This window comes from Kitasatospora cystarginea (assembly GCF_039533515.1).
Taxonomy (GTDB): Bacteria; Actinomycetota; Actinomycetes; order Streptomycetales; family Streptomycetaceae; genus Kitasatospora; species Kitasatospora cystarginea.
Window position 1 is genome coordinate 55,409 of sequence record NZ_BAAATR010000034.1, and the last position, 53,135, is coordinate 108,543.

The 53,135-nt window shown below is 71.5% G+C and carries 59 protein-coding genes, 1 tRNA gene and 1 pseudogene; 6 read left to right on the forward strand and 55 right to left on the reverse strand.

The window, feature by feature from the left end:
- Nucleotides 1–62: 62 nt before the first annotated feature.
- A tRNA-Met gene (locus ABD369_RS29770) sits at nt 63–139 on the reverse strand.
- Between the two features lie 104 nt (nt 140–243).
- Here ABD369_RS29770 and ABD369_RS29775 point away from each other — a divergent pair.
- The 3 genes from ABD369_RS29775 (at nt 244) to ABD369_RS29785 (ending at nt 3,052) form a co-directional block, all read left to right on the forward strand.
- On the forward strand, nt 244–1,089 hold the full coding sequence (locus ABD369_RS29775; protein ID WP_344639671.1) for a hypothetical protein: 846 nt from the start codon (nt 244–246) through the stop codon (nt 1,087–1,089).
- Nucleotides 1,090–1,199: 110 nt separating this feature from the next.
- A complete protein-coding gene (locus ABD369_RS29780; protein WP_425557814.1) occupies nt 1,200–1,568 on the forward strand; it encodes a hypothetical protein in 369 nt (122 codons plus the stop codon).
- 317 nt (nt 1,569–1,885) lie between these two features.
- Nucleotides 1,886–3,052, forward strand: a complete 1,167-nt coding sequence (locus tag ABD369_RS29785) for a DUF6236 family protein (RefSeq protein ID WP_344639673.1) — start codon at nt 1,886–1,888, stop codon at nt 3,050–3,052.
- Nucleotides 3,053–3,107: 55 nt separating this feature from the next.
- On the opposite strand, the gene ABD369_RS29790 is transcribed toward ABD369_RS29785, so the two are convergent.
- From ABD369_RS29790 to ABD369_RS29930, 29 genes are all read right to left on the reverse strand, one after another.
- On the reverse strand, nt 3,108–3,497 hold the full coding sequence (locus tag ABD369_RS29790) for an SPDY domain-containing protein (RefSeq protein ID WP_344639674.1): 390 nt from the start codon (nt 3,495–3,497) through the stop codon (nt 3,108–3,110).
- A gap of 183 nt (nt 3,498–3,680) precedes the next feature.
- Complete coding sequence (locus ABD369_RS29795; RefSeq protein WP_344639675.1) at nt 3,681–5,480, reverse strand: vWA domain-containing protein; 1,800 nt, start codon at nt 5,478–5,480, stop codon at nt 3,681–3,683.
- A complete protein-coding gene (locus ABD369_RS29800; RefSeq protein ID WP_344639676.1) occupies nt 5,477–6,688 on the reverse strand; it encodes an AAA family ATPase in 1,212 nt (403 codons plus the stop codon). Before ABD369_RS29800 ends, ABD369_RS29795 begins: the two co-directional genes overlap by 4 nt.
- Nucleotides 6,685–6,909: a hypothetical protein gene (locus tag ABD369_RS29805; protein ID WP_344639677.1), complete on the reverse strand. Its 225-nt coding sequence runs from the start codon at nt 6,907–6,909 to the stop codon at nt 6,685–6,687. The genes ABD369_RS29800 and ABD369_RS29805 overlap by 4 nt, the downstream gene beginning before the upstream one ends.
- A gap of 1,250 nt (nt 6,910–8,159) precedes the next feature.
- Entirely contained in the window at nt 8,160–8,756 is a 597-nt protein-coding gene (locus ABD369_RS29810) for a glycosyl hydrolase (protein WP_344639678.1), read from the reverse strand.
- Nucleotides 8,757–8,938: 182 nt separating this feature from the next.
- Entirely contained in the window at nt 8,939–9,358 is a 420-nt protein-coding gene (locus ABD369_RS29815) for a hypothetical protein (RefSeq protein ID WP_344639679.1), read from the reverse strand.
- A gap of 152 nt (nt 9,359–9,510) precedes the next feature.
- On the reverse strand, nt 9,511–10,014 hold the full coding sequence (locus ABD369_RS29820; protein ID WP_344639680.1) for a hypothetical protein: 504 nt from the start codon (nt 10,012–10,014) through the stop codon (nt 9,511–9,513).
- Nucleotides 10,015–10,227: 213 nt separating this feature from the next.
- Nucleotides 10,228–11,037 carry a hypothetical protein gene (locus ABD369_RS29825; protein WP_344639681.1) on the reverse strand — a complete coding sequence of 270 codons (810 nt, stop codon included), beginning with the start codon at nt 11,035–11,037 and terminating at the stop codon, nt 10,228–10,230.
- Between the two features lie 208 nt (nt 11,038–11,245).
- Entirely contained in the window at nt 11,246–11,767 is a 522-nt protein-coding gene (locus ABD369_RS29830) for a hypothetical protein (protein WP_344639682.1), read from the reverse strand.
- The gene (locus ABD369_RS29835; protein ID WP_344639683.1) at nt 11,764–12,504 is read right to left on the reverse strand and encodes a hypothetical protein; all 741 of its coding nucleotides are present in this window, start codon (nt 12,502–12,504) and stop codon (nt 11,764–11,766) included. The genes ABD369_RS29830 and ABD369_RS29835 overlap by 4 nt, the downstream gene beginning before the upstream one ends.
- Nucleotides 12,501–13,190 carry an HAD family hydrolase gene (locus tag ABD369_RS29840; RefSeq protein ID WP_344639684.1) on the reverse strand — a complete coding sequence of 230 codons (690 nt, stop codon included), beginning with the start codon at nt 13,188–13,190 and terminating at the stop codon, nt 12,501–12,503. Before ABD369_RS29840 ends, ABD369_RS29835 begins: the two co-directional genes overlap by 4 nt.
- Nucleotides 13,187–14,377 (reverse strand): MFS transporter, encoded by a 1,191-nt coding sequence (locus tag ABD369_RS29845; RefSeq protein WP_344639685.1) that lies wholly within the window; start codon nt 14,375–14,377, stop codon nt 13,187–13,189. The genes ABD369_RS29840 and ABD369_RS29845 overlap by 4 nt, the downstream gene beginning before the upstream one ends.
- 84 nt (nt 14,378–14,461) lie before the next feature.
- Nucleotides 14,462–14,911: a hypothetical protein gene (locus ABD369_RS29850; protein WP_344639686.1), complete on the reverse strand. Its 450-nt coding sequence runs from the start codon at nt 14,909–14,911 to the stop codon at nt 14,462–14,464.
- Nucleotides 14,908–15,765 (reverse strand): hypothetical protein, encoded by an 858-nt coding sequence (locus tag ABD369_RS29855; RefSeq protein WP_344639687.1) that lies wholly within the window; start codon nt 15,763–15,765, stop codon nt 14,908–14,910. Before ABD369_RS29855 ends, ABD369_RS29850 begins: the two co-directional genes overlap by 4 nt.
- A gap of 8 nt (nt 15,766–15,773) precedes the next feature.
- A complete protein-coding gene (locus tag ABD369_RS29860; protein WP_344639688.1) occupies nt 15,774–16,709 on the reverse strand; it encodes a winged helix-turn-helix transcriptional regulator in 936 nt (311 codons plus the stop codon).
- Nucleotides 16,710–16,757: 48 nt separating this feature from the next.
- Nucleotides 16,758–17,117, reverse strand: a complete 360-nt coding sequence (locus ABD369_RS29865; protein WP_344639689.1) for a hypothetical protein — start codon at nt 17,115–17,117, stop codon at nt 16,758–16,760.
- A gap of 16 nt (nt 17,118–17,133) precedes the next feature.
- A complete protein-coding gene (locus tag ABD369_RS29870; protein ID WP_344639690.1) occupies nt 17,134–17,763 on the reverse strand; it encodes a DUF4913 domain-containing protein in 630 nt (209 codons plus the stop codon).
- 104 nt (nt 17,764–17,867) lie between these two features.
- Nucleotides 17,868–19,073: a DNA (cytosine-5-)-methyltransferase gene (locus ABD369_RS29875; protein WP_344639691.1), complete on the reverse strand. Its 1,206-nt coding sequence runs from the start codon at nt 19,071–19,073 to the stop codon at nt 17,868–17,870.
- Complete coding sequence (locus ABD369_RS29880) at nt 19,070–19,504, reverse strand: hypothetical protein (protein ID WP_344639692.1); 435 nt, start codon at nt 19,502–19,504, stop codon at nt 19,070–19,072. Before ABD369_RS29880 ends, ABD369_RS29875 begins: the two co-directional genes overlap by 4 nt.
- A gap of 152 nt (nt 19,505–19,656) precedes the next feature.
- On the reverse strand, nt 19,657–20,175 hold the full coding sequence (locus ABD369_RS29885; protein ID WP_344639693.1) for a hypothetical protein: 519 nt from the start codon (nt 20,173–20,175) through the stop codon (nt 19,657–19,659).
- Nucleotides 20,176–20,269: 94 nt separating this feature from the next.
- Nucleotides 20,270–20,809 (reverse strand): hypothetical protein, encoded by a 540-nt coding sequence (locus ABD369_RS29890; RefSeq protein ID WP_344639694.1) that lies wholly within the window; start codon nt 20,807–20,809, stop codon nt 20,270–20,272.
- A gap of 66 nt (nt 20,810–20,875) precedes the next feature.
- Nucleotides 20,876–21,574: a hypothetical protein gene (locus tag ABD369_RS29895; RefSeq protein ID WP_344639695.1), complete on the reverse strand. Its 699-nt coding sequence runs from the start codon at nt 21,572–21,574 to the stop codon at nt 20,876–20,878.
- On the reverse strand, nt 21,571–22,122 hold the full coding sequence (locus tag ABD369_RS29900; RefSeq protein ID WP_344639696.1) for a hypothetical protein: 552 nt from the start codon (nt 22,120–22,122) through the stop codon (nt 21,571–21,573). The genes ABD369_RS29895 and ABD369_RS29900 overlap by 4 nt, the downstream gene beginning before the upstream one ends.
- Nucleotides 22,123–22,193: 71 nt before the next feature.
- Nucleotides 22,194–22,823 carry a hypothetical protein gene (locus tag ABD369_RS29905; protein ID WP_344639697.1) on the reverse strand — a complete coding sequence of 210 codons (630 nt, stop codon included), beginning with the start codon at nt 22,821–22,823 and terminating at the stop codon, nt 22,194–22,196.
- A gap of 4 nt (nt 22,824–22,827) precedes the next feature.
- Entirely contained in the window at nt 22,828–23,643 is an 816-nt protein-coding gene (locus tag ABD369_RS29910) for a hypothetical protein (RefSeq protein WP_344639698.1), read from the reverse strand.
- Nucleotides 23,644–23,783: 140 nt separating this feature from the next.
- Nucleotides 23,784–24,950, reverse strand: coding sequence for a DnaB-like helicase N-terminal domain-containing protein (locus ABD369_RS29915; RefSeq protein WP_344639699.1), 1,167 nt, complete (start codon nt 24,948–24,950; stop codon nt 23,784–23,786).
- A 193-nt stretch (nt 24,951–25,143) separates the two neighbouring features.
- Nucleotides 25,144–26,529 carry a DNA cytosine methyltransferase gene (locus ABD369_RS29920; protein WP_344639700.1) on the reverse strand — a complete coding sequence of 462 codons (1,386 nt, stop codon included), beginning with the start codon at nt 26,527–26,529 and terminating at the stop codon, nt 25,144–25,146.
- A 72-nt stretch (nt 26,530–26,601) separates the two neighbouring features.
- A complete protein-coding gene (locus ABD369_RS29925; RefSeq protein ID WP_344639701.1) occupies nt 26,602–27,138 on the reverse strand; it encodes a hypothetical protein in 537 nt (178 codons plus the stop codon).
- Nucleotides 27,139–27,143: 5 nt separating this feature from the next.
- Nucleotides 27,144–27,728, reverse strand: a complete 585-nt coding sequence (locus tag ABD369_RS29930; RefSeq protein WP_344639702.1) for a hypothetical protein — start codon at nt 27,726–27,728, stop codon at nt 27,144–27,146.
- A 271-nt stretch (nt 27,729–27,999) separates the two neighbouring features.
- Here ABD369_RS29930 and ABD369_RS29935 point away from each other — a divergent pair, with 271 nt between their 5' ends.
- A complete protein-coding gene (locus ABD369_RS29935) occupies nt 28,000–28,299 on the forward strand; it encodes a hypothetical protein (protein WP_344639703.1) in 300 nt (99 codons plus the stop codon).
- Nucleotides 28,300–28,318: 19 nt separating this feature from the next.
- On the opposite strand, the gene ABD369_RS29940 is transcribed toward ABD369_RS29935, so the two are convergent.
- The 25 genes and pseudogenes from ABD369_RS29940 to ABD369_RS30060 form a co-directional block, all read right to left on the reverse strand.
- A complete protein-coding gene (locus ABD369_RS29940) occupies nt 28,319–30,778 on the reverse strand; it encodes a tyrosine-type recombinase/integrase (protein ID WP_344639704.1) in 2,460 nt (819 codons plus the stop codon).
- Nucleotides 30,771–32,051: a tyrosine-type recombinase/integrase gene (locus tag ABD369_RS29945; RefSeq protein ID WP_344639728.1), complete on the reverse strand. Its 1,281-nt coding sequence runs from the start codon at nt 32,049–32,051 to the stop codon at nt 30,771–30,773. Before ABD369_RS29945 ends, ABD369_RS29940 begins: the two co-directional genes overlap by 8 nt.
- A pseudogene (locus tag ABD369_RS29950) lies at nt 32,031–32,294 on the reverse strand (adenine nucleotide alpha hydrolase family protein); the annotation flags it as partial. The gene ABD369_RS29945 and the pseudogene ABD369_RS29950, both read right to left, overlap by 21 nt.
- 92 nt (nt 32,295–32,386) lie before the next feature.
- Entirely contained in the window at nt 32,387–34,162 is a 1,776-nt protein-coding gene (locus ABD369_RS29955) for a type IV secretory system conjugative DNA transfer family protein (RefSeq protein ID WP_425557815.1), read from the reverse strand.
- 117 nt (nt 34,163–34,279) lie between these two features.
- A complete protein-coding gene (locus ABD369_RS29960) occupies nt 34,280–34,729 on the reverse strand; it encodes a hypothetical protein (RefSeq protein ID WP_344639706.1) in 450 nt (149 codons plus the stop codon).
- 186 nt (nt 34,730–34,915) lie between these two features.
- Nucleotides 34,916–35,209, reverse strand: a complete 294-nt coding sequence (locus ABD369_RS29965) for a hypothetical protein (RefSeq protein WP_344639707.1) — start codon at nt 35,207–35,209, stop codon at nt 34,916–34,918.
- Nucleotides 35,210–35,400: 191 nt separating this feature from the next.
- Entirely contained in the window at nt 35,401–35,808 is a 408-nt protein-coding gene (locus ABD369_RS29970; RefSeq protein ID WP_344639708.1) for a hypothetical protein, read from the reverse strand.
- Nucleotides 35,809–35,816: 8 nt separating this feature from the next.
- Nucleotides 35,817–36,659, reverse strand: coding sequence for a hypothetical protein (locus ABD369_RS29975; RefSeq protein ID WP_344639709.1), 843 nt, complete (start codon nt 36,657–36,659; stop codon nt 35,817–35,819).
- Nucleotides 36,660–36,680: 21 nt separating this feature from the next.
- Nucleotides 36,681–37,178, reverse strand: coding sequence for a hypothetical protein (locus tag ABD369_RS29980; protein ID WP_344639710.1), 498 nt, complete (start codon nt 37,176–37,178; stop codon nt 36,681–36,683).
- 18 nt (nt 37,179–37,196) lie between these two features.
- Nucleotides 37,197–38,270, reverse strand: coding sequence for a hypothetical protein (locus ABD369_RS29985; RefSeq protein WP_344639711.1), 1,074 nt, complete (start codon nt 38,268–38,270; stop codon nt 37,197–37,199).
- A 198-nt stretch (nt 38,271–38,468) separates the two neighbouring features.
- Nucleotides 38,469–39,407 carry a hypothetical protein gene (locus ABD369_RS29990; RefSeq protein WP_344639712.1) on the reverse strand — a complete coding sequence of 313 codons (939 nt, stop codon included), beginning with the start codon at nt 39,405–39,407 and terminating at the stop codon, nt 38,469–38,471.
- Between the two features lie 41 nt (nt 39,408–39,448).
- The gene (locus tag ABD369_RS29995; protein WP_344639713.1) at nt 39,449–40,195 is read right to left on the reverse strand and encodes a hypothetical protein; all 747 of its coding nucleotides are present in this window, start codon (nt 40,193–40,195) and stop codon (nt 39,449–39,451) included.
- Complete coding sequence (locus ABD369_RS30000; protein WP_344639714.1) at nt 40,192–40,569, reverse strand: hypothetical protein; 378 nt, start codon at nt 40,567–40,569, stop codon at nt 40,192–40,194. The genes ABD369_RS29995 and ABD369_RS30000 overlap by 4 nt, the downstream gene beginning before the upstream one ends.
- A gap of 94 nt (nt 40,570–40,663) precedes the next feature.
- Nucleotides 40,664–40,957 (reverse strand): hypothetical protein, encoded by a 294-nt coding sequence (locus ABD369_RS30005; protein WP_344639715.1) that lies wholly within the window; start codon nt 40,955–40,957, stop codon nt 40,664–40,666.
- Nucleotides 40,958–41,358: 401 nt separating this feature from the next.
- The gene (locus tag ABD369_RS30010; protein WP_344639716.1) at nt 41,359–42,015 is read right to left on the reverse strand and encodes a hypothetical protein; all 657 of its coding nucleotides are present in this window, start codon (nt 42,013–42,015) and stop codon (nt 41,359–41,361) included.
- Between the two features lie 47 nt (nt 42,016–42,062).
- The gene (locus ABD369_RS30015) at nt 42,063–42,572 is read right to left on the reverse strand and encodes a hypothetical protein (protein WP_344639717.1); all 510 of its coding nucleotides are present in this window, start codon (nt 42,570–42,572) and stop codon (nt 42,063–42,065) included.
- Entirely contained in the window at nt 42,569–43,351 is a 783-nt protein-coding gene (locus tag ABD369_RS30020) for a ParB N-terminal domain-containing protein (RefSeq protein ID WP_344639718.1), read from the reverse strand. The genes ABD369_RS30015 and ABD369_RS30020 overlap by 4 nt, the downstream gene beginning before the upstream one ends.
- 112 nt (nt 43,352–43,463) lie before the next feature.
- Nucleotides 43,464–43,913, reverse strand: a complete 450-nt coding sequence (locus ABD369_RS30025; RefSeq protein WP_344639719.1) for a hypothetical protein — start codon at nt 43,911–43,913, stop codon at nt 43,464–43,466.
- A gap of 109 nt (nt 43,914–44,022) precedes the next feature.
- On the reverse strand, nt 44,023–45,525 hold the full coding sequence (locus tag ABD369_RS30030) for an ATP-binding protein (protein WP_344639720.1): 1,503 nt from the start codon (nt 45,523–45,525) through the stop codon (nt 44,023–44,025).
- A 28-nt stretch (nt 45,526–45,553) separates the two neighbouring features.
- Entirely contained in the window at nt 45,554–45,988 is a 435-nt protein-coding gene (locus tag ABD369_RS30035; protein WP_344639721.1) for a DUF6238 family protein, read from the reverse strand.
- A 17-nt stretch (nt 45,989–46,005) separates the two neighbouring features.
- The gene (locus ABD369_RS30040) at nt 46,006–47,466 is read right to left on the reverse strand and encodes an SCO6880 family protein (RefSeq protein WP_344639729.1); all 1,461 of its coding nucleotides are present in this window, start codon (nt 47,464–47,466) and stop codon (nt 46,006–46,008) included.
- A gap of 160 nt (nt 47,467–47,626) precedes the next feature.
- Nucleotides 47,627–49,021 carry an SCO6881 family protein gene (locus tag ABD369_RS30045; protein WP_344639722.1) on the reverse strand — a complete coding sequence of 465 codons (1,395 nt, stop codon included), beginning with the start codon at nt 49,019–49,021 and terminating at the stop codon, nt 47,627–47,629.
- 92 nt (nt 49,022–49,113) lie between these two features.
- Nucleotides 49,114–49,809 carry a hypothetical protein gene (locus ABD369_RS30050; protein WP_344639723.1) on the reverse strand — a complete coding sequence of 232 codons (696 nt, stop codon included), beginning with the start codon at nt 49,807–49,809 and terminating at the stop codon, nt 49,114–49,116.
- Nucleotides 49,810–50,121: a DUF6112 family protein gene (locus ABD369_RS30055; protein WP_218197793.1), complete on the reverse strand. Its 312-nt coding sequence runs from the start codon at nt 50,119–50,121 to the stop codon at nt 49,810–49,812.
- Between the two features lie 89 nt (nt 50,122–50,210).
- Entirely contained in the window at nt 50,211–51,347 is a 1,137-nt protein-coding gene (locus ABD369_RS30060; protein ID WP_425557810.1) for a C40 family peptidase, read from the reverse strand.
- Nucleotides 51,348–51,806: 459 nt separating this feature from the next.
- On the opposite strand from ABD369_RS30060, the gene ABD369_RS30065 reads away from it, so the two are divergent.
- Nucleotides 51,807–52,562, forward strand: coding sequence for a DNA-methyltransferase (locus tag ABD369_RS30065; protein WP_344639724.1), 756 nt, complete (start codon nt 51,807–51,809; stop codon nt 52,560–52,562).
- A 61-nt stretch (nt 52,563–52,623) separates the two neighbouring features.
- Entirely contained in the window at nt 52,624–53,061 is a 438-nt protein-coding gene (locus tag ABD369_RS30070; protein ID WP_344639725.1) for an SPDY domain-containing protein, read from the forward strand.
- The last annotated feature ends 74 nt before the right edge of the window (nt 53,062–53,135 follow it).

A 53,135-nucleotide genomic window follows, 5' to 3' on the forward strand; every position in this document is an offset into this window, starting at 1 on the left:
CAACTGACCCAACGAACAAGGCCCGGGGCCGAAACGCGCTGCGTTCCGGCCCCGGGCCTTCGTGGTAGCGGGGACAGGATTTGAACCTGCGACCTCTGGGTTATGAGCCCAGCGAGCTACCGAGCTGCTCCACCCCGCGTCGGTGAAGAAGACTCTACGCCACCCACCACGATGACGGGAAACGCATTCGCCCGACCGGGAAAATGCCTGCGGGAGCAGTGCGACGAGCGCCACCATGCACACATGAGCGAACTACCCACGAACGACTGGTCCCCGGCCGACAACCCGTACTCGATCGCAGTGTCCGAGGCGAACTGGTGGAAGGCCACCGTCGCCCTGACCATCGGGCGCATGCGCGAACAGCCCACCCAAGTAGGTTTCTTCGACTCCGCGCAGATCGACGCCCGCACCCTCGTGGTGGCACTGCGCCAGGTGCTGATGGCTGCCAAGCTGGAGCAGATCGCCCTCGCCGAGCTCGGCATCGATCAGGCAGTCGGCGACGAACTCGCCAAGGCGCAGGAGCGGTTCGAAAAGGCACTGCCGGGCATCAAGGAGATCCGCGACGGCCTGACCCACTTCGAGGACTGGGCCCGAGGCGCTGGCAGGGGCGCCCAAGCCACCGCCCGCAAGAACGGGTCCACCGAGCGAGAAGTGGCGCGCGACTTCTGGAGCTTCGGCTACGACCCGACCGCCGACACCGTCACCATGGGCCCGTTCACCATCTCGGTGCCCGCCGCCGAAACAGCGACCCGGCAGCTCCACACCGCGATCTACACCGCAGCCCGATCCGTCGACCTCGCCCGGACCCTGGCCGTGCGCGCCGAAGCCGACGAAGCCCTGACCGCGGCGGGGATCACCCACGCGCCACCGGATGGCCAAGTCCTCCTCTCCCCGGGCGCAGATCTGCGGGTGTGGCTGTCGCTCAACCTGCCCGGCGACCAGGCGCAGCTGCGCCACGACGTGGCTCGGCGCACCGTCGCGGCGATCACGGCCGCCGGCCTCACCCTGGCTTCCAACTCCCACCCGCAGGCCCACGATCTGCACGACCGCCTGGCGGGCGCCGAGGCCCTCCTCGTGCAACGCCGCTGACCCACCATGCGGTGACGCAGGTCACTCCAAAACTCGGACAAAGTGGGAAGAAAGCTCACCATAATGGGCCTTTCCTCTCATACATCACGAGAGTTGGGGGCCCCTTGACCATGTCCGACGGCAGCGACGACGTGTCTCGCTTCACCCACTTCCGCTACGGCCAGGAGCCGCAGCCGGCCGAGCCCGTCCCCGACACCCTGGCCGTCCCCCACCCAGGCCCGCTGAGCCCACGCGGCATGCTCATCTCCTGCGTCCAGTGCCAGGCGACCCGCGACTGGCTCCTCATCCACGTCCACCCTGACATGGTCTTCATCCGGTGCCGCTGCGCCCACGAATGGCGCGAGCGGGACCTGGAAGCCCACCATGTCACCGAGGCCCGAAACGACAGCTTCGAGGAGCGCGAATGGGGCTCCTTCGACGAGATGTACCGGGGCCTCGGTTTCGACGGTCTCTTCCGTGGCGTGTACCTCGCCGAATAGGCGAAGCCGCGTCCGCTGCAACGCCGCCGCGCGCTTTCCAGCACCCCTCGACGGCGGGGAAGGGCCGGCGGCGCAAGCAGGCCATCACCGCCATCGGGGGCGGCTGCACCTTCGGCGAGAACCTCGGCACCCCGCCAGGGAGGCCCGAGCAACTGCCGCAGCCCAGTGCCGGCGGCTGACCCTCCGCTACCGCCTCCCGAGCACGCCGGGACACGATCGTCGCGGCGCAGAAGTGACCCGCGGCAGCGGTCACTTAGCATGCCGTGGGGCCTCCGGACACGATCGGAGAGGCCAGGGGAGAGGAAGGCGGATCCACGGTGCAGCACACGGGGCTCTACTACCCGTACGTCCACCTGCGCGACGAGTCGTGGGCGAAGGCCGCAGCGTTGTACTGGAAGCGGCTGGCCCGCGTCGTGCCGGACGGCTTCCCGGTACGGGACGAGTCGGTGGTCAAGGAGCTGCGGCAGGCGAACTTCCTGGTCGACACGGACCCTGCTCGAGCAGCCGCAGCGGTGGCGCCGGCCTTCATCGCGGCGGTGGAGGAGTACGGGACGGCCCTGCGACGGCAGTACGCGGTCGCCGGTCGCCCGTTCACAGCGCAGCGTGCTGCCGACCCGCGCCGGATCCGGCCCCGGAGGCAACTGGCCGGGCTCTACCCGCAGGAGGTAGCCCGGGAACTGGAGTCCGCACTGGTCGAGGCCGGGCTCGCCGAGCGCAGTAAGCGCGAATGGGTGGAGGACAGGCCCATCGACTGGGTGGCCGTCGACGCGATGCTTGCGTGGGTCTACAAGTGCGCGCTGACAGAAGAGTTGGCTCGCCGGACCGCGTTCGTGCCCGTCACCGATCAGATCGATGCCCATGCTGCAGGAGACGGCTGGTCCAGCGAGCAGATCGCCAGGGCTCTGCTCGGTGGCGGCCGTGGACCCGCCGCAGCGGAGGTGGAGTCGCGGATCGCGCTGATGGCGGTGCAGTGTGTCCTGCCGGCCGACCTGGAGAACGTGCCGATCGAGAAGATCATCAAGTTGCGGACGGACTACGCGGACGAGTTCGCGCTCTTCGCTGCCGCCATCGACACGGCATCGGCCGAACTGCGGAGCGCCACACGGGAGGTCACCGACTCCGCCGCTTTCGAGATCCACCTGAACGACACCTTCGAGCACCACATCGCCCAGCCGCTGGAATCCCTGCGCCGGGCGATGAGGGGCCTGAAGCTGGAGACGATGTCCACCGCCCTGACCGTCAAGGCGGAGGTGACGGTGGCGGGAGGCGCGATCGGCCTGCTGGGGGGCGCGGCGACGGCGGTCGGCGCCGGCCTTGCCTTCACCACTATTGCCGCCCGCCAGACGGCCGCCCACCAGCGGGACAGCCTCGTCTCGTCCTCGCCCGCCAGCTATCTGCTGCGCATCGAGAGGGAGTTGACACCGCAGACGCTGGTTCGCCGGGCGGGACGGGCAGCCATGCGCATGGCAGGCTTGGGAATCTGACCCGACCCCGGACATAGCGAGGGCCCGCGCCGTAGGCGCGGGCCCTCGCTATGTCTCAGCGGCTGGTGCGGGTATGCATTGCGGCGAGCAGGTCGAGAACCAGCTCGACTGGTGCCTCCCGGTCGAAGGTCGCCTTCCAACCGGGCTCGCGGGCCGTGCCGGTGACCGCGATGGTCCAGGTGTCGGCATGCGGGTCGTCGGGCGCGTAGCCGAGGTACACGCGAGTGTCGGGGGAAGCGGCGTGGATGCTGCCCCGCGGATCGCACACCCAACTCCAGCTGTGCGCCGCCAAGAAGGGACTAATCGCATAGGGGCTTCCCGGGCCGATCAGCCAGGTTCGGTGCTCGATGGGACCACCCGGCTTGAGGCCGGGAACGGTGGGCGCGGTGATGGCCACGGTCATGGCGGACGCCTTCCTGGTGGACGAGGTAGGGAAGACGTCCATGTTTGCTTGGCGATGCGTGGTTTGCGTAGTCCGTTGTGTCTGCCCGAGGCGAACAAAGGAGCAGGCACGACGAACGTCCTGGGCGCCGAGCAGGGGCTATGTCCCGTCTCGATGAACCCGGCGGAGTCTCGGTGAGCCTGGCCGGTGGTGGACCACTGATCATCTGGGTCGTGTGACGGCGTCTCAGCGTGTTTTGCGGATGGCGTCGGTGGCGGCCTTGGCGATGGCGGCGGGAGCACTGGAGGGCCGGGGCAGGTGGAGCAGGGTGGTCCCCGGCAGGTGGAGGGATTCCTTGGTGAGGGTGAGCTGGAGTACGGCGCACCCGGCGGCGGAGAGGCGTTTGATGCCGGTGACGGCTCGGGCAGTTTCGTAGCCGGTGTAGCGGGCGTCGGTGACGATCACGAGGAGGCGGCCGGTGCCGGGGCGGCTGAGGTCGAGGCCGTGGTCTAGTGCGTCGATGGCGTCGGCCAAGTTGTGGCTGCCGCCCTCGGCTTCGAACATCGTCACGCGGTCTGGCGCCCGGTGGGTGGGCCGGGTCAGTGCGGTCAGATGCATGTCGTAGGCGATGGTGGCGGTGCGGGAGTCGGGGCCGGTCAGGGCCGCTGCGCGGGCCACGATCCAGGCAGCGGACGCGACGGGCCCGCAGGCGGCACTCATGGAGCCGGAGACGTCGACGGCGATGCCAACTCGCAGCGGTGGGGTGGCGCTGCTGCGGCGGCGGGTGTGGGTGAACGGCTCCGCGGTGGGCACCGCCCCGGCGGCGCGCTGGGCGTCGCGGGCGAGGGCCTGGCGCATGTTGAGGCGGCCGGGCGGGGTGGGGCTGGTGGTCCGCTCCTCGGTCCGCTCACGATAGGCGGCGGCGCGCAGGGCGCGGCTCAGGCGCGCGGCAGCGCTCTGCTCGGCGGCGGTGGGCCGGCGGGTGCCGGTGACAGGGTTCTCCGAGGGCGCCGGTGCGCCGTCGGGGGTGACGGTGCCGCCGCGCTGGTTGAAGACCGACTTCGCGGTGGCTGCGGCCTTGCGCCGCTGGCCGGCCTGCTGGGCGCGCTCCTGCGCCTGGGCCCTGGACCGCGCGGCAATGGCGTTGTCCGCGGCGGCCCGTGCCGCGAGGTCGCCAGCGTCGTTGGCAGCCATGATGTCCGCGACGACCGCCACGGCGCCGGACAGCAGATCGGTGAGGTCCTCCGGCACGGGCAGGGCGGGAGCGGCGCTGTCCAGGGCGTCGCACCAGCTCTGGCCATGCGCGAGCATGGTCGTGGCGTCGTGGTCGGCGCACCGATGGGCCGCGGTCCAGATGCCGGTGAGGGTGGCCAGCAAGTCGGCGCCCAGCACCTGTTCGCACAGGCCGGCGACAGCCTTGGTCTCGCCGGCGTCCAGGATGCCGGCGTCACGGCGGCCGAGGATCAGGGCCGCCACGCCGGCGGCCTGCTCGATGCCCTGGACGCGGGGGTTGGAGATGTCGGGCATGACCAGGGTTCGGGCACTGGTGCGCAGGTACTTGCGGTCCATCGGCCGCCTGATCAGGTGGGCGCCTTCGGCACGGCTCTCCTCCAGCAGGAGCGCGGCCTCGACGACGCGGGGGTCCGCGCCGCCCGGCTCCACCCATACGGAGTGGGCGGCGTGGGCGGCCTCGTGGACGAACACTCCCCAGGCGGCAGGATAGCGCTCCTCGTCGCCCACGATCCGCGGATGGACCTCGTGGGGTTGGAGGGGGGCGAACAGGCCGGAGTCGAACTCGATCTCCGCCAGGCCGGGGAAGTAGGCGGCTGGTGCGCCGCTGCGGGTTCCGGGGCGGCAGGTGACGAGGAGGTCCTGGCGGCCGGACAGGGCGACCAGCCGGTCGCCGAGTTCGGCTCCCACGCGCAGCCACGCGGCTGGGGAGGAAGGGGGCTGTGCGGGTGGGGCGCCATCGTCGTCCCAGCGCGCGAGGTCGGCGTCGTCGTCGGGCGTGGTGGCGGCGGGCTGGACGTGGTGGCGGGCGCTCATCGAGGGCGACCCTGGTGCGCGGGTCCGGTGCTGCCCGGGGACTGCCGGGCGGCCGACGCGGTCGCGGCGGAGAGCTGTCGGCCGAGGGTGAGGGGCGCGACCTGCTTGACGCCGGCGATCTTGCTGACGGCGGTGGCGACGGCGTCGCGGTCCTCGATGGGCGCGATGCCGACCAGGTTCGCGAGCGCGGCCTTGGTGCCGAGGACGGCCTCGGTCTTCTGGTAGCTGAGCAGCTCGCGCAGCTGGGGGGCCCAGCCAAGCTCACCGAGCTCGACTTGGGCGGCGAGGTGTCGGGCGACCCGGACCACCCGGGCATCGATCCGCAGCGCCAGGGCGAGGTCGTAGTCCGTGCCGACCTGGATCTGCACGCTGAACCGGGACGCGAGCGCCTCGGTCAGCACGGCGCCGTGCACGCCCGGGTTGTGGCCTGCCACCACGTAGAAGCCCTGCTTGGCCTGGATGGTCTCGCCCTTGTGGGCCTTGACCTGGATCTGGCGGCGTCCGTCCATCGCCGGATACAACGCCGCCAGGACCTTCGGCGAGATCAGGGTCGCGTCGTCGATCAGCAGGGCGCGGCCCTCGGTCATCGCGGTGACCAGCGGACCGTACTGGAAGACGTAGTTGCCGCCGTCGTCCTGCGTGTACTCGCCGATCAGGTCGCCGACCGTGGTGTCGCCGTCGCCGGCGACGGTGAGCAGGTCGGGGAACGCGGCCTCCACCAGGGAGGTCTTGCCGGTGCCCGGGGGGCCGTAGAGCAGTACCGGCACGTCGGCGTCGCGTAGACGGTTCAGCGCCTCGACGTCGGGCAGGTCGGCCAGCTCCCGGGGGTGGTAGAGCTGGCCCCCCGCGCGGCGGATCGGGCCGCCAGAGTTGGGCGCGGCTGCTGAGGGAGCGGTCGTGCGGGCCGTGGCTGCGGCGGAGCGGGGGGAGTGGGTTCCCGGTCGGCTGATCACCGCGGTTTGCCCGGCTGCAGCCGTCTTCGCGTTCGCGCGGAACTGCTTTCCGGTGCCGAGCTGGTCGGCCTCGCCGCGGAGCACCAGGGTGTTGACCGCTTGCTGGACAGCACCGTGGGAGTGGCCCAGTGCCTTGGATATTTCCCCGATGGTGAGCGGGTCCGCCGACCGGTCGGCCAACATTCGGGCGACCTTGGCCCGCAGCTCGCCGGGCTTGGCATGTGCTGAAGTGGAGGGCGGTCCGGGTGTGGTCAAAGCGAAGATCCTTCAACGTGTTCGCGCGCGGGCGGGGTGGCAGGCGGCGAGCAGCTCGTTGGCTGCCGAGCAGGTCCGTCCGTCCGGTCCGTGCTGGTTTCCGGCGCTGGGCAGGCGCAGCCAGGAGCTTCTTCGAATCCGGCCTGGAGCAGGATCCGTCGGGCGGCGGCGTTGTAGCTGGTGGTGGTGATCTCGCCGGTGTTGATGTGCCGGATCGTCACGAACGGCTGGGCGGTGAGCTCTGCTGGCGCCGCCGCCTCGTGAACAGGCGAGGGGTCAGGGACGACGATGGCGCGGGCCGCCGGCAGGGATTCCGGCGCCGCCGTGCGGCGGTCGTTCAGGTCCTCGGAGTTGAGAGGATGCGAGGTCAGGATGTCTCCGTGATGTTCGGTTCGGGGCTTGGAGGCTTGGGCGGCCGGTGCCAGCCGTGTTCTGGGGCGCGGGACTCGGCGGTGCGGGGCCTGGGGGGTCTCACCGCTGGGGGGTCCTGCCGGAAACGCTGGCTGTGACAGGCCGTTCAGCCAGCCGCACCACCGCCGCCCGAGGCACACGGCGGCTGGCTCGGCGGAGGGCTGGAGGCATGTGCGGTGGCAGAACCCGGAGGTCAGCGCGGGTCCGGCTGCCGACGTGCCGGGCCCGCAGGACTGTAGTGCGTGGTGAGAGGCGGAAGGGCTGGTGGTGGGAGGTGTCCCAGCGCTGGGTGCGAGGCGCCACCGCGTGTCCGGGCTGCGGCTGAGCGGCCTGCCGGACCGTTGCCGCCGCGGTCGGCCTTGCGGGTCGCGGTGGGGACGAGGCCGCGGATCTGCTCAGGCTCTCGGGACACGGCGCGTAGCAGCGCCCCGGTGGCGGCGGTGAGCAGGTGGTCAGGGGCGTTGCGGCTGAACTGGACAGTCCACACCCCCCTTTGGGTGGCGGCAGTCAGCGCCGGCCCCGGGTCCGGGGCCGACTCGGGCCATGAGAGTGCAGCTCGACGGTCGGGCGCGGACACTAGGCGGTACCCGTCACGGTTGAAGCCGGACCAGCCGGATTCCAGCAGCATCACGGTGGCCCGGTGGCCGGTGATCGGCGCGGTGGCGGCTGCGGGTGCATCCTCGGCGTCCTGGGCCGCGGAGATGAGGGCGTAGGGGAGTTCGCCAGGGACGCGGTCGCAAAAGCGGACGGTCCACCCGCCTGCGCCGGTCAAATTCCATTGCTGGTGCTGCCGGTTGAGGGCGAGACGTTCCTGGGGGCTGATGAGGACCAGGCCGGGTGGGGCGTCGAAGGGGCGGAACCAGCCGTGTTCGGAAGCCAGACGGGAGGGGAGGTCGATGCCGCCTGGCCCAGTGAGGTGGGCAGGGCGGACGAGGACGTCGGGTCGGGTCGGTGCGGTGGCGGGCAAGAAGCTGGCAGCTCCATCAGGTTCGAACCCGGCGCGTGCTGGCGACGGGTGAGGCGAAGGGGGTGAGCAGCGGCGCGTGCCGCGGCGTCGAGGTCAGCGGGCGCGGTGGCGGCCGGGATCCAGTGCCGGGAGCCGCGACGCGGCGCTCACCACCGACCCGGTGGCGGCGGCGGTGTGGCGGGCGGCTGCCGCGCGGGCGCTGGGGGACGGGCTGGCCTGCGGGAGAGGGGAGGTGGGGTCGGCGGTCCATGCCCGAGCGTCATCGATGGTCGCGAAATGGCCCTCGCGCAGGGTGTAGGTGTCCGCGTCGACCTGCCGCTGCTCGTGGAAGACCCGCACCGGCCGGTCGGACTCGACGGTGAGAGTGTCGGTGGCGATGACCCAAATGTCGTACGGCTCGGCGTCGTAGGTGTATTGGTCGTGGACGGTGAAGCGGTCCGGGTCGGCGGCGCGCAGCAGGTCCTCGACGCGCTCGGTCTCCCGGTCGGCTGCGGTGATGCGAACGAGGTCGGTGAACCGGGTGGGCTCGGCGCCGCGTTCGACGAGCCAGCGCTGGGCCATCGCCACGAGGGGCTGGAAGGCGAAGTCGATCTCGAACAGGCCTGCTGCGAGATCGCGTTCGACGTGCACGGCCATGACGGACGGCTGGCCCGGTAGGTCGTTCCACATGTGCGTTCTGTCGAACAGCACGAAGTAGCTGCTGGCCAGGTCGCCGGCATGCTGGTCGGACAGGGGCAGGAGGTCATGGGTGATCGCGGCGAGGTAGCCGGCGTTGTGCTCGCTGAACGCGCCGCGCGGTTCGAGCGCGGCGATGCCGAAGTCAACGACATCGCTCGCGGATTGGTTGGGGATGGGAGTCTCCGTCGGTCGGGTCAGCGCCGCCGGGCCGTGCTGCGAGGCTGGTCCGGGGCGGGCGCTGCGGAGGGTGCGGCTGCGATCGGGGTGGTACTGATGCCGCGGGCCAGGGCTGCGGCTCGTCTGGCCGGTGTTCTCGTGCGTGGTGGGGCCGTCTGGGCGGCCAGCCAGATGCGGCCCTCGGCGGCGGCATCCGCCCGGTGCACCCGAACGGTGTAGGTGCCGGCGCGCTGGTCGCGGGTGATGAGGGCGGCAAGGTACCGGTCGGCGTCGGCGCCGAGATAAGCGCTCGTCCCGAGGCCGGCGCCGTGCTGCGCGTCGAAGTCGAGGCCGCAGTGGCGCAGGAGCCGGGCACCGGTCGCGTCGTCCGCAGTGGCGGGCTCAAGTCCGGCCAGGCCGAAGTCGGTGCCGTCCGGCCGTTCGGATCTGGCGGTCACTGGTGCGACGCCCGGGCCGGAACCGTGGCCCTCTCCGGCGCTGTCGAAGGCGAGTTCGTTGCGGTGTCGGGCAGAGGTGCTCCTGTTCAGAACGGAGGAGAAGACGGGGCGGAGGCGGGAGGGCTCTCATGGGAGCCCTCTGGCCTGCCGCGTCAGGCGAGGACCAGCTGGCCGCCCCTGTTCAGCTCGTCAACGATCCCCCACGAGGCTTCGTTGTTCTTGAGGTTCCAGGTCAGGTTGCCGCCCCGGCCAGCGGGGAGGTAGTTGACGTCACCGTAGAACCATGACGAAGTCCAGATTCCGATGGTCGAGTTGGAGGCGTTCTCGGCGCTGGCGGCATTGTTCTTGACCTGCTGGCCGTAACCGGCCGATCCGTACTGGTCGGTGGCCCAGAACGTCTCGTTGATGCTGCCGTCCTGGGTGCTGTACTCCTTGGTGAGTGCGCCGTTGGCGTTGCTGTTGTAGTACAGACACAGGGTGACGTAGGCGCCTTCGCTGTCATGGCAGCGGACGGGCGAGCTCCAGGTGCTCCAGCTGCTGATCGTGTTGCTGGTCGCGCTGGCTTCGCCTGCGCCGGTCAGCAGGACGGTGCCGGCGACGGCAAGGGATGCCGCGATGGCGGTAAGACGGCGGCGGGTGGTGGTCTTCGGCGTCATGTCGGGTCCTTTCAAAGGAAGTTGGAGAATTACGTTGCTGATCGACGGGGTCAGCGGCTCGTCGGAGTTGGTGCTGTCCGCCGGGTTGGCAGCGGCGGTGCCCGGGCGGTGGGCGCTGCCCGGACGGCCGACGGTGGGCCTTTGTAACTGGTCGCGGGTGGCAGCATTCCTCCGAGGGAAGGGCCTGGGTGGAGCGGATGCGGGAGACCCATGTCAGGAGCCGGGCCGCGGCGACGTCCAGTCCTGGCTGAACAGCCGATCGAGGCTCTCGGACTCCGACGCGAGGGTGAACTTGACCGCCTTGAGCTGTGCAGCGTGCTGCTCGATGGCCTTGTTCTGCAGCTCCGACTCGGCGGCAAACCAGATGCCGATCAGGTTGGCGGAACGTTTGCACGCGACATCGGCCTCGGCCTGAGCGATCTCGGAGCTGCTGGGGCGAGGGTCGGCCATCGAGGCGATCCCGTCCGGTGCCTTCAGCGGATCCGTAAGCGTGTAGCCGTGGGTCTTCATGCAGCCGGACCAGGCGCTGATGGCGGCAACGACGCGAGGGTCCGCCAGCGAGTCGGTGAAGCTGTGCGTCTTGATGTCGGTGACGACGCCGTCGGCGTTGCTGCCCGGCCCGGCGGGCCCGCCGCTGGACCCGGGAAGGATTCGCTCGAGTTCGCCGAGACACCCATGCTCGGGAAGCGGAGTGCCGGCATACGTGGTCACGCGGGTACCGGTCTTCGGATCCAGTCCCAGCAGGACGGTCTGGGCCTGGGCGGACAGCTGGCTGAGGACGACGGGCCGGTCGGTGGCCGCCGTGCCGGTGACCGACTGCGGGAGGTGGTATCCGCACGTCCGGGCGGCGTCGGGGTCCATGAGGCCGTAGCGGCGGTTCATGACGGTGTACGCCGCAAGCGCCGGGCTGTCGGCGGACGGCCTCTGGGGCACCGGAAGCGTTTGCCCGTACCGCTTCATGCAGGCACTGGTCGCGGCTTGCCCGAGCCACTCGATCTGCACCGACTGTGCCGGGGTGAGCATGTACTGCTCGATTGGCAGGTGCAGCTGCGCGATGGCGACTGATGGAGCCGGGGTGACAACCGGGGGCTGCGTAGTGGGCTTCGGCGGAGCCGGGGCGCAGCCTGCCGCTGTGGCGATGGCGAGCAGGAAGCCTGCGGCTGTTGCTCGGCGTGCGCGACGGGTGTGAGGGGCGAGCGTGGGCAGCTGGTCGTCCAAGAGGTTGGGCCGGTCAACGGGACCGGGCGGTCGTGGGGTGATGGTCGAGCGGCGTGGGCTGGGCGGAGACGGGCACCGCCACCGCGGCCGAGGTGTGGGAGCGGGCGGCCACGGCCCGGGGCGGCTCTGGTCGGGCGGCGGCGCGCTCGGCCGCCTCCCGGTACTGGAGTACGGCTTGGCCCAGGTGTTCGGCGGCGAGGTCGTAGCGGGAGCCGAGGGTTTCGAGGTCCGAGCCGAGGAGGCGAAGGACGCCCTGGGGCTGGATGTCCCGGTGGTCGCCTGCGCGGACCCTGGTGAGGCGCTCGATGGCGCCGGCGGCAATCCGGCGCAGTTCCTGGTCCAGACTGTCGAGTTGGTGAGCCATGTTGCCGAGATGACGGCCGAGGGCGCGCAGTTCCCCAGGATCGGGGTGGAGACGATGGAGGTCCCAGGTGTCGACGCCGAGCCGTTCCAGGACGAACCGGCGGCCGGCGAAGGCCGGCCGCCCGTCGATCACGGTTGCGGGGGCCGGGCCGGTCGTGGGGCTCTTGCTCATCGGGTCCTCGTCGTGGCCTGGGTGGGGCGGGTGCTCCCTGCGGTCGGCTGTCCCTGGTCGACCGGTGCCGCCGAGCGGGCGGGGGACGTCGTGCCGGCCAGGGCGGCGTGCACGCGGGCACCGAGCGGGGTGAGGCGGAGCCGCTGGCCTTGGTAGAGGCTGGTGCTGCGGTCTCGGTCGACAAGGTGGCGGTCCATCAGGGAGTTCACCGGGCTGAAGGCCGTAGGGGCCAGGTCGCTCTCGTTGACAGTGACCTGGCTGCGGGCGACGGCGTCGAGGGCCTGCCGCTGAGCTTCGTTGAGCTCGACCACCGCGTCGGCGGGGGCCTTCGGCGCCGGGCCGGACGAGACGGCGAGGACCTGGTGCAGGCCGGTGAGCGCGTCCAGGCGCTCGTACAGCTCGACACGGCGCGTGGCCAGGGTGTCCAGGGACTGCGCGGTGGAGGCGAGCAGTCCGTTGGCCTGCAGCAGGGCGCCGTCGTTGCCGTCGAGGACCAGCTGCATGTCGTCGCGGATGGTGCGGGCGAGCGCCACCAGGCGCTCCTGGACGTGGTCCAGGCGTCGGACGGTGGTGCGGATCTCGCTGTTTACGCGGCCGAGGGGGGTGTCGTCGCCGTCGTCCCAGCCCGGCACCGCGCTGAGGTGCTCGACGCCGAGCGTCCGCAGCACCGTCGCGGTGCCGACCCGGGTCGAAGGGGCGGCCGAATGGGCTGGCGGGCTCTCGGAAGCTCGGGTCACGAGCGGGCCTTCCAGTTCGCGCCGATCGCGGCGAGCCCGACCTCGACGGCTTCCTGGAGGCTGTCGACCAGCGGGGCGTCTGCGGTGGCCAGACGGGTGGGGCTGTGCAGACCGCCGGTGTGCAGCACCGGGAAGGCGCCGATCGCGCGGGCGGCCACCGCGTCGTCCACGCTGTCGCCGATCACCACCACCCGGGACGGGTCGATGCCGGGGTCGAGCGCCTGGAGGTGGGCGGCGAGCGCCGGTGCCTTGCTGGCGGCTGACGGTCCGATGCGGCCGTCGATGCGCTCCATCAGCCCGGCGATGCCGACCTGCCGGACTTCGCGCATCAGCCGCTCGTGCGGGGCGAGGGAGAGCAGGGACTGGCCGACGCCCCTGGCGCGCAGGCCCATCATCAGCTGGCGCACTCCCGAACGCAGCCGCACCGGGCGCTGATCGAGCACGGTCAGGAAGGCGGCGTCGTTGGACTGCCACTCCGCGTCGCTGATGGTCCGGCCGAGCAGGTGGTCGTAGAACGAGCGGATGGGAACGCGGTGCTGGGCGCGGTAGGTGTCGACGCTGACCGGCGTGCCGCCGAGCGCGGGAAGGGTGGCGTTGAGGGCGGCGACGTGGTCGCCGAGGTCGTCGCGGACGGTGCCGTTCCAGTCCCAGACGATCCGGACGGCAGTGGTGGTGCGGGGGGTCAAGCGCTCTTCTCCAGAGGGGTGTTGGGGGTGATGTTGAGCAGGTCTGCGCGCGGCAGGAGCACGGCTGCGGTCAGGGCGGCGGAGAGCACGACCGCGGTGGCGATGGCCGTGGTGCCGTGGACGGCGAGGCGGCCGGCGACGGCGGTGCCCAGGGCCTGGCCGACGCCGATGACCGCGATCAGCCAGGCCGCGGCCTCCGTGGCAGTGCCCTCGGGAGCCAGGCGGTCGCAGAGCAGGAAGGCACAGGTCAGCAGCGGGGCCAGGTACAGGCCGGGGCAGATACTGAAGGCCACGGCGGCCTGCGGCACGGTGGTGAACAGCAGCGGCGCGACGCAGATCGCGTACCCGCCGGCTGCGGCGAGCAGCTGACGCGGCAGGGAAAGCGGCCACGGGGAGCGGGTGTAGAGGATTCCGCCGGCCACGCTGCCTGCGGACAGCGCCGCCGGGAGGAGCCCGCTCAGCCAGCCCGTCCCGTTCAGGTCAGCCACGGCCAGGGCCAGGACGTTGAAGGCGCCGAGGCTGACGCCCAGGCAGAGCATCGCCGCGAGCAGGAGGAGCAGGCCGCGCGAGCGCAGAGGTCCGCTCCAGTGGACCTCTCGGCGCGTGACCGGTGCCCAGCAGGCGGGAGGGCGGGTGGCGACGACAGCCGCACCACACCCCCCGATGACGCCGCATGCCCACAACGCCACAGCGGGGGAGATGAGTTGGCCGAGTGCGGTGGCCGCGAGAGGCCCGGCGACGAACACGATCTCCTGGCTGACGCTGTCGAGGGCGTACGCCACCTGTTGCTCGGCCGGGTCGGGGACCAGGCGCGGCCACAGCGCGCGCAGACCCGCCTCCAGCGGAGGGGTGGCGGCCCCGGCGAGCACCGCGAGCGCCCCGGCCGCGATCGGCTCCGTGGCCAGGTCGAGCACGGCGAGCCCAGTGAACGCCACGAACGCCACCGACGCCGCAAGGGCTGCAACCGGTGCCAGGCGGGTGCGGTCGACGAGACGGCCGAGCAGCGGCTGGCCGACCGCGCTGGCCAGCCCGTAGAGGCCGGCGAGTGCAGCCCCAAGCAGGACCGGTCCGCCGGCCGAGCGCACCGCGAGCAGCAGCGCGAGGGGGGCCATGGCGGTGGGCAGTCTGCCCACAAGGGTGCCGACGAGCAGCGCGGGCACGTGCGGGCGGGCGAGGATGTCGCGCATTGCTGGACGGTGGGGGTGGGGGTGGGTGGCGGCAGAGGGCATGCGGGCGGTGGGGTCTCCTGACCGATCGGGTGTGAGGGGGTCTCAGCCGGCTGGTGCGGCGCGCAGGGCGGCGGCGGCTGCCCCGAGGTGGGCGCTGGCGCTGGTGAGCAGGACGGAAGCGCGCAGGCGGCCGGCCTGCACGAGACCTGCGGTGTCGGTGATGCCGCTGTCGGGGACGGACAGCTGGTCGAGGACGGTCGACATCGAGCCGCCGGCCGACAGCATCGACTGCTGGGCCGACTCGATCCGGGCCAGGGCGCGCAGATGGACGCCGGTGGGCGTCCCGGCGGCGTCGACGACGGCCGCGGCCGAGGCGCTGACGGTGGCGAGGTGGACCAGGACGTGCAGCAGGTTGCTGCTCAGCAGCCGCGCCGGGTCCAGTGCGCGGTGCGGCAGGTCCAGGCTGCGGGCCAGTGCCTGGATCTGCTCGGACTCCTCCTGAAGGTCGGCGGTCAGCAGCGCGGTCGCGTCGTGGTGGTCGATGGCGGTCAACGGCTCCTCCGGGCGGGGGCGGATACGAGGTGGGCGGACGTGACGACGGGGCCGGTGGGACTGGCGGCGCGGGCGGCCGGGGAGGTAGGGCGGGTGGAGTCGGGCCGGTAGGGGTCCGGGCCGATGTCCAGGTAACGGCGCAGCGCCGTCGGCAGGTCGGCGGTGCGGCGGCGGGCCGGGGACTCGGTGGCCAGCGAGCCGACGACGGCCTCGATGAGCAGGTCGGGGCAGTCGCCGACCAACTCCGCCTCCCAGCCTTCGCCGTCCACCCCGGCGGTGATCAGCCATGCACGCTTGCTTCGGTGGCACAGGATCTCGGCGAGCCGGTCGGGCGCGGTGATCCGCGTGACGCCCCCGCCCCGGGACTCGGCTCCCTCCCAGCCGGCCTCGGCCAGAGCGTTGATGGCCTCGTCGAGATCGGCACGGTCGGGAGCGCCGTCCTCGGCCACCACGGCCACCTCGACCAGGGAACCGGCCACCGAGGCCAGGACCTCGTCAGGAGTCTGAGAGCTGAAGGACACCCTCCAGCCCAGCCCGCGGGCGGTGAGCGACTCGTACTGGTACAGCCTCTCGGTGTCGTCGTGGAGGAGGACCTGGATGTCGCCCCGGGCGTACGCCTGCACCTGGCCCTGGTCGGTGCGGGTCCAGGACGCTGCGCGCAGGACGCGGCCGGCCGGTACGAGGGAGGTCAGACTCCCGAGGGCGAGGTAGGCGGGCCGGACGCCGACGGTGCTTCCGCGCTTCCAGGTCTTCGGCAGGGCCGGGCCGACCCGCTTCGGGGGCGCGCTGCCTGGGGCACGACGCGCCCTGGGCGCGGTGTTGTTGCGGGCAAAGGAAGTTGTGGTGGTGTCCAAGGTTGTCCTCAGTGCCGCTTGGCGGCAGGGGAGTTGGTGATGAGCGGGGCGGGCTGCGGGGCTCTCTGGTGACTGAAGGTCAGCACCGTGGACACCGAGCGGATCGCGGCGGCCTTGGCCCGGGAGGCGGCCTGCGCCGACGGCGACGGCGCGCCCGCCGCGGCAGCGCCCGGGACCAGCGCGGGTGCTGCCAGTGCGGCCGTTCGTGGCGCGGGCGTGGCCATGGCAGCAAGCTGCGGCGCCGGGGCGGCGGGAGTGGCGCTGCGCGCGTTCGTCCGGCGAGTGGTCACCGAGGCGCGCGACGGTGCCGGCAGGTGTCGCTGGGCCCACCGGCCGATGGCCTCCAGCGGCTCGTCGAGCGCCTTGCCGGCCCTGGTCAGCCCGTACATGTAGTTGCGGGGAGTGCCGGTGCGCTCGACGAGTCCGTCCTTCTCCAGCTGGGCGAGGCGCTGGTAGAGGTTTCCGGCGACCATGCCGGCGGGCAGCGCAGTGTCGACGATCTCGCTGGGATAGGCGGGTTCGCCGTAGGCGGCCAGAGCCATGATCGTGGCGACGGTGTGTGTCTTGTTGAGCGTGGCGAGCGCCTGCTCGGTGTAGGCGCCCAGGCCGCTGCCGTTCTCCGGGACATCCTGGTGAGCCGAGGCCCAGCGGGTGACGGGAATCTGGATGTACAGGGCCTCACTGCCGGATCGGGTGAGGGAGACGAAGGAGCCGCCGGCCTCACGCTTGCGGGTGATGAGCCCGTCCTCCTCCATCGCGTCGAGCCGGGCGTCGATCTGGGACTCGCTCATCCACAGTGACTTCGCTTCCAGCTCGGGCTTGGGCAGGGTGCCGTCGGCGCGCTTGAGCAGACGCAGCAGCGAGATGGTGTCCTGCGGGCCGAGGACCGACAGGGCGTTCTGGATCCGCTGGGCCTGGGCGAGGGTGGAGGGGGCGGAGGGCATGCGCTGGTCCTTCACGGTGAGGGGATGGACAGTTGAGGCAGGGCTGGGTCAGGACGCCGGGCGGGCGGCGGCGAGCAACTGCAGGCGGCGGGCGGCGGTGTTGTAGACCTGGTGGCCGCTTCGAGGACCGGCGGCCAGCAGGTAGATCTCGCCACCGCAGCGGGAGGCAGGTCGGGGCGGGCGCTCCTGGTAGACCAGGCGCCAGCACCGGTCGCGGTCCAGGTAGACGCGGCGGCAGCCGGTCAGGTCCCACAGGCCGCGCCGGCCCAGGACGGGTCCGCGCTGCTGGCAGCGGACCAGGCGGCGCAGGTGGTGGACGGCGGCTTCCCGCACGTCGCCCGGGAGCCGGTCGAGATCGGTGAGCGCCGCCGGGTGGGCGTTGAAGTCGAGCAGCGCGGCGGCGGTCACGGGCGTGGTCCTTGGTCTAGACGGAGGTGCGGGGGATGCCCGGCTTGGGCAGGGAGGCGGGGTCGGTGTGCGGGGGATGCGGCAGCAGCCGGTGGTGCGGATGGTCTGGATTGGTGGTGCACGCGCCGAACGGCCCGTCCGGGGCGCGCAGTTTGAGCAACAGCGGCTCCAGGTGATCCCGCTGCCACACCGACGGGCCCGTCGCGCCCGAGCGGGAGTCGGTCAGCTCCTGCCAGGCCAGCCAGCAGTGGTGGATCCGGGCGAGCGCCTCGTCGTGCTCGGGCCAACTGGCGCACCACGGCCGCCCGGAGGTGATCTCCTGCCCGTAGACGCCGAGCAGGATGTGATCCACCCACGGCACCATCGTGGCGACCTCGGCGGCGAGCGCGTCGTCGTCGAAGGCCAGGATGGTGAGCGAGACCGGATCGTCGGCATCGCTCTGCGCGCCTGCGGCCTCGGAGTCCTCCTCGGCGTCGCCGAACAACGTGGGCTCGGCCTGGTCGCGCTCCTGGGCGAGCCGGTCGGCCACGATGGCGAGCGAGTCCCTCTCCGCCTGGAGGCGGGCGAGGGTGGCGCTCCACTCGGCCACGGTCTCCGGCGTGACCGCGGGGCGGCCGGGCGGCTCGGCGGGAATATGGGTCGACAAGGGCGGCTCCAGGTGAATCGGCGGTGCGGTCGGCGATGCACGACTCTGCCCGCCGACCAGGTCCTTGCTCGGGCAATATCCCGTGGTGTATGGCCGCCGGAAGTTCACGTGGAAGGCGCGCGGTGATTTCCACACAAAGAAATTCCAGCCGTCAGCAACTCCGTTGCCAGCGCAGCCTGTTGAGGAACAACACCATTTCCCAGGGCGGTGAGCTGGGTCGACCTGGAAAGTCCTGTGATCTGCGTCACCCAGCCTTTTTCGAGGCCCATGACCCATTCCACGAAAGCCGGGGACAAACGCCCGCGCGAATCCATCGGATCGGGCGCCGGGCGCGTTACGCGCTCCCAGCGGGCTATGGCGGGGGCGTATTCGCCCCACCGGCTGCCTCCCGGAGCGGAGACCGGAAGTCCCCGCCCGCCCGACGGCCCGGTGTGCCCGTGTCGCTCGCCTTCGGTGGCGGCAGCAACCGGGCGGCGGCGCTCGGCAGGGTCAGATCCCCGCGGCTGCCGCGCTGGTTTGGGCCGCCCTTGGTGCCGTCGCTCGCCCGGGGCGTCGGAAGCAGGTGCTCCACGAGATCCGAGAGATTCGGACCATGCCCGCCCGCTCTCCTTTGGTCCGGGTGCTGGGAGCCCCCGATACTGCCGAGGTTCGACGTCGGCGTGAGCAGCAGGGTGATTACATGGCCCAGGTCCTCCCGGCCTGCGTCCGGGCCCTTGAAGTCCCGCGCCCTGGGCGTCGGAAGGCCAGGCGGCGATGAAGACCCGCTCTCTCCTGTGAGGTGCACCGACGTCGGATGCGCGTAGCACCTGCCAGCGCGCATCGAACCCCGCGCGGGCCAGGTCTGCGAGTACGGCACCGAGTGCCCGCAGATGATGTTCATCTCCGGTGTCTCCCAGACACCACGGGCAGGGTTCCACGTCGCCATCGGCTGACGAGCGAGCGGGGGTCGAGAGCAGACCTCGGACATTTTCCAGAATCACCAGACAGGGCTTGAGGGTTGAGATGGCGCGGGCGATGGTGTGCCACAGGCCGGAGCGGGTGCCCTCGGCGAGCCCGGCACGGCCGCCGGCGACCGAGACATCAGTGCACGGGAAGCCCGCGACGAGGACGCACACCGGCTCGACCGAAGCGAAGTCGACGGTGGTGATGTCACCCAGATTCGGGATTCCAGGCCAGTGATGCTCGAGGACGGCGGCGGCACTGGGGGCCGGGTCGGCGTGCCAGGCGATCGTCCCGCCGAGGACGGACTGCACACCGAGGTCCAGACCTCCGTATCCGGAGCACAGAGAGCCGATGCGCGGGCCGGTCATCGCGGCCCCCTGGCGGGGGCGGTGGGGGCGGGGGCGTCGCCACGGATGGCTCCAGGCGCTGGCATGGGTCTGGGAGTTGGGCGCCGCGCGAAGGCCGAGCCCAGGCGCGCCGCGGCGGCCCGCAGACTGCTGCGTGCAGGTCGGGCGGCGCGATCGGCGGCCTGGCGCAGGCCATCGGCAGCCTGGTCCAGCGCCCGTTCGGCCCGACGCAGCGAGCGGTGGTGTGCCGCGCTGTCGGCGCTGTAGGTGACGCCGCTGACGTTGTCGCGCCACAGGTCGCGGGCGAGGGCGACGAGGTGCTGGTCGGCTTCGGTGAGGTCCATCGCCGCATCTCTGAGGGCCAGGCCGGCGGGATGCGGCGCACGGCCGGGAGGGCGGGTGGTGGTGAGCGTCGCGGCGATAGAGACGATGTCCAGGTGCGCCTGGCGCACCGCCTCGATGTGTGCGGGTGCCGTGTGGAGGGTGTCCGGCCGGCGCAGAGCGGCGAGGCCGGTGCGGGCGGCCTGTATTCGTTCGGCGGCGTCGGTGAGGGCTGTCGGCAGGTTGTGGTCAGGGGAAGACAGGAAGGAACTCCAGGTGTGGACTAGAGCCGCTTGGCCGCGAAGGGGCTGGGCGTGGGCCCGTGGCCGGGGCTTTCGGCGTTCGGGCCGCTGCGGAAGGGGCGGGTGAAGACGGACCGCAGGCGGGCGGCTGTTCCGCGGGACGGGCGGCTGGCCTCGACCTGGGCGGCTGGGCGAGTGGGCTTAGCGGCGGATCTGGGCGCCGGGGTGTTGCGGCGCAGGTGGTGCGCGGCGGTGGACAGTTGCTCGCCGGCGTCGCGGTACAGCCACTGGGCGTGCTGGCGGGCGATCGACGTCGGCGAGTGCTCGTGGGCGTCGGCGAGTTCGAGGACCTCGCTGATGCGCTGCAGGGCGGTGGCCGTCAGCGAGACCGCCCGGGTGGTGGCCCGCCGCTCGCGCCGGGCGGTGGCGACCTGATCCGGCGCGGCGAACGGGTCGATGGGCCGCACGGCGGCCTCGGTCAGTTCGCCGTGGAGTACGCGCAGCGCGATCATCTGCACACCGACCAGGCCGGGGGCGGGCAGTGGTCCGTCGTTGGGCACGGTGGGCCAAGAGCCGGCCAGCTCGTCGAGCTTGGCGGCAAGTTCCCACGCGGTGGGGTGGTTCGCGGGCAGGGGATGCTCCTGTTGCAGGTGTTCAGCGGCCTCGGTGCAGCGGGATGACGGGTGCGGTGGGGGCGGACGGCTCTGCCTGTTCGCCGGTCGCCGGCTGGGCGCTGACGATCCGGGACCTGGCCGCAGAGGCCGACGACCGGGCCCCGCGTCGTCTCTCCAGGTCGTCGGTGGGCAGCGGCACCACCGGTGCGGGGGCGGCGGTGGTAAGCCGGTCGGCGGCGGAGTTCAGCTCCTCGACCGCAAGGGTGGTGAGGTTGTCCGCGAGGGTGACGGCGTGCTGGGCTGCTTCGGTGCGGCGGGGCTCCGGGGCGAGGAGCAGGCCGGTGGCGTCGGCGAGGAGGGACAGGCTCTGGCCGGTGCGGAATACAGCGGTGGTGAAAGCGGCCAGGGCTGCGCGGTCGGCCTCAGGGTCGGCCACCCGGAACAGGTACTCATCGCTCGCCTCGGCGGCGATGCTCACCAGGTGCGTTATCGGCCATGCGGTCTCGGACGGGTGGCCGGCCGAGGCGACGGCGGGAAGGGTGCGGCGCACGGCCTCCAGCCGGTCGGCCAGGGACCGCATCACCGCCGCGGTGGCGTCGGTGTCGTTCAGGGCGCTCCGATCATCAGGAGGGGAAAGGGGGAGCGTTCAGCGGCGGCCGGGAGCGTGGGTTGAGGCGGCATCGGGTGCCGGGGTATGGGAGACGACCTTGGAGGCCCCGGCCTGCCGCGATGCCGCGCCGGCGGTGGCCGCCTCCTGCGCGAACCCGTGCGGCACGATCACCAGGGGCTGGCGCCGGTACTGGGCGCGGGCGGCCAGCATCCGGGCGGCGGGCCCGTCGGGATCAGCCAAGGCCTGCTGCTCGCGGTCGAGTTCCCGCCGACGCACCTGGCCCAGCCCGGTGCGGAACCGGCGGATCGTGCTGATGGTGTGGGTGAGCATCTCGTCGGCTTCGGCGAATTGCTGCGCCACCCGTCCGTCCAGGCCGGGCGAGTAGAAGTGGGAGCGGGTGGTGCCGCGGGGCCGTACCTGGTTGGCGAGGTCGCAGGCGTTGTCCAGCAGCTCGGTGAGTTTGTGCAGGACGGGGCTCGCCCGGGTGGCGGCGAAGGTCGGCCCCCAGTCTTCGCCCACGTTGGCAACAGCGGGTCCGGTGCGGTGCGAGAGCTCGGCCCGCATCCGGGAGGCGGTGGCGACGTAGTCGGCCAGGGCGGTGATGTTCTGCGCCAGCAGGTCCGGGACTTTGGCAGGCGGGCGTCTGGCGGTGTGCCGCAGGTCGCGTCGGATCTCGGCCAGAGCGTTGGCCAGGTCGGTCAGGCGCTGGACATCCTCCGCGCGTATGTCCGTCATCGGCGCCGCCCGCCGGCGGTGGCCAGCAACTGCCCGGCCGCAGGTGCGGCCGTGACAGCGGTGGCGGCACGGGGGCGCTGGGTGGTGGTTGCCTTCGGCGTTGCTGCGGGCGGCAGTTGGTCGCTCAGCGCCAGGACTTCCCGCGCTCCGCCGACTGCGGCGTTGCGGGCCTCGGTGACCGCGCACAGCGCCTGGTAGCCGAGTCGCCGCTCGCGCTCGGCACCCTCGGCGTCGCCCTCGTGCGGGAGGGCGGTGTCCTCGAGGGCGACGGCCAGATCCAGGACGTGGGCGAGGTGGCGGTGGAGCGTGGCGGCGTGCGCGCGCCCGGCACGGAAGGCCCTCACCGCCGCCAGACCAAGAGGGTCGGTCGGTTGGCCGGAGGTCTTGAGGTCGCCGAGCCGGACCGAGCAGTGCCGCAGCACGGTCAAGGCGTTCTCGCACTCGCCGGCCACGGCTGCGGCGGTAGGGATGGTGGGGCGCTCGGGCATCGTGGCGGCGGTGTCGAGGTTCTCCGCGATGTGCGAGAAGACTGCGCCGAGTTGGGTCAACTCTCGTGTGTAGTCGGGTATTTGGGCTGTGCCTCGGGTAATGTCGGACTCCTGGTCGGGGTGGGGGCCTGCTATCGGCGGGGTGCGGCGGCTGCCGGCACGGGGACGGGCGGTAGAGCCGCACTGGTGGGCCGGCCGGTGAGCGTCGGAACCGGGACAGCGGCGGCGCTGCGGGTGAGGGCGGCGGTGCTGCGCCGGGCGGGCAGTGCCGCAGTGTCGCGGCCGGATCGGGCCTGGAGGCGCAGGGCGTCGCTGGCTTCGGTCAGGGCAAGCCGGGTACGGGACAGGGCCAGGTTCAGCTCGCGCCCTGCCCGCTCGCGCACGGCCTCGGCGCGCTGGCTGCCCAAGCCGTCAACCTCGTGGATGCGGGCGGCCATCGTGACGGCGCGGCTGATGGTGCCCAGCGCCTGGCCGACCTGGGCACCGGCATCGGTGAGTACCCGGGCATGTGCCCGTTGGGTGGTGTCGGCCAGCGGAGCGCCGGCCAACGTGCCAGCCGAAGCCAGCACCTTGTGGTGGCGCGCGCCGATGCGGGCGGTGAGCGGGAGCAGTTCTGCCATCGTCGGCAGGCCCTGCTCGCGATAGGCGCCGGGAATGGCGGCGGCCAATTCATCGATGGCGTCGGCCTGGGCCCGCAGCCGGGTGGCCAGCGGGTTCGGAGGGCGCAGCGGCGTCTCGAGGGACAGAGAAGACTCCTTCAAGGATCTATAGGGAGCGGGCAGGGGTTGGGCGAGTGGGCGGCTCGGCCAGGCGGGCAGCACGGGGGATGGAGCCGAGCGCGGAGCGGATCGCGGTGCTGCGACTGGCGGCGGCTGCGGCGCGTTCGACGCCTGGGCCGGCGCTGGATCGCCGCACGGTGAGCAGCTGCTCATCGCCGTCGTCAGGCAGGGGCGCCTCGACGACCAGGTCGCCGGGCCGCAGGTCGAAGGCGCGGATCTGGAGGACCTGGGCGCCGCGGCCGTGCCAGTCGGGCAGCCAGCCCATGGATTGGAGGGCGTCCTCCAGCGTCATGGCGTGGTTGTCCGTCAGGTTGCGCAGGGTCTGTTCGGGGACCTGGCTCAGCCGGGCCCAGTCCGGCAGGCCCATCCTGCGGCCGAACGCCGCCCAGGGGGCGCCGGTTCCTAGGCCGTGCCGGTGGACGGGTTCCTCGGTGATCGCCTGCTGGGCGCTCCAGCCGGCCTCGATCCTCTTGTAGATCGTGGTCGCGGTGGCGTTGGCGCGCGGGTCGACCGCCCACATGTAGACCGGCTTGGTCTCGCCGAACGCCGTCAGTGGCTTGTCGTCCCTAGCCGTTCCGGGGCCGAGGGCGAGGGCGTCACCGATGCTCAGGTCGTGGGTGACGACGCGGTTGTAGAGCGTGTGGTAGGTCGTGCCGATCTGCTCCGCCCAGCCGCGCAGGGTCATCGTCCGCCCGTTGAACGTGTACTCGGGCAGCGTCTGGTCGTGCTTGTCGGTGGCGATGGCCCGCTCCGCCTCCCAGCCGAGGGCCAGCCGGGTGCGCAGAGCCTCCTTCTTGACCACGCAGCGGGGGTCGGCTGCCCAGGCGCGAAGGCTCTTCTTCTCGCCGAATGCCTCGATCTGGCCGCGGGCCAGTTCCCAGTTGTAGCGGCCACGGCGGGTGTCGGCCGGAACGACCGGCCGCGCGGGACGTTCGTCGTCGGTCAGCGGGTGCTCCTGATGGGGGCTTGGGGCGATGCCGCCTCCTGGGCGGGGGAGGCAGCGGCGCCGGGGTTCGGGACGGTGACGGGGGTTCGGACGCGGGCGGCCTGGCGGCGCTCGGCCGCTACAGCCGGACCGGGCGGCGGGTCGGATCGGCGCGGGATGTTGTTGGCGGTCCGCCAGCGGTCCTGCACAGCTTCGGCGGCGCCGAGCGCGTGCAGCGCGGAGCCGAGCAGCCGGGCACCCGGGAGGGCGGAGTCCCGGGCCAGCAGCCGCACCATGCCGGCCGACGCGGCGCTCTGGCGCAGCAGAGATGCCCGCAAGACGCGCTCGGCCCAGTACTGCGGATCACCGGCGAATCCGCCGCGGGTGACAGCGCGAACGCCGTCGGCGGTGATGACGCCGGAGGCGATGGCCCCGCGGTGCTGCGCTTCCCACAGCACGGTGAGCTGGTCGATCGGCTCCGAGCGGTGGGCGAGGGCGGCGAGCGCCTGGTAGACGGCGCGGTGTCCGGCGTCGAGGAAGTCGCCCGGTCGCAGCCACCGGGTGATCTCGACCAGGCCGCCGGGGGAGGCGGTGGCGGAGGATAGCATCGCGCTCTCGTGCTGCAGGGTCTTCTCGCGGACGCCGTCCGTGAGTTCCAGCGGCCACGGGCCCGGCAGCGGGCGGGGCCGCTCGTCCAGCGATCCCCAGGAGCCGACGAGTTCGTGGATGGCCGCGCGCAGCTCGCCGGTCAACTCCAGGACTCCCTCCAAGGAGCCGGTTCGGGCGGCGTGCTGAAGCCGGTGAGCGCGTTCGTGAACCTGGCGGCGGATCGCGCCCTCCAGCACCATCCGGCCGTAGGCGCCGGCATGGCTGGAGACCGGGCACGCGGCCATCAGCGTCCCCCCGTACCCCGGCGTCATCCCCCGGCTGGCCTCGGCCGCCACCGACATCGCCCCCAGTGCCCAGTCCCGCCGCTGCTCCTCGTCGGCGTTCGTGGCCAGGCCTGGATGGCCGGCCGCGCGCCGGGCGAGGAGGACTTCGTACAGTGCGGCGTGAGCGTGGCGGTAGAAATGCGAGGGCTTCAACCACGAGGCCACCGACTTTAGTTGGGGTGGCGCGAGGAGGAGTGCGCCGAGCAGGGCCTGCTCGGCCTCCAGTTGGAGGCCGGCGGAGCCGCCGGGCATCATCAGCATCCCCGACGCGCGGTTGTGGGCAGGCGCTCGACCGTGACGGCGGTCTGCTGGTCATGAGGGGTCCAGCCCCGTAGGGCCTGTACGGCGTTCTCCATGAGCCTCCTGATCGGGTAGGGGAAGGGGGGAGGGATCGGCGCCGGGCGGCGGTCGCTCCGATGGTTGGTTCGGTCGGTGGTTCTGTCGGTCAGCGACTCCGCGGTGCCGGGTGGCCGGGGGCGGCGGATCGCGGCCGTGCGGTGGGCGCCGCCCACTCGGCGAGGCCCGGAAGTAGCAGCGAGGAGGCGGCTGCCGCCGAGCGGCGAGAGGCCAGGCGCGGCGAGGAGTTGGCGGCGAGCGACTGGCTGTCCGGGCCGTACAGCTCATCGAGGTAGCTGGGGACCTTCTCCCGCCACGGCCGCTTGAGCACTGTGCTCAGGACCCGGGCGGCCTCGGTGGGAGCGACGATGTCGCCGATCTGCTGGAAGGCCGCGGACGGTGAGCCCTCCCATGGATGGTCGGCCGGCATGCCGACCAGCAGAGCCGCTTCGCCCACGGCGAGCCTGCGCTGCGAGTCGTTCGCCCAGTACCAGCTGCGGGCTCGCCCGGTGATGGCGGTTGCCGTGCGATCCGCGGGCCACTCGTTTCCGCCGTTGGTACGGCGGACCCCTCTGGTGTTGACGCGCACGCCCTGCGGCCATCCCAGGGCCTGCGCCGCGGTGCGGACGGGCGGGGGTTCGGACGGCTGCATGGCCTTCAGGTGCACGTACTGGTGACGGCCGGCGACGAGATATGTCCGGCGGCGGTGGGAGGCGAGGCCGACGTCGGCCGCGTCCAGGGTCTGGTAGCCGCTGCTGCACCAGTCAACATATTCCAGCGCGTCGCTGAGGTGGTCCAGGACGATCTCCGGCAGCGCGCTGGACTGCTCCATCGCGAGCCAGCGCAAGGAGTCGAACTTGGCGGTCAGCGTCAGCGACCAGATCAGCGTCTCGGCGATCAGGCCGATCCGTGCGTCGGTCATCTCGGCGATCGGCTCCCGGACTTCGGCCCGGGTCAGGAGAGGGCCGGTCCAGCCTCCGTGGCCGTCCCATTCCGGGTCGGGGCAGATGCGGCAGACGTCGGCCTCGTCGCACTCGCCCTCGTCGTGCCAGTGGCCGAAGCTGCCCTCGACGGCCCGGGAGAAGACATCGAGCAGCAGCTCGATGTTGCGGTCCTCGTGGCCTTGGCGCTTGCCCGCCGGCGTCCAGACCTGGCACGGGGCGCTGACGATCAGGCCCTCGACGTACCGCAGCGCTGGATGGGTCGGGTCGAGGGATCGGACGTCGCAGACGATGCGCCGGTGGCCGGCCGCCCTGGCCGTCGCCGCGGCGTCCGGGGCCAATTCGACACCGATGACGTCGAACGCCCCGGGCCGCGGGTCGAGGATGCGCAGCCCCTGTTCCCAACCTCCGGGCCCCGCAAACAGGTTGACGATGCGAGGCGGGTCCACGCTCGGCCTGGGCGGGAAGAGCCAGGCGACCGGCCACGGGTGGGCGAGCGCGACGAGGTCGGCGTAGGACCACGGACCCATCCGGTGGTCCGGCCCGAACCACATCGGCTCCCCTGCGCTGGACAGAGGCCGGTAGCCGTGAGGCGGCAGGGAGTTGTTCAGGTACACCCCGGACGGTCAGCGACTCGGCCGCGGCGGCGGCCAGCCGACCTGGGCGGGGGCGGTCCTGCTCTCATCGGCCCGGTCCACCGCGTCCATCGGGACCGGCAGGCGGCTGGAGCGGGCGAGCGCACCCCGCCGTGGGGTGGAGGGCGGCGCGAGCATCTCGGCGACGACGTGCGCCAGGTCGTCGCCGATCTTCTCGAGCCGTTCCCTTGCTTCGGCGAAGGCGTGGGCACGGCTGTTGTCGTGCCGATCCCACAGCCGGTTCTCGGCGTACTGGAGGAACTGGTGCAGCTGCGCGAGGGCGCCGTCGTCGTGGTCGACGACCTGGGAGACGACGCCGGCGAACTCGATCGGCCCGTCGGTCCAGGTCACCAGCGTGGACCAGTCCTTGATGCTTTCGCCGGACGCTGGCGGGAGCGGCCGGCCGTGACGGGCCAGGGTGGATGCGAGACCCTCCCGAAGCAGGTCGTCCTCGGCTGTCGGGAGCGGGCGGCCCGCGTGCTCGTACTGCTCGGAGTCGGGGTGATGGAAAACGATGGTCGGCTCCAACGTGGTCAGGCGACGGGGCTGCTGGAGCGGCAGGAGTACGGTGAGCAGCCCTCCTCAGGGCCGAACTCGGCCTCGTCGGCGGCGAGCCTCTCCTCAAGGGCGAGCTGCTCGCGGCGCGTGAGGCGGTCGATCGGCGCCTGTGAGAGCGGAACCCGGGAGCGGTGCAGGTAGGCCTGGCCGAGCAGCGGCCTGCCGTCGGCGTTGGCCCGGGCGTTGCCGGCCCGGATCTGTGCGTCGAACTCGACGACATCCGCCCACTCCTCGGGGGCGCTGTCCCGGATCGCCCGCCACTGGGCGTTGCCGTGGTACGGGCACCCCAGGCAGCTGCTCTTGGGGGTGCTTTCCAGGCCGTGCTCGGCGAGCAGGCCGAGGCAGTCTCCACGCGACAGGCCCAGTTCGAGAAGCGGGAACCGGTTGCGCGTGTACCGAACGTCGGCGTCCTTCGCGCGGTGGAACTCATCGGTACTGATGCCGATCCACTGCTCGGCGAAGACATCGGCCGGTATTCGCTCCGGATAGGGGTATCCGAGAATCTCCCGAACCTGCCGCTTAATGGGCTTGATCTTATATTCGCCGGTGCTTATCTGCACCACGCTCCTCCGATCAAGGCGATGTCAGCGAGGGTGGTTAGGGTCGGGGCGTGCGGTGCGGTCGGCATCCGAGGAATCCAGCTCTGGAAAGCAGCTGCCTCCCTGGCTCTGTCCGGGGGCGGTCCTGGCGTAGCTCCAGGACCCATCCGACGACCAGGCTTCGTCGAGGGCTAAGAGTGGACCTGTCAGCGCCGACCGCACTGCAACCGTCGGTGCGCTCAAGGCGGGAGCCTGCGCGCTACTGTGCTCTCCGAATCACAGAGGAGAAGAAGTGACCGAGGAGAGCTGGCAGCTCAAGCATGGGGACGGCCTGATAGGAACCCTGGTCCTCGAAGCGGTCGACATGTTCTGGACGGACTGCCGCTTCGTTCCGGGCCCCGGGTGGGAGAACCTGCGCCCCCTCTTCGAGGCGTCGCGGGACGCCTGGAAGGCCGGTGACACAGACGCCGCTGTGGAAGCCGACGACGCGATCCATGCTGTGGGGCTGGTCCTTGTCCCCGTGGGTGGTGGGACGCCGCTCACGGAGTTTCTCCTTCGGATCAACGGGGACAAGGCCCGCTTTCGTTACTGACTGCACGACAGCCCGGTCGTCATGGCTGGTCGGGCCTGCCGGAGGCAGACCTCGGTCTGGGGATGCCAAGGTCGACGGTGGGCCGCTTGGTCCAGCGCTTGGTCTCTTCCTTCTTGGCGCGGAGGAAACTGAGGGTGAGGTCGAGCCCTTCGACCTCACCGGTCCACCCCTCGGTCTCAGCGCGAGCCCTGCGGGCGACCAGGTCGTCCTCAAGCTCGTCGAGCCGGCCCAGCATCTTGGGATTGACGTGCAGCATCGGGCAGCGGATGCACGCGTGCTCGTGCTGGCAGGGGGTGCCGTATGGCCTTGCGCAGGAGCCGAGTTCGACCTTGCGCTTGTCGAAGTGCTCCTCGAACTCGGTCCACTCCTCGCTCGTGGCGGGGCGGTATTCGTCCTCCGGCCGGATAGCGCGTCGGTGCTGGAGATGGGTCTGGTAGTGATTGATGACGTCCTCTTCGAACACCGCGACGTAACCGCGAGTGGTCTGGACATTTAGGTGACCGAGTAGCGCGGCGCCGATGTGGATAGGCAGACCGCTGTTGACGAGCTCGGTCGTGAAGATCCTTCGGAAGTCGTGGGGCGTGAACTTGAGCCCGCGGAAGCCGGGGTGCTCTTCGGCAAGTGCAATGCACCGGCGTTCGATCATCTTCTGCACGGTGCCGATGCTGATCACTGCCCGGCTGGAACCGAGTTGGCGCTGGAACAGGAACGGCATCGGTGGGCTGAAGAGCTTGTCGTGCGGGTCGAAGCGGCTGAGCTGGGCGATGGGTCGGCCGTCCCGGGTGAGTCGGCGGATGACCGACGCGATGACGTGGAACAGCTCGGGCGACATCGGGATGACGCGCTCGCGGTCGGTCTTGGACGGCGCGACGACCAGCAGGGCGATGACCTCGCCGTTTGGCCGCTGGTATTGGCGGATGCTCAGGTGGGTGAGTTCGCAGAGCTCCTCGATGCGGACGCCCGAGTGGCGGAGAGTCTCCACGCAGGCCCAGTCCCAGAAGGCGTTGTCCTCCTCGGCGGTGACGCGGATGATCTCTCCGGTGGCTTCGTCGAGCGCGCGGACCGGCACCTCGCCGTGGCGCTGGAGCTTGCGGTCAGCATCGGTGATCACGCGCCGGTAGGCGCGGTTGTTGAAGATGAAGGGCTCGTCCTTTTCAGCCTGCGTGGCCCGTTCGAGGAGAGCTCGCGCCCGGTCGTACCGGGTCTCGACGTGGTCGACCAAGACGGGCAGCAACGGCTGGCGCTGGCGGGTTCGGTCGGCGGACCGTTCGTTGATCCGGCGCCGGCGCTTCCCCAGCCCGCGCAGCTCAGAGGGTGGGACGGGGCAGGGAGCGACCCACTGGGCCCAGCGCTCGGGTTCCTCGGCCGCCCAGGTGTGCAGATCGTAGTAGAAGCTGCGGACGCCGATGACGATGCTGTCCTGGCCGGCCCTCGGCGTGCCGTCGTCCTTCATCGTGATCATCTGCCGCCATGTCGCGTAGACCTCTGGGGCGATCCGCAGGTCGGCCTGGTCGGGGTTGATGCGTTCGATCTTCTCCCAGAAGTGGTGGACGACCGCCAGGACGAGGTTGACGAGAGTGGCGTAGTCCGTGTCGGCGCGGCGCCGGGTGCAGTAGTCGAGGAGGAGCTGCCTGACCGCGCGGTTGCGGATCGGGTAGCGGTCCACGAGCTGTTCGACGCTCTGCTGCCCGCGGTGGAGGGCCTCGCGCATGGTCGCGGGGACATTCGGCGCGAAGTGCCCGGTGGCATGCAGAACCTGCCAGGCCGCGCGGCCGGGAAACAGGTTGGCGTCCTTCTTCCCCGGCCGGAGGACGGAGGAGCGAACCTTGCGGGTCTCGTGGCCGTGGTGCAGCAGGGACTCGGCAGTCAGGTCGGCCAAGGCGACGTCCTGCACGGTCAGCAGGCAGCAGACGTCGAACAGGGCTCGGCGCTTGTGTTCCCAACGCATGTCGTGAGCGGCGACGTCCTGCGCGTATTTGTCCAGCACGGGGTCGCCCTGGGCGACGATGAACGCTTCCGCGTAGTTGTTGAACGTGTGTCGGTAGAAGGCGAGAAGCGAGGGGCGGATCGCCCGCAGGCTGAACAGGGAGCGAACGCCGGTGGTCAGGCTCTGGCCGGTGCTGCGGCTGTTCCCGATCATGCTGGCGGAGATCTCTCCTCGCCCGAGCGGGCTGTTGTCCCATCGCTCCTGCCAGGTCTCTCCCCGAAAGGTGTCGAGATACTGCAGGACCGCTGCGGTGGCTCCGCCGCGCTGGAGCTGGGTTACCTTGGCGCCGTCCCACGTGGTCGTGGCGAGTTCGGAGATCCGGGTAGGCGTGGCTCGTGCGAGGCTGCCGAAGGGCCGTGGGGGCGTGGCTGCGACGGCGGGAGCGGCCTGCATCTGGCCGGAGACGAATCGGCTGGGGAAGTGCAGTCCCTCGGCGACAGGGCCGTGCCGGCGGCTGACACCGGTCGTGGGGCTGACCTGGGACTTAGGCACCGAACACCGCCGCGATGTCGGACGGGTCGTAGCCGGTGGGGTAGCTGGGCTGGACCCTGGGCCGGCTGTAGTGCTCGGCGAGCTTGTCGAAGATCTCCTCCACCCGAACGGCAAGGTATCGGCTGGTCGTCTGGATATTGGCGTGGCGCAGGATGGCCTGGACCTCGGGCAGAGTGAGCTTGCCGCCGTTGGCCATCCGCCACGCGGCGGTGTGCCTCAGATCGTGAAGCGTCCAGTTCGTGCCGAGAGCGCTGTTGGCCCGCTGGATCACCCGGCGCATCGCCCAGTAGCTCAGCGGTCGGTCGGTCCCGCGTCGGGCCCGCCAGATCGGCTCGTCCGCCGCCGGGATGCCGGTCTGGTCGAGGTAGGAGGCCAGGCGCAGGAATGCTGCCGGGGATGCGGGGATGACCTCGCGGTCGCGGGTGCCCTTGGAGGTGACGTAGAACCGCTGGCCGGCCCAGTCGACATCGCCGATCCGCACGCCGAGGAGTTCTTCGGCGCGGGCTCCACTGGAGACGTAGAACTCCAGCAGGGCTCGGTCGCGCTCGCAGCCCATCTTCTCGAACAGCTCGTCCCAGAGGGCGTCCGGGATGGAGCGCGGCGGGCGGTCCGGCACCTTCTGCCGCAGCCGGGCACGGCCGAGGACCGGCTTCGGCTCCAGAGGGCTGCGGTGGGAAAGCGCCCGTCGGCGCTGGGCCGAAGCGGGCACCGGGTTGACGACCGGTCCGTCGCCCTGGTGGGCATGGAACTCGTAGAAGCTGCTGACCACCGACAGGGCGTGGTTGATCGTCCGGGGCGTGTATCCGGCACGCAGCATAGGCTTTCCGGTCCGCAGGTTCACCGACCCCGGCGGAGGCGTCTTCGTCGAGCGGCGCTTGCGCTGGGGGTTCGGCGCCGTACGCAACCAGCCTGTGAGGACGGCGACTTCATCCTCGGTCGCCTTGTCCCAGGCGACGTCGAGCAGCCACAGCAGCCGGAACCACCGGAGCAAGCCGTAGCCGTAACTGCGGCCGGTCAGCGGACTCGTGTCACTCAGCGCGAGGTCGCGAAGGAACGCGGTGACGGGCGCTATCTCGGTGCCGAGCGGGTCGGTGACGACGAACGGGGGATGCGAGCCCTGTGCCGGGCTGACCGCTCCGAGTCGGGGGACGTCTGCTCGTCCCTCCATCAGTGCGTGGCGTAGATCCACCTGTAGCTCCTTGATCATGATGGCTAGCGCCATGATCGAGGAAGCGATGATGGTGCAGATAACTGAGCACTGGCGTCGCGTCATCCCAGGTGAGCCGTCCTGGTTGAGGACGTAGAGCGGCATGCTGGCGAAGCGGTGGGAAGGGTCGAGAGCGTCGCTCCTGATGTTTCCCGAGGAAACTCGGAGAATAGGAATTCCGGCGGGCTTGGCGATCTCCCGCTCTACGCGGTCGAGGTGCTCGTAGACCTTTTTCGGCTCCCACCCGGTGTCCGCGAAGATGGCGAAGTCCAGCTTGGGCAGCTCCCCGAGAGCGGACAGCAGAAGCAGACATGTCGACTGGACCCCGGCGCCCAGCGAGAGGGTCCGCACCGTCGGCGCGGCGGCGGGCGTCGTCCGGCTCGGCGGCGTCGGACGGCGGCTCATGCAGCCACCTCCGCCTTGGCCTTGGCCCGCTCGGTGATCGCCGCGGTCTGGCGGGAGGACGCCTTGCCGATCACGTCGGCGCCGGCCTCCTTGTACCAGGGCCGCAGGCTCAACAGGGCGGGCTTGATGCCGGTGGCGAAGAGCAGGGCGCTGCCCTTCTTGAGCGCGCGGATCTGGTCGGCGGGCAGAATCCGCTCCTGGCGCATGGAGACCGAGGTGGAGCGGCCGGACTCGGACGTGGAATGCGAGACCGTCTCGACGTCGTGCTCGCCCACGAGGCGGGACAGCTTGTCGGCGAAGTCGGCGTCGTCGATGCCGGATCCGACGAGCTTGATGGTGGCCGCGGACCACATGGCGTCCATGCCGACCTCGCCCCACACCCGCTGGCCCTGCCGGTAGGACTGCAGGATCGTGATCGGGATGACCCCACGCGAGCCCAGGTGCGAGTACAGGTCCGGGAGGTCGCCGATTTTGCAGACGTTGGCGGCCTCGTCGAGCACGGCGAGCAGCGGCGGGTCGAGTCGCCCGCCGTCGCGCTCGGCCTGGATGACCGCGGTGCGCATCACCGAGTCGGCCGCGGCGGCGATCAGAGCCGAGGCGCTGCCGCCGCCGTCCTTCGACAGCAGGTACAGGGTGTCCCGGCGGGTGACGAAGTCGGCCGGCTTGAACTCCGGCAGCGTCTCGCTCGGGGTGACCCAGGCGGAGATCTTCGGATCCAGCAGGCAGGCCGCGTACTGGCGGGCGGTCTCGAAAATGCCGTCGCGGGTCTCGACCGCACCGCTCACAGTGCCCTGCAACTGGGCTGCAATGGCAGTCAGTTGGTTGGCCTTGAGGATGTCGATTGGGGTGCGGTCGGCGGGCTGGGCGAGCCAGCCGAGGACATCGGTGATCGGGCGCCTGTCCGCGCCGGCCGCCAGGAACAGCGCGGTGAGGGTGTTGGCGGCGGCCGTGGACCAGAAGTCGCCCTGCTCGCCTTCGTCCACGCTCGCGGTCACGAAGTGCTGGGCGAGACGCCGGGCGCCGGGCAGGTCCTTGGCGTCGGCGAGCGGATCCCACCACATCGCCTGCTGGGTGTGGGCGATCTGCTGTGGGTCCATCGTCCACACCCGCCCGGCCCTGGCGCGGGCGTCGAGGGTCACGGTGTAGGCGTCGCCCGCGGCCTTGTTGCTGGTGAGCAGGACAGGGCCGGGGGCGCGCAGGATCGACGGGACGGCCAGCGAGGTCGTTTTGCCGGAGCGCGGCGCCATGATGGCGACGGCGACGTCCTCCCAGGAGGTGCGGACCTCGGGGCCGTTCTCGCCGAGGTTGCCGAGCAGGATGCCGGTGTCGTCGGGCTTGATCGATCCGGGTTTTGCGTCGGCGAGGCTGGGGCGCAGGCTCTTCGCCTTGGTCGTGACCTCCTTGGGCAGCAGGACGGCCAGGTCGCGGCTGGTGGCCAGCCCGGCGCTCTTGGACCGGCGGCGCTTGAGCACCCAGGCCGCGGCGATGCCGGCCAGGAGGGCGAAGAGCAGGCCGGGGATGATCCGGGCGCCGACCTGGATCTGCACCGGGCCGAGTACGGGCCACATCCGCCCGGGGTGAAGGGCGGCGACGACCGGCTGGTACGGCTGCCAAGGGCCAGTGCCGAACAGGTAGTTCGTGACGTTGCCGCCGACCCAGGCGAGCGAGCCGTAGCCGGCGAGGGCAAGGCCGGCACCGATCAGGACGTAGAGGAGCGCGTCGGTGCCAGGAGAGGAGGAAGGAGCTTTGGGAGAAGAGGAGGGAGAGGGCAGGGAGAGTCCTTGGCGGGGAAGACCCGCGCGCGTGGCAGGGCGCGCGGGATTGCGGGAAGGCCGGGCGGGCGGCGCGGTGTGGTCACGCGCTGGCGGCCTGAGCCAGGGAGATGTTGGTCAGCGACGCGGTGAGGTGACGCTGTTCACCGGGGCCCAGGACCGGGCGACGGGCGCGGGCGGGGCGCCGACCGGGGCGGGGCGGGGGCGGGCGGCCAGCGTGCGGTGACGGCCGTTGGCGTGGTCGAGGTCGGCCAGCTGGCAGGCCGCGTGCGCGAGCGAGTGGTCGCGGTGAAGCGGCGGAACGGTGCCATCGGGGCGCATCAACGGGGCGATGATCCGCACCTCGTGGCTGTCGAGTCGCAGCGCGATCCACCGGCAGCCCGCCGACGGATCGTCAGCGGGGACGATGCCGGTGGCGGCCAGGACCCGCCGGGTGGTGGCCGCCCACTGGGCGTCGGTCAGAGCCGACGCATCGGGGTGGTCGCGGATCGTGCAGTGCCAGACGTCGCGGCTGCGGCCGGGACGCCGGTCCCGGTCCGGACGGTGGACGTGGAGGAACTCGTCCAACTCGGAGGCCAGGGCATCGAGTTCGGTGGTTCCCGGCGCCGGTAGAGCGGAGATCTCGCGCCAGGCACCGATGATGCTCGCGCGGGGGCGGCCGGGCAGGCGCAGCGTGTGGTGCTGGGCGGAGACGAGCAGGTCGCGGGTGCTCGCATAACGAGTGATCGAAGGAATCAGGGCAGTAACGTTTCCTCAGCGCCCGCGTGCCCGGCTGGCCGCGCCGCTCCCATACGCCCGCTCAGCGGAGATGGGGCGCAAGGACGGCGGCCACAGCCGGGTGCGTCCCGCCGCGCTGGAGCGGTGGCCCGGCAGGGACCAGGCGGCCTGCGCGGAGGACGGCGCGGCTTGGCGTGTGGCGGCGTACTGCGCCGCGAGCCGGCCCAGTTCGGCGATGCGCTGCTCGTTCTCGGGCCGCCAGTGCAGGACGGCGCCGCCGCCGCCGTGGTTGGGCTCGCTGCGCAGGTATTCCGCGTCGGCGGCGTCCACGCTCGGGTGGCCGGTGGAGACCCACCAGAAGCTGTCGAGGTATTCGACGTCCCACTCGTGATCGAAGTCCGGGTCCCCGGAGTCCTTGGTGTGGACGAAGTCGTAGAGGCCGACGGACCAGGTGCCAGCGGGCGACTCCCAGAAGACGTGTTCGCGGTTCAGGCTGATGGGGCTTCTCCTGGGGTGAGGGTTCAGCGCGTGTGGCGCGCGGTGGGGACGGGTGGAGGCTGCGCCGGCGACGGGGCGGCGGAGGCGGCGGCGATGCTGCGGACTGCGGCCGAGCGGATTAGGGCAGGGTGGCTGGCCAGGGCGCGCAACTGCGCGGGTACTTCGGTGAGGTCGGCGCCGGCCTGCCAGATCTCATCGGCGGCCAGGCCGAGCGGCTGCCACAGGTGTCCGCCGCCGGGCCGGTCTGCGACCCATCGGCTCGCGGTGGCGATCACGTCGGACAGGGCCTCCAGGGTGCCGCCGTCGCGGATGACCTCCTCCACCAGGGCGGCGACCTCGGCGGGGCCGGATGCCCCGCGGATCTGATCGGCGGCTTCGCGCAGGGCTTCGGTGGCCTGAGCTTGCGGGGTCTTGGGGGGCATGGTCTCCATCGGGATGGTCATCGGGTCCGGCCGGGCGCTGGGGACGGCATCGCGGGTTGGTGGGCGGTGGCTTCGGCCGGCACCGGCGAGGAAGCGGACGTGCGGGAGACGAGGCGGGCGGCCTCGGCCCGTGGGGCGAGGTAGGCGTTGCCGGGACGGCAGTGGCCCCAGGGCCACTGGCCACCGATCGCGTAGAGGCCGCGGTCGTCGGGGAGGACGTGCATGCGTCCGCCCTCGCCGTCGTACTCCTTGGGCCAGGTGTGGAGCAGTGATCCGTCCGGCTGAAAGGCCGCTTCGAAGCCGGCGTTGTCGCTGAGCAGGTCGGCGACGACCTGCTCGGCGACCTCGCGGGTGAACAGCGGCGTGCCGTAGGTATCGACGTAGCCGCGGGTGGTCGGTGCGAGGCCGCGCAGGGGTGCGTGGTTCGAGCCGTCAACCCACCAGAGGTGGACGCGTTCGTTGCCGCGGACCTCGGGCCCGTCCCAGATCGCCTGCTCGACTGCCCGGCTCGCCGCCGCGGCCTCGGCAGGGTTTGCGTGGTCGGCCATCAGCCGCTCGACGGTCACCATGCTCGGGCCGGCGTCTTCCAGGGTGTCGAGGATGGTCTCCTCGACGATGCCGATGCGGCGGCTGAAGTCGTGCAGGATGGCGCTGAAGGGGTCGGCGCGAAGGGCCTCGTCCCAGGTGTCGAGGTCGGTGCGGACGTCGTAGGCCACCTCTGATGCGAGCTGGAGCAGACCGCGGGTTCCGACGAGCGCCTGGAGCAGGGCCCGGTTGGGCTTGTCCGGCTGAAATTCGAGACCGTCGGCGATGTCCCGCAGCCACTGGGCGTAGGACTGGGGGGTCGTGGGAAGGCTCAAGTCGGCTGTGCGCCTTCGGCGTTAGAAAGGGTTCTCGGTGCTGCGGTCCGCGTCGGTGGCGGCGTCGAGCAGCTCGGGCAGGTCGCCGGGCGCGGCCTCGCGCTGGTCCACCCACCAGCCCGCCCGGTCGACGGTGCGCGCGCGGTCCTCGATCTCCTGCCACTGCTCCTCGGTGAGGTCGCCCTCGGTGACGAGCTTCTGATAGGCGGTGGTCACGAGCTGGTGGCGGCAGCGTTCGCCCCAGGCGAGGATCGTCGCAGGCCCGGACAGGGGCGGCATGCCGTACTGCTCGGCCCACGCGGCGGCGGCCTCCTGCTCCTCGGCGCGGCGGGCCGCGATCCATGCCGCGCGTTCCTCGTCGCGATTGCCTTCGCGCTGTGCGTGCCAGCAGTCGGTGCAGTCCCTGCCGGCGAGCCAGCGGGCGTAGCCGGCGCGTCGGTCGGCGGGGCGGGAGGTGAGGTCGTGTTCGACCTCGTGCCCGCAGGAGTGGGTGACGTTGTAGTGCGTGTTGACGGCCAAGAGTGCGGGTTCCTTCGGTCAGCGGGTGTGGATGCTGTAGGCCAGGCGCGGGTCGACCGGCTGGGCGGCGGCTTCGACGGGCTGGGCAGCGGTGACCCGGCCAAGGCGCAGGCTGGTGGTGGCGGCGGCCTGGGCGCGGGCACCGAGCGCGGGCGAGACGGCCGGCCGGGCGGCCTGCATGGGGCGTCCCGCGCGGGCGGGGGCCGCTGCGGAGATCGTCTCCAGGTCGCGGCGGACGCCGCCGAGTGTGGTCTGGGCCTGCCCCAGCACGGCAGACACCTGGGCGGGATCCAGGGCCTGGGGATCGTCGCTCAGCTGCTGGGAGAGCCCGGCGAGGATCTCCTCGACCGCGGAGAGCGCCGCCTGCCGGTTGCTCAGCAGCGCGCCCATCCGACGGTCCGTGTCTGCCCTCGCGGGAGCCGGGTGCAGCTGGGTGGCGAACGGGTCCAGCCCGACCGCAGGCACGTTGGTGCGATCCGCGTCCTGCTTCGGCGCCGGGTGCAGCTGGGTGGCGAAGGGATCCAGCTCGGCCGCAGGCGCGTTGGTGCGATCCGTGTCCTGCTTGGGCGCCGGGATGATCCGGGTGGCGAAGGGATCCTCCACCACCTCGGCCTTGGCGGGCGGCGTAGCGGCGATCTTGATCAGGCGGGTGTTGAACAGGTCGCCGGGATTGTCGGGGGCGTGTTCCGGGTCGTACGCGGCGTCCGCCGCGACGCTCAGCCCCGCCGCGCGCAGCCGCGCCACGGTGTCCGTGGCCCGCTCCACCCCACCCGCCTCCTGCCTGGTCAGGGCGAAGAGCGTCGGATGGTCGGGCACCCGGTAGAAGCCGGCCTTCGCCAGGAGCCGGGCGGCCTCCGGGCTGTTGCTGGTGTTGGTGGCGGTGATGCCGTGCTCGGGATGGGTGCCCACCGCCACGTCGGCGCGCTCGGCCGCTGCGGGTGCCAGCGGGGTGACCGGGGCGGCCCCGGGAGTGACGATCTTCGTGCCGAGTCCTGCGGCGACAGATGAAGGGGAGGGGTAGCCCGGGTGGGCGTCGTACTCGAATCCCGGGTCCGGGCGGACATCGGCACCGGTGGCGCGCAGGGCCGCCACCGTCTGGCGGGCGTGCAGGATCAGGCTGTCGGTCTCGCCGGCGAAGCCGTAGTCGGCGGTGCCGGGGATGGGGCTGAAGCCGTAGTCGGCCAGCAGGCGTCGCTGCTGGTAGGTGGCGTGCTCCAGGCCGGTGGCGGCGACGCCGTGCTGGGGGTGGCGGACGATACGGATGGCGGGGCTGTCGGTGATACGGATCTCCTAAAGCGTGGCGGCGGTGGAGGGGGCGGCGGACACCGTGCGGGCGGCGGGGGCGGCCTGGATGATCGGGCCGGCGGACAGCCCCCGTGCGGTCACGGCGCTCGCCGCAGTGGCCCGAACGCTGCGCGCCGTGGCGATCGGCGCCTCGACGGCGGTGCCGAGATCGACCAGGCCGGTCTGGACGGTGGTGAGGGTCTCGGAGAGGCTGGCCGCCTGGTGCTTCGCGATGCCCATCTGGGCGCCGAGGACCTCGCCCTGCTCCAGGGGAAGCCGGTCGATGAACGCCTGGGTGGAGTCGAGCAGTTCGACGAGGTTGGGCAGCGCTCCCGTCCGCGGGTCAAGGGCGATGTCCAGCACGTCGGCCACGTCGCGGCTGTCGGTGAGGCTGCGCAGATGGACCGTTTCGAGGGCCAGGTCCTCGGCGGCTTCGGCCAGCCGGTCGGCGGACGCCGGAGGCGCGGCGAGCCCGATGGTGGCGACCTGGAGGCCCAGACCCTGCAGGACCAGACTCGCCCGGGCCGCCGCCACCAGCGCCTGCCGCTCGCTCGCCCCGGCGGGCGGCAGGTAGATATCGCGGTCAGGCGCCGAGCCGTCGTAGCGGAACCCGAACTGGCGCAGGACATCGGGCACCAGGCCCTCGGTGGCGTCGGTCGCGGTCGCCGCGACGATGCCGTCGCTGTGGTGCCGGGCGAAGACGACGTCGGCACCGTCCACCGGCAGGCGGGAGGGTGCCGGTTCGGTGGAGGCCGCCGTGAGGAGATACGCGGCCTGGGCGGCGCGGGCGACGGCGTCCGGCCCACTGAACAGGTACTCCCCGGTGCCGGGGTCGCGGGTGGCGCCGTTCTGCTCAAGGAGCAGGTGCGCACTGTCGGGTGCGTTGGGCTTGAGCCGGGCGGTGATGGCACCGTCCGAGCCCGGCGCGAAGGAGATGTCGGACAAGGAGATCCTCGGTTTGCTGATGGGAGGTGAAGGGGGCTCGGTCAGCGCCGCCGACCGGGCGTGGCCGCAGGGGTATGGGCCGCGGAGTCATGGGCCTGTCTGGGGGCGAAGGCCCTGGAGGTCAGGGCGGCGGCGCGGGCACGGGTGGATGCCGGCGGCCGGGTCTCACGCAGGATGAGCTGCCGAAAGCTCCTGCGGACGTGGCCGGCGAACGCTTCGGGAACGTCGCCCGTGACGGACGTCTCATGCCGGGGAAGGTGGTGGCGCAGCTCCAGGTAGTGATCGGGCTTGCCGCGCTCCGAAGCGATCATCCACTCGTTCTCGTCGAACGTGCGCCGCGCCTCCACCAGCAGCTCGCCCCGCGCGATTAGCTCGGTGACCGTCCGGGAGTCGGGCGACTGGAGCTTGCTCAACCGGCGGCCTGCCTCGGCGCAGGCCGCCTCCGAGGTCGCCTCGGCATGCGGGAACGGGGCCTGCGAGGTCAGCCAGGCGTAGTGCCGGACCACGTCGGCCGAGCGCTGCTGCGGCGCGTGCCAGTTACGCACCCGCTTGCCGGCTGCCGCAAGCAGGCCGATCGCAGCCGCCGCAGCATCGGCCTGCTCGAACATCGGAACCGACCGGTGCATGTACCAAGCCCCCAGCGACTCCGCCCGGTACCAGAAGCCGGCCTCGTCGAGGATCTCCTCGACGGCCGGTTCCAGGCGTCGTGGTGCGACGACGAATTCGCCCCAGTCGAAGTCCCAGCCGAAAGCCAGGTCGGTTGTCCTGGCGTGGCGGGGAACGGTCACCGGTGCCGTGCGGGCGCGGCTGACACAACGATCGGCACGGCGGCGACCGGCGGGCGGTGCTGCAGCTCCTTGATGCGCGCCAGCAGATCGGCCTCGGCCTGGTCGCGCTCGGCCGCGGCGTCCTCCAGTACCTCCAGCTGGTCGCTGAGGTCGGCGAGCAACTGGTCGTCGACCCGCCGCTGGCGGTCGGCGCAGATCAGCAGCCGGATGCGCTCGAAGGCGACGGTGGCCTCGGCCTTCGACAGCGCGCGATGGGCGTCCAGTACCCGGGCGGCCTGGGCAGACAGACGGGCTTCTTCCGCGTGGAGGGCGGCGATGCTGGTGCCGAGAGCCGCCTCGACGCGGGAATCGAGACGGGTGAGCGATGCGGGCAAATGGCACTCCAAAAACGTGGGGCAGATCTACGGGAAAGGCTGTCCGGGGTCCGGCGGCCGGGCGGGGAGACCGGAGCGAGGGTGGGGTGGGTGCTCAGCGCGCCCGGCCGGTGGCGACCGGCTGGGCAGCGACGGGCGCGGAGGGAGCTTGGCCGGGATCGATCAGGCCTTTGGGCTGGGCCGAAGCGGAGCGGATCGTGCCCGAGGTCGCCCTGGCCGCCGCCGCAGCGGCGGTCGGCGGCGGGGCCTGAAGCGGCAGACCCCGATCCCGGGCCCAGAGGTGGGCGTGGTCGCTGAACCGCGAGGCCGGGTCGGTGGTCCAGGGAACCAGCGGCCCGCGCTCGTGCTCGTACAGGCCGATCACCTCCACGCCGTGCGGATGCAGCACGTAGGCCCAGTCCAGCCCCGAGGTGTTGTCGCTGCTGACGATGTCCTTCGCGGGCGGCGACCCGTCCGCGGTGAAGATGTCGCCGGCGTCGAACTGTTTGCTGAGCCCGTAGTCGACGGCGCTTCGTATGTCCTCGGGTGCGCCCTCGAGCAGGTCGTTGCCGAGGCTCGACCAGCCGATGGCGGGGGAGTCGATGAGGTAGGCGGCCAGGGCCTCGGCGTCTCCACCGAAGCGGTGCTGGTAGGCGGTGAGCAGTAGGGGCAGCTGGTGGCTGGGGTAGCCGTCGAAGTGGCAGTAGATGCCGGTGTAGCCGCCGGTGTCGGTGGGACGGGCGATGACCGAACGAGTAGACAGGAAGGCCCTCCAAGGGCGGGAGGAAGGGGGAGTGGTGTGCTGGGCCGTCAGCGTGCGCGGCTGGCGCCAGCCACTGCGGGCGAATGGTCCGCGCGGGAGGCGGCGACCGCCGTGGACGGGGCCGAGAGCGGCGCGGTGCGTGAGGACGCTGCCGCTCGTCGGGAGGGGAACGGTGGGGTGCTCGGTTCCAGGGGGTGTCCGAAGTCGGCTGTCGCGGTCTCGAGGTCTGCGTACTCGGTGACGCCGAAGTAGCCGCCGCCCTCGGTGGAGAAGATCGCCGCGCCGCCGGTCATGGGGTAGCTGGCCAGCAGTTTGGTCTCGCCGCCCGCCACGCTGAGCCGGGCATGGACAACGAGGTGCCCGGCCGCGACGTCCGAGGCGATGTGGTGCATCCAGATCGTTCCCGGCTCGCGGGTCAGCGCAGGCCCCTGCTCGGGAGAGACCGCGAGGGCCTGCTGCCGCTCGTCCTCGGAGTACAGCCGCAGCACGGTGTAGCCGGACGTTGTCAGCAGGCGGGTGGCTTCTGCGGAGATCCGCTGTCCGATGGATGCGGGGGTGTCCCGGCGCAGGCGGTGCAGTCCGGTGGCGTCGTCGCGGACGAAGCCGGCCTGCTCCAGCCACTGGCGGCTGGAGCGGTCGACGGCCAGGGCGGCGACCGTGTCGAGAGCGGGGTCGACGGCGATGGTGATGGTGCGTGGGGGCACGGTCCTCCGTTCAGCGAGGGGTGGGGGCGAGGAACTGGGCAACGCGGCTACTCCTCGTGGATGCCGAAGTCTGGCCCGTCGTCTAGGTTGTGGACGTAGCCGAAGACGATCCGCTCCAGCTGGCCGAGCAGGAGGCCGTCATGGACCCGGAATGCGTCGAGGCGCTCGGCGACGTAGTCCTGCCGGTCAGCTTCGGCGCGTGCCACCTGGGCCAGGTTGCGCGTGGAGAGCCGGCCCCACTCCAGGAGGTCGGTCGGCGTGGCGAGCTCCATCCACGCCCAGATCCCGGAACCTAGCTTCAGGATCCCGTGAGGGTGGAACATGCCGGATCGGCGGCGGGGGTTGGGGCTGCGGCGTTCGCCGAAGCCGCGCACCAGGCCGTGCGCGAGCTTGTCGAGGGCGGCAGCCTGGACGTGCGCTTCGAGGTCGGTGTCGGTGAGCCGCTGGCGAACCTCGGATTCGAGATCGCCCTTGCGGAAGCGGCCGGTATCGTCAGTAACGGCACGGGCTGCTTCCTCGACGATCTCCCACAGTCGTACTTCGGCGGTCGCACTCATGCAGCCTCACGCTCCCGCCAGGCCTCGGCCATTTCGGCCAGCGCGGCCATCGCCTGCTCGATCACCTCATTGGTGATCGCCCGGCCAGTCAGCATGAACTGCGGATCGTAGAGCTTGACGGTGTCGGTGCCGCGGGCCTGTGCGAGCGGCGGCACCACTTCGCACAGGAACTGGGTGGCCACCCGGCGCTGTCGGACCTCCTCTTCCGCACGCTCCTTGCGCTCCGTCCACGCCGCCGGCAGGCTCAGCACGCCCTCGACGACCTTGTCCGCCAGCTCCGGATCCTCCGCGCGGAGTCGGGCAAGCTGGTTCTCCACCGAGTCCCTCTGCGCCTTGGCCTCGCGCGCAGTCTTGTACGCCTCGTCCAGGCCCATCGCGCCAGCAATGACCTGATCGATCAGGCCGGGGGCGTGGCGCACGACCGTCATGGCCTGTCCGACCAGTCCAAGCGAGACGCCGATCTGTTCGGAAATTGAACGGGCGGTCAGTTCGCTTTTTGAACAGCCTTCCAGTTCGGAATCTGAACAGGCCTTAGCCGCGACCATCGCGCTCTGGCCCTTGGTTAGGTTGCGGCGCCGAATGTTGACCCGGAGGGCATAAGCGACCGGGGTGGACCCGCCGTAGGTGGCGAATTGCGGCTCAACGCCAGCGATCTCGCATGCCCGAAGGCGGTTTCGGCCGTCGAGGACGCGGCCGAGGCTATCCAGCATGATCGGGTAGTACTGGCCGTTCGCCTTGATGTCCTCGGCGAGGGCGAGCAGCTCATCTTCGTCGAGCATGGGGAATGTGGCGGCGGTGGGATGGAACTCGATGATGGTGTCCTTGGGTGATGTGGGGGCGGCATGGCTCCGTCGGGAGCCGTTACTGTGGGGAGGCGCGCTGCTCTGGTGGTCAGCCGCCCATGAGTTCGTCGTACCGGTCCAGGTAGAGATCGGGGCCCAGCGAGGGCGCGAAGTCCTCCCACTGCGACTCGTCTGCGGTGTACTGGTCCAGCAGAGCGGACTGGACCTTGCCGGGGAGCTTGACGAAGTCGTCGAGCCCGAACAGGAGCTGGAGGTCGAGGGGGCCGATGGCGGTCTGGTCGATCGTCCAGTTGGCGATGATGTGTGCGGCGTGGGCCTGGATGAGAGGGACGTAGGCAGCGTCCAGACCGGCGTTCCCGCACTCCTCGGCGGCGAAGGACTCGAGCGCATCGACGAGCTTGACGTCGTCTCGCAGGGCGTGCGTGATCATGGTCACGAGCTCTTCGACGGCCATGTGCAGTCGTGCGCGCAGTTCGCGGTCAGTCAGCCAGAAGCCCGTTGCGCGGGGCTGAAGCGGGCTAGCGTTGTCGGTGCTCATCGTGGTTCCTGTCGGTTCTGCTCCCAGGCACTGGGGCGCGGGATGTGGGGGTGGGGTAGGGGTCGCGTCGCGCAGCTTGTTTGGGGTTGGGCTGCTGAGGCTGATCAGCTCATGCCTTCATACGACTGTCGGTGTCGTAGAGGCCGCGCTCGGCGGGGTGGAGCAGGTGCTGCACCACGAAGCTCCGCCCGGCGATCTTGTAGAGGCCGCGTCCTCGGGTCAGCGCGGCGATGGCCTGGGTTTCGACGCCGGTGAGACCCAGCAGGCTTGCGGTGGCGGCGAGTTGGTCGGGTTCCTGGCGGTAGATGATGCGTGTCGCGCAGTCGGTGAGCAGACCCTCGGCCAGGGCCCGGCCGCGGGAGCCGGCGTCGCCTGCCGACAGCAGGTCGGACAGGCGGTGGATCACCAGGAGGTTGGCGATGCCGAGGCCGCGGCTGAGCTTCCACTGCTGCTGCATGCGTTCGAGCAGCGGCAGGTGGCGCAGGAGCCGCCATGCCTCGTCGTAGACGACCCAGCGCCGTCCGCTGCCGGGGTCCGACAGCGCGGCCTCCATCCACGCCGAGGCGCAGGTCATGGCCAGGATCAGTCCGGTGTCGTCCCCGGCGGAGCCGAGCTGGGACAGGTCGATGCTCAGCATCGGCGCCTTCGGGTCGAATTCCACGGTGCTCGGCGCGTCGAACATGCCGGCCAAGTCGCCCTGCACCAGGCGCCGTAGCGCGTGGGCGAGGTCCTCGGCCGCGGCGCCGAGGCGGCGGGCGGGGTCGCCGAGGGCGTCGTCGAGGCGGCGGGCGTTGCCGAGCATCGCGGCGATGTCCCCGAGTAGCGGCACCCGGCGGGCGTGCTCGGCGTCGGCGACGACCTCGTCGAGCGCGATGTCGAGCGCGGTGTGCTCCATCGGGGCCAGATCGCGGTGGAGCACGGTGCGGGCGAGTGCGCTGAGCAGCAGGAGTCGTCGCTTGCGGACCTCTGCCGCCCAGTCGGTGGGGTTGGCTCCGGCGGGGGCGGCGGGCGCGTCCAAGGGGTTCAGCCTGCCGCTCATCCCGGGGCCGAGCGCGATGGTGCGCCCGCCGAGTGCCTCGGCCACCCCGCTCCATTCCCCCTTGGGGTCGCAGGGGATGTAGACCTTGTAGCCGTGCGCGATGCTGCGCAGTGCAAGCGACTTGGCGAGTGCGCTCTTGCCCATGCCGATGACTCCGGCCAGCAGGACGTTGGGGTTGGTAAAGCCCTCGACCTTGCCGTACAAGCTGAACGGGTCGAATGAGAATCCGGCTTCGGCATGCACGTCGCGGCCGATGTAGATGCCGCCCGCGCCGAGGCCGCCTTCGGCGAGGAAGGGGAATGCTCCGGCGGCGACGGCGGTGGTCATGCGGTGCGGCGGGAGCTTGAGCTTGCCGCCGCGGGCGGAGGCGGGACCGGGTCGGCCGGCGGCCGGGTAGGTGGGGCGCTCGTCGAGTTCGTCGACGGCGGTGTCGGTGCGATGGTCGGGCCGATCGGCGAGGCGGGCCTCGCGCTGGGCGGCGGCGAGGTCGCGCCGCGCTTGGCGGCGCTCGTCGCGGCCACGGCGGGTGGGGGTGAACAGCGCGCTGGCGCTGGTGCTGGTGCGTATGCGCAAGGGGGTGGGTCTCTTCTCGCCGGGCCGGCTAGTGACGGATCATGCCGGTGGTGACGGCTTGCAGATCTGCGGGTGTGGTGAAGTACCGCACCCGCTTGGAGGTCTTGAGGTGGCGCTGGCAGATCGTCAGCTCGGGGGCGCCCTCCGGTAGCCGCAGTCCGCATGCCTCGCGGGTGGGCAGCCGGCCGTCGTCGCGCGGGGCTGCGTGGTAGGCGGCGTGAAGGTGCTCGGCGGTCTGCCACAGCCGGATTCGCCCGTTGTGCAGGTGAGCGCCTTCGGTGGCGACGTGGGCACGGGTGCGGACCGTCGCCTGGTCGACCAGGAGGTGGAGGGCGACGACGTGCTCGTGCAGAGCGTCGAGTTCCTCGCGGGTCAGCGGCTGGTCGCTGGTCAGCTCTGTGGCGCGATGGCAGGCGAGGGAAGCGGTGGCGAACCCGATCAGGTTCGTCTCGTCGTGGTGCATGGGGTGCCCTTCGGCGGTCAGAGTCGGGCCAGGGGGAGGGCGGCAGCGGTGAAAGCCTCGGCCTGCTGCATCGTCAGGCGGCGCAGGTCGATCAGGGCGGCGACGGCGGCGGTCTCGACCTGGGCGCACGCGGCGCTGAGCTGGTCGGCGTCGTCGGCGGAGACGACGAGCAGGCCGGTCATGGCGACGTCGGCGTGGCCGGCGATGAGCTGCAACTCGCGCTGCTTGACGTCGGCGTACTCGACGGTGTCGGCCTCGGAGTCGACCTGGCCGCGGCGCACGCGCTCGGCGGCGTCCGAGATGATCGTCGCCTTCTTGCGCTGGACGTCCTTGAGGGCGGCGTCGAGCTGCTGGGGGGTGTAGAGGAGCGAGAGGGTGCGCCGGACGCCGGAGGAGTAGAGGAGTTGGTGGAGGAAGCCGGCCGATGTCTCGGTACGGGGCCACTGCTCGATCCAGAAGACGGCGTGGTGCGCGGAGTCGGTGCGGATTTTTTCCGTCTCCTCGACCAGCACAACCGGACCGGCGGCGGCGACATCGGCCTCGGGGCGGCCGGAGTCGGACCAGCGTTCCAGCGCACCGAGGACCGCGGGGTCGTAGGCGGTGCGGACCGTGGCCGCGATCTCGCCGGCGGTCAGCCAGCCGCCGGGGGTCAGCCCCGCGCTGCGGACGGAGGCGTCGAGGCTGGAGGTGAGCTGCTGGAGGACGGCGAACGCTCCGGCCAGGCCGCCTCCGGCCTGGTTGATCAGGCGGCGGGCGGCGCGCAGGTCCAGCGCGATGGCGATGTAGGCCTCGTGGGGCGCGGCGGATGGGCCGGCGGCGGAGAGCAGGTCCTCGTAGATCGGGCCTGCGACCGGCGTGTTGGGCCGGCCGTGCTCCAGCCAGTACCGCTGCAGGGCATCACCGGAGTCCGGGACGGTGCGCTCCATCACCTGGATGCGGGCGATCTGCCCGGAGCGGGACAGCGCGGCCAGCGCCCTTCCCCACCCGGCGACGTTGCCGGCTTGCGTGGAGGGATCGAGCAGCGCGAACGCGCGGCTGCTGACGCGGGTGACGGCGGTGAGGGTGGCCTGCTGCTGGTCGTGGACCGCGCCGAGACGGCGGTCGGGGGAGGTGACCGCGCGCAGCGAGGCGGCGGTGCCGGGCAGGTGGAGCAGGCCCTCGATGCGGGGGCGGGTCGAGGGGCGGGCCAGCCACAGCAGCTGGCCGCGGGTGCGGCGCAGCCAGTAGCGCAGGGCGATCGGCGCCCACTCGGCCAGCGACCGGCCGCGGATCCGGAAGACGACGACGGCGGCCAGCAGCACCCACAAGGGGGTGAGGGCGAGCGCTCCGACGATGCCGACCGTCATCAGGACGGCGAGCAGGACGGCGCCGCCGATCGCGGTGAGGACGAGCTGCGGGAGGGTCAGGCCGAGGAGGATGCCCCGGCGGCTTCTGGTGGGGAACTTGATGGTGGCGGGGGTCTGGCTGGGGGTGCTCAGGAGGCGCTCTCTTGGTGCGGGGGCGGGAGGGCGACCCCGGGCCCTGCCGGCGGCCACCTACCGACGTCGGTAGGTGGCCGCAGGGAGGACAAGGCAGAGACGTTTCTGCCGGGCGGGGTGCGGAGGGGAAGCGCGGGGCCGGGCAATGCCCGGCGGGCCGTCAGGACGGCGAGCGCTGCGGAAAGATGAACCGCTGGCCGGTGCTGGCGCCAGAGGCGGCGGGTCCGGAGGGCGAGGCGATCACAGGGTCGAAGTCCGGGCCGCCGCCGGTCGGGGCGGGAGAAGACCCCGGCGTCGACAGGCCGGGGGAACCGGCCGCGGTGTGGGCGTCTGCGGCCGGGCTCGACCCGCCGGACGCAGACGGGGCACCGGATCCGGTGCCGGACGTGCCGGCGCGGGTGATGAGCGCGCGGCCCTGGTCGCCGTCGGACCGGTCGGTGGCGGGACGGCTAACCAGCGGCACGCCGCCGTCGCCGCCGCCGGAACGCTGGGACTCGCCGTATTTGAACGAGGTGGGCGTCGCCTTGGCGAGGGTGTCGGTGCTCGGACCCTCGGGCCCGCCACCTCCACCGCCCTGGCCCGTGCCGACGGACTGCATGCCGGGGACCTGGGAAGGCCCGGCGGGGCTGGCGCCGGCCGCGCCCGCTCCGGCCGCTGCTCCGCCGGAGCCCGCGGTCATGGCCATCTGCCCGCCCTTCTTGGCTGCGGCGCTGGCGGTCTGGAGTCCGGCGGCGGTGGAGCGGTGCAGGTCGTGCGACTGGCCGTCGCCGGCCCAGTGGATGAACTTGTAGATCATGAAGGGGGCCAGCAGGACCAGGGCCATGACGACGAGGCCGGCGATGATGTCGCTGAGCGCCTGGATGCCGTCCTTGGTCTCGCTGTTGCCGATCGCGGAGACGCCGACGAGCATGATGATCGTCATGACCATCTTGGAGAAGACCACGGTCGCGGTGGCCTCGATCCAGCGCCGCCGCCAGTCGCGGGTCGGCTCCCACGGGCCGCCGGCCGCGGCGAAGGGGGCCAGGATCACGAGCACCAGGATGCTGACCTTGCGAAAGATCATCATGCCCCAGTAGAGGATCGCGCCGACGGCGCAGCCGAGTGCGACCAGGGCGGGGATGGCCCAGCCCAGCGGCGACGTGACCGAGATCATCGAGACCTTGACGATGCGGCGCACCGCGTCGTCCATGCTGGCGTTGGCCACGGTGAACAGGCCGCGGGACAGGGCGTCGACCACCACCAGGGCGACGCCGGTGAAGGTGATCGCGGTCAGGGCGAAAAAGATGCTGCTGACGGTGGCGGTGACGGCTTGGCCGAGGGCTTGGCCGTCGCGGCGCCAGGCGGCTCTGATGAGCTGCAGGATGAACGTCATCACGATCATCGTCAGCGCGATCGGCAGGATGAGCGCGTAGTTGTTGCGGAACCAGTCGGCGTTCAGATCGACGTTGGTGGTCTTGTCGACGGCGCGGCTGGCCAGGTCCACGGCGCTCTTCGCCAGGTCGCCGCAGGACTTGGCGATCCAGTTGCCGATGCTCTCCGTGATGGAGTCGGACACTCCGCCGACGACGGTGTCGCAGAGAAGCCCCGCACCGGGAAGATCACAGAAACCGATGGTCTCCTCCTCAAGTAAGAGACGGGCAGGGGTGGTTAGGGGTACACGGTGGAGGCGACGGAGGCGAGCGCGCAGTCGCTGCCGGGTCGGCACTGGACGGCGAGGGTGATGGCGCGGTCCTCGGCGCCCTGTCCGCCGCCGTCCCAGTCGACGTTGACCTTGGCGGTGACCGTGACGGCGTAGATGTAGGCCTGGGTGAAGGTGCCGGGGTTCTGTTCGATGGCCTTGGTGTAGGCGTCGGGCACGTGGGCGGCGATGTTGCTGGCCGTGGAGGTCTGGCCGCTGTCGCGCAGCCGCGACCAGAGCACCGGGTCGGGCACCTGGCCGGCGACGGAGTCGCCGTCGGCGTACTGGGACTCCGGGGTGAGCCACAGGCGCAGGCCGGACACGAAGTCCTGCTGGGTGACCTTGCGCGAGTCGTAGGTCCACAGCGTCTGGACGAAGGCCGCGGCGAAGTCGGTCGGGCTGGTGGTGTGCGGGGGGCGGGCCACGGTGGTGCCCGCCTCGGTGGCGGTGGCGGTGGCGCTCGGGCGGGCCGAGGCGGTGGCCGAAGGGGTGGAGAGCACGGAGGAGCTGGGACTCGGCGCGGGGTGGTCGGTGTGGCCGCCGCCTGCCAGCCGGGCGAGGAGCCCGGCCAGCAGGCCGACGACCAGCAGCACGCCCAGCCCAATCAGAAGCCGACGGCGGAACGTCGAATCACCGCCGGAGACAAGGGACTTGGGCTTGGGCACTTACTTGACCTGCGTCCCCAGGGCCGAGAAGAAGGCGACCAGGCCGTTGGCGGCGCCGAGGAGCAGGGCGACGCCGGCGCTGACCATCGCGCCCTGCTTGCCCTTCTGTTCGGCGCCATGGCTGCCGCTGTGGTGGCCCCAGGCCCAGACGACGCCGGCGACGCAGAGCGCGCCGACGGTTGCGATCACCGCGAACAGGTTGATGGAGGAGACGACCTGCTTAAGGACGCTCAGGCCGGGAAGGCCGCCCTCGGCCGGGGCGACGCCCGGGTCGAACGCGAGGTTGGTGGCCGCCTGGGCGGCGAGGATCAACGACAAACGGGTCTCCAAAGAGGGGTTTTGGGTACGCTGAGGCGCGGAGCGGCGCCACGCCGGCGCGGGAAGGGAAGAGGGGAAGAGGCTCAGGGGGCTACTCGGCGGATCGCGATCACGCCGGATTTCCACGAGCTGTACGAGGCGACGCGCACGACGTCGCCGGTGTGCGGTGCGTGCACCACCAGGCCGGAGCCGATGTACATGCCCACGTGTTCAGGCCCGTTGGGGCCCTGCTCGGTGAACAGCAGATCGCCGGCGCGCAGTTGGTCGGGCGAGACGGCAACGCCCTGCTTGACCTGGGCATAGGTGGTGCGCTCCAGCGTGATCCCAGCTGCCTTGTAGGACTGCTGCATCAGGGCCGAGCAGTCGCAGCGTCCCATCGGATCGGGTCCGTGGCTGTTGGTGCAGCTTCCGCCCCACTGGTAGGGGGTGTTCAACTGCCCCAGGGCCCACCGGATCGCGGACTGCACGGCCACAGGGGCGTCGGTGGGAATCTGGTAGCCAGTCGGCAGCACGCCTGGCGGGATGATGCCCCAGTCGGTGGTGGTGCCCGGCGGCGTGCAGGAACTCGGCGAGGCGCTCGGAGCCGGGGTGGCGGTGCCCGCCACCGGAGCTTTGAGCGCTGTCCCGATCGCCTGCTGCAGAGCGGTCGCCAGCGGCTCCCACTGCGCATAGGCATCCGGGTACCCACTGGCCTGGACCTTCTGCGCCGCGACGGTGAGCGGCAGATCCTGCCAACCTGACACCTTGAGCAGTGCCTGGTAGAACGCGGTGGACGCGTACACCGGGTCCTGCAACTGCGCCGCAGTGCCCCACCCTTGGGAAGGGCGCTGCTGGAACAGCCCGAGCGAGTCGCGGTCGCCGCTGGACAGGTTCCGCAGCCGCGACTCCTGCATCGCGGTGGCCAGCGCGATCACCTGGCCGCGCGGCGGCACCTTGAGGGCGACGCCGGTGGCGACGATCGTCTGGGCCATCGGGATCTGCACGCTCGGCAGATCCAGTCCGGCGACGGGAGCGGTCGGCCCGGCGGCGCCGGACAGGATCAGCTTGACCGCCGCCTGGATCGCGGCGGTGTCCACAGGCTGTGGACCGCCGCTGCCGGAGCAGGCTCCGCTCCCGCTGTCGAACTTCCCGTCCTTCTGCGCGCCCATGGCGACCGGAAGGATCAGCGCGAAAGGGGTCAGAAGAATGGCGGCGCCGAGACCGGCGGCAACCTTCTTCACACCGCCTGCCGCAGGCGGAGCGACTCCCTTCGATGCGGCCCCGGCGGGGCGATAAAGGGCATGGGCAGGTGAAGTCCCGTCAAAGAAATCTCCGATCGTGTGGCGGCGCGGGCGACCCGTCGAAAGGCGGCCCGGCGCTGGGGCGATAAGTGGGGAGTCGCGGCGGGGAAAGCGGTGAGCTGTTGTTCCGGCGGAAGTGCTCGCATCCATCGGGCCAGGTCGAACCGCTTGCGGCGACGTTTACGAACCTAGGAGCCGGAATATTGCCTCTGCAAGGAGTTCGCGAATATTCGCGAAAATTGCCGAAGTCCTTGCATAGGCAATATTGCGAATCCTAGGGTCGTTTCCAGGCCCGGCGGTGCTCTGCGCTGCGGGGCCTTCCGTGCGCCCGCCCCGACCGGAATCGCCGCCCGGCGAGGCCATCTCGCGCAACAACGCCCCCACTTCCTGCGAGGACATTTGACGACCGACTACACCCTTCTCCGGGGCGATGCCCTGACCCGACTGGCCGCACTGCCGAGCGGCACCGTCGACTGCGTCATCTGCGACCCGCCCTACAACAGCGGCGGGCGTACGACGCAGGAGCGCGTCGGTCGAAGCGCCAAGGAGAAGTACACGACCGCCGGATCCAAGCGGGCCCTGGCGGACTTCCCCGGCGAGAACAAGGACCAGCGCAGTTACGGCTTCTGGCTGAGCCAGCTGCTCACCGAGGCGTACCGGTTGACCGTGGACGGCGGCACCGCCTGCGTCTTCACTGACTGGAGGCAGTTGCCCACCACCACGGACGCGCTGCAGGCCGGCGGCTGGACCTGGCGCGGCATCGTGCCCTGGCACAAGCCCGCCGCCCGTCCGCAGAAGGGTCGCTTCACCCAGAACGCGGAGTTCGTCGCGTGGGGCTCCAAGGGCGCGATGGACGGCGACCGCAACCCGGTCTACCTGCGCGGCCTGCTGGAGGGCAGCCAGCCCTCGGGCAGCAAGCGCCAGCACATCACGCAGAAGCCGGTGGGCATGATGCGCGACCTGGTGCAGATCTGCCCGCCCGGCGGCACGGTCCTCGACTTCACCGCGGGATCCGGCTCGACCGGCGTCGCCGCGCTCCTCGAAGGCCGCAGCTTCCTCGGCATCGAGCTGACGGACCACTACGCCGACATCGCCGAACAGCGCCTGGCAGAGGCCAAGGCCGCCGCCGAGGTGGCCGCCCAGGCCGCGGCATAGCCGACGTCCTCGCCGTTTCGCACCGCCTCAGGAGACCCCTCTGCCCAGCAACTGCCCCACCATGCCCCGCACCGAGCACGACCTCACGGACGAGGCCGACTGCTTCGACGGGTGGAGCCTGCACCAACTGCCCGACGGCGGCGAGGCGTTCGTCAGCCCCTGCCAGCGCGTGCGGCTGCACTTCCCGGCCGCCACCGCTTGGGAGCCCTCGGTGACGATCGCCGCCTACGACACCCCCACCGGTCACGCCCGGTGGCGCGCCCGGTTCGAGGACAGCGCGCCGGAGGAGGTGATCGGCTTCCTGCTGTGCGCCGTCGCCCACGACCTCGCCAAGCCCGACCGCTACGACCAGCAGCGGGCACTGCGGGGTCCGGCGCTTACCGACCCCGCCGACGTCCTCGACAACGCCACCTGCCCTGGCGCTGCCGGTACGTGGTGCGGCTGCCCCCGGCTCTTCGGTCTGGACCTCACCGGTACTAGGGCCTGTGTGATGTCGTGATCAATATTGCGGTTTCGTGCCCGCCCGAAGGCGGAATCCGGTAGGACGCTGTGTGTGACGCGTAGGCAACTCAC

Excerpts from the sequence above, each read along its gene's own strand:
- ABD369_RS29845 (WP_344639685.1), bottom strand. The coding sequence starts at position 14,377 with ATGCGCGACATCCTCGCCCGCCCGCACGTGCCCGCGCTGCTCGTCGGC.
- ABD369_RS30035 (WP_344639721.1), bottom strand. The coding sequence starts at position 45,988 with ATGCACCACGACGAGACGAACCTGATCGGGTTCGCCACCGCTTCCCTC.
- ABD369_RS29890 (WP_344639694.1), bottom strand. The coding sequence starts at position 20,809 with ATGCGGTCCCTGGCCGACCGGCTGGAGGCCGTGCGCCGCACCCTTCCC.
- ABD369_RS29825 (WP_344639681.1), bottom strand. The coding sequence starts at position 11,037 with ATGCTCACCCCGGCACAGTCGGTGCAGATCGAGTGGCTCGGGCAAGCC.
- ABD369_RS29895 (WP_344639695.1), bottom strand. The coding sequence starts at position 21,574 with ATGACGGACATACGCGCGGAGGATGTCCAGCGCCTGACCGACCTGGCC.
- ABD369_RS29820 (WP_344639680.1), bottom strand. The coding sequence starts at position 10,014 with ATGACGCCGAAGACCACCACCCGCCGCCGTCTTACCGCCATCGCGGCA.
- ABD369_RS29970 (WP_344639708.1), bottom strand. The coding sequence starts at position 35,808 with ATGGAGACCATGCCCCCCAAGACCCCGCAAGCTCAGGCCACCGAAGCC.
- ABD369_RS29795 (WP_344639675.1), bottom strand. The coding sequence starts at position 5,480 with ATGAGCGCCCGCCACCACGTCCAGCCCGCCGCCACCACGCCCGACGAC.
- ABD369_RS29780 (WP_425557814.1), top strand. The coding sequence starts at position 1,200 with ATGTCCGACGGCAGCGACGACGTGTCTCGCTTCACCCACTTCCGCTAC.
- ABD369_RS30025 (WP_344639719.1), bottom strand. The coding sequence starts at position 43,913 with ATGAGCACCGACAACGCTAGCCCGCTTCAGCCCCGCGCAACGGGCTTC.
- ABD369_RS29830 (WP_344639682.1), bottom strand. The coding sequence starts at position 11,767 with ATGAGCAAGAGCCCCACGACCGGCCCGGCCCCCGCAACCGTGATCGAC.
- ABD369_RS29920 (WP_344639700.1), bottom strand. The coding sequence starts at position 26,529 with ATGTGGTTCGGGCCGGACCACCGGATGGGTCCGTGGTCCTACGCCGAC.
- ABD369_RS29945 (WP_344639728.1), bottom strand. The coding sequence starts at position 32,051 with ATGACGCGACGCCAGTGCTCAGTTATCTGCACCATCATCGCTTCCTCG.
- ABD369_RS30070 (WP_344639725.1), top strand. The coding sequence starts at position 52,624 with ATGCCCCGCACCGAGCACGACCTCACGGACGAGGCCGACTGCTTCGAC.
- ABD369_RS30020 (WP_344639718.1), bottom strand. The coding sequence starts at position 43,351 with ATGCTCGACGAAGATGAGCTGCTCGCCCTCGCCGAGGACATCAAGGCG.
- ABD369_RS29915 (WP_344639699.1), bottom strand. The coding sequence starts at position 24,950 with ATGCCCGGCGGCTCCGCCGGCCTCCAACTGGAGGCCGAGCAGGCCCTG.
- ABD369_RS29790 (WP_344639674.1), bottom strand. The coding sequence starts at position 3,497 with ATGGACGTCTTCCCTACCTCGTCCACCAGGAAGGCGTCCGCCATGACC.
- ABD369_RS29875 (WP_344639691.1), bottom strand. The coding sequence starts at position 19,073 with ATGACCGGCCCGCGCATCGGCTCTCTGTGCTCCGGATACGGAGGTCTG.
- ABD369_RS29860 (WP_344639688.1), bottom strand. The coding sequence starts at position 16,709 with ATGCCCTCCGCCCCCTCCACCCTCGCCCAGGCCCAGCGGATCCAGAAC.
- ABD369_RS30015 (WP_344639717.1), bottom strand. The coding sequence starts at position 42,572 with ATGAGTGCGACCGCCGAAGTACGACTGTGGGAGATCGTCGAGGAAGCA.
- ABD369_RS29775 (WP_344639671.1), top strand. The coding sequence starts at position 244 with ATGAGCGAACTACCCACGAACGACTGGTCCCCGGCCGACAACCCGTAC.